Origin of the sequence: Micromonospora echinospora, from assembly GCF_014203425.1 — a bacterium.
In the GTDB taxonomy this organism is placed as follows: Bacteria; Actinomycetota; Actinomycetes; order Mycobacteriales; family Micromonosporaceae; genus Micromonospora; species Micromonospora echinospora_A.
Genome location: NZ_JACHJC010000001.1, coordinates 3,769,045 through 3,826,715 on the forward strand (window position 1 = coordinate 3,769,045; position 57,671 = coordinate 3,826,715).

The window sequence follows — 57,671 nt, forward strand, 5'->3', positions numbered from 1 at the left end:
CGGGTGGTCGCGGTCGCCGCGCAGCGCGACCGCCCGGCCGTCGGAGACGGTGAGCTGCCAGACGCAGGTGTCGGGGCAGTCCAGCGGGCAGGCGCCGGGATGGGTGGTGACGGGGGCCATGGGGCGGATGCTACCGACGCGACCGGCCACGTGCCCTGCGGCTTTCCCGCCTGCCGGCGGGTGGGGGAGTTTGGCCGGGGCGGGGGCGGGTACCCGCCGGGGCCGACCGGGGTGGGCGTGGTGCCCGCCGGCGGCGAGGGGAGGGGTGGGATGCGGTTCCCCCTGTTCGTCGAGGCGGTGGCGCGGCGGTCCGAGTTGCCGTCCGACGAGGCCGCGACCATCTCCCGGGCGGTGTTGCAGACCCTCGCCGAGCGGGTCAGCGCGGACGAGGCGGCCGACCTGGCGGCGCAGTTGCCGGACGACGTCGGCGGCTACCTGGAGCCGGGCGGGATCGCGACGACCGGCGGCGCGGTGGATTTCCTGTACCGGGTGGCCGAGCGCGCGGCGGTGGATCCGGCGGTCGCCGAGGTGGGTGCGGCGGCGGTGCTCGCCACGCTGCGCGACACGGTGACGGTGGGGGAGTTCCAGGACCTCGTGGCGCAGCTCCCGAAGGGCTTCGACGCGATGGTGGACCCGATCCCGCGTCCACCCTACGATGTCTGAGCAGGCTCCCCGCGATCCGGGTTGAGCCGCGGCACCGGGGCCGCCGCGACGAAGATTCGACGGCCAGAAAGTATTTTCACCGTAAAATAACTCGTCGCCGATCACCTACGCTGTAAATCGTCTACGCGCTAGAGGGATGATCGGACGAATTCCTCCGTCCGAGGTTCCAGGACGCCTTCCTCCCTTCGGCTCAAGCCGCATCGATGCTCTTCCGGCGCGGAGATTGAGCCATATCCTGCTTCCAATGTGAAGTCCTGGGGGGGATCAATGATCACATTCGTCGATCGCTTCGTGCCTGTCCTCTGTGGAGCGTATCCCGTTTCCTGACATGGCAGAGCCGATGATTATCAATCGTTTCGGCGCGATCACGGCGGTACACGGCGGACGTCCGGCCCTGCTCGGTGAGACCCACGAGGTCACCTACACCGAGCTGGCCGAGGCGGCCGGCGGGCATGCTGCCGTGTTCGCCGCCGCGGGCCTGCGCCCCGGAGACCGGGTCGCGCTGCTCACCGCGCACGGCGCACCGACCGTCGCGGCGCTGCTCGGCGCCCTGGCCGCCGGGTGCGCGTACGTGCCACTGGACCCGGGCTTCCCGGTCGCGCGGCTGCGCCACATGGTCGGCGCCGCCGGGGTCACCGCCGTGGCGTGCGCCGCCGAGCACCGCGACCTGGCCGCGGCGCTGGCCGGTGAGCGTCCGGTCGTGCCGCTGGACGAGGTGCCGCCGGCCCCGCTGCGCCCCGTCGCGGACGACCCGGACGCGCTGGCGTACGTGCTGTTCACCTCCGGCTCCACCGGCGTGCCCAAGGCGGTCGGGCAGACCCACCGCAACCTGGCCCACGTCGTCGACAACCAGATCGCCGCGCTGGCCGTCGGCCCGGACGACCGCCTCAGCCTGCTCGCGTCGTTCAGCTTCGACGCCGCCATCCCCGACCTCTACCCGGCGCTGCTCACCGGCGCCGCCGTCGTCCCGGTCGACCTGCGCCGCCAGGGGCTGGCCCACGCCGTCGAGCAGCTCGACCGGCGCCGCGCCACGGTGCTGCACTGCACGCCCACCGTCTACCGCTTCCTGCTCGACACGCTCGGCGCGCGCCGGCTGCCCACCGTGCGGGCCGTGCTGCTCGGCGGCGAGCAGGCCACCTGGACCGACGCGGCACGCGGCCGGGACCGGTTCGCCGCCGAGTGCGTGCTGGTGAACGGCTACGGCGCCACCGAGATGACGTTCGCGGCCCGGCACGTGCAGCGGCTGTCCGAGGTGGACCCCGACGCCCGCGGGCCGCTGCCGGTCGGCACCGCGTTCCCCGGCTACCGGCTCGACCTCGCCCCGGACACCGGCGAGATCGTCGTGCACAGCCGGCACCTCGCCCCCGGCTACCTCAACCAGGACAGCGACCGGTTCGGCGTCGACGCCGACGGGGTGCCGTCGTACCGCACCGGTGACCTGGGCCGGCTGCTGCCCGGCGGGGACCTGGTCTGCCTCGGCCGGCTCGACCGCCAGGTCAAGGTACGCGGGCACCGGGTCGAGCTGACCGAGATCGAAGCGGTGCTGTCCGCCCAGCCCGGCGTGGCAGGCGTCCGCGCCGTCGTCCGCGACGGCGAGCTGCTCGCGTACGCCCGCCCGGCCGGCGCCCGCCCCGATCCGGCGGCGCTGCGCGCTGCCCTGACCGCGGCGCTGCCCGACTACGCGGTGCCCCGCGCGGTGGTGGTGGTCGACGAGTTCCCGCTCACCGTCACCGGCAAGATCGACGAGCGGGCGCTGCCCGACCCGGTGACCGAGGTGCCGGCCGAGGAGGCGCCGGCCACCGGGACCGAGCGCGCCGTGCACGATATCTGGTGCGCGGTGCTCGGCCGCGACGCGGTCGGCCGCACCGACAGCTTCTTCGACGTGGGCGGGCAGTCGCTGCTGCTGGGCCAGGTGCAGCAGCGCCTCGCCGAGCGGTTCGGCGTGCGCCTGCCGATGCTGCGCCTGTTCGACCACCCGACCGTCGCCGCCCAGGCGACGCTGCTCGACGCCCCGTCCGAGGCGGTCCGCGCCCCGGTGCTGCCCGCGCCCGCCGCGCCGGTGCGCGCCGCGCGCGAGTACACCGGCGACGAGATCGCCGTGGTCGGCGTCGCCGGGCGGTTCCCCGGCGCGCCCGACGTGGCGACGTTCTGGTGGAACCTGTGCACCGGCGTCGACTCGGTGCACGACCACACCGACGAGGAGCTGACCGCGCTCGGCGTCGGGCCCGGCCTGCTCGCCGACCCCCGGCACGTACGCGCCACCGGCCGCCTCGACGGGGTGGCCGACTTCGACGCCGAGTTCTTCGGCTTCGGCGCCGACGAGGCCGCCCGAACCGACCCGCAGCACCGGCTGTTCCTGGAGACCGCCTGGGAGGCGCTGGAGGATGCCGGGCACGACCCGGCGCGCTTCCCCGGCCTGGTCGGTGTCTACTCCGCCACCTCGGCCAACCGCTATTTCCTGTTCCACCTCATGGACAACCCGGCGGTGGTCGGCGACGTCGACCCGGACGACTGGGAGGCCCGGCTCGTCGGCCGCCAGTTCACCGACCACCTGCCCGGGCAGGTGGCCTACCGGCTCGGCCTGACCGGCCCGGCGATGGCCGTACAGTCCGCCTGCTCCAGCTCGCTCGTCGCGGTCTGCCTGGCCGCGCAGAGCCTCGCCGACTACCAGTGCGACCTGGCCCTGGCGGGCGGGTCCACAGTGACGTGGCCGCGGCACCGGGCCGGCGGGCTCACCTCGCCCGACGGGCGGTGCCGCGCCTTCGACGAGGCCGCCGCCGGCTCCGGGTTCGGCTCCGGGGCCGGGGTGGTCGCCCTGCGCCGGCTCGCCGACGCGCAGGCCGACGGCGACCGCATCTACGCGATCCTGCCCGGCTGGGCGGTCACCAACGACGGCCCGGACCGGGCCGGATTCGCCGTGCCCGGCCCGGCCGGGCAGGCCGCCGCCGTCGCAGGCGCGCTCGCCACCGCCGAGGTCGCGCCGGGCGAGGTCCGCTTCGTCGAGGGCCACGGCAGCGGCACGCCGCTCGGCGACGCCATCGAGGTCGCGGCGCTGCACGAGGTGTACGCGGGCGCCGCGCCCGCCGAGTCCACAGCGCTCGGCTCGGTGAAGACCAACATCGGCCACCTCGACGCCGCCGCCGGCATCGCCGGGCTGATCAAGGCGGTACTCGCCGTCCGGCACGGGGTGATCCCGCCGAACCTGCACTTCACCCGCCCGCACCCGGAGATCGACCTGGCGGCCGGACCGTTCTACGTGCCCGCCAAGGCGCGGGACTGGCCGGACGGCGCGCGCCGGGTCGCCGGGGTGAGTGCGTTCGGCCTCGGCGGCACAAACGCCCACGTGGTGGTGGAACAGCCGCCGCCGGCCGAGCCGGCCGACCCACCCGGCGAGGGGCCGTGGCTGCTGCCGGTCTCCGCGCGTACCCCGGCGGCGCTGCGCGCCGCGCTGGCCCGCCTGCGGACCCACCTGGCCGGCGCCGCGCCGGCGCTGCCCGACGTGGCCGCCACGCTGGCGCTCGGCCGGCGGGCGTTCGCCCACCGGGCGGCGGTGGTCGCCGCCGACCTGCCGGCCGCGCTGTCCGCTCTGGACGTGCTGCTGGACACCGACGCCCGCATCGCCGGTGACGGCGGGCCGCTGCGCGAGACGGCCGCCGACTGGGTCGCCGGGCGCGACGTCGACTGGCACGAGCTGCACCCCGACGGCACGGTGCGCCGCACCGGACTGCCGACCTACCCGTTCCAGCGCCGCCGGCACTGGATCGACCCCGTGCAGAAAGGTCCGCGGTGAACTGGTTCGTCTCCGCCGGAAGCCGCCCCGAGGCCCCGGTGCGACTGTTCTGCCTGCCCTACGCCGGGGCGGGCGCCAGCGCGTTCCGCCGCTGGGCGGCCGAGTTCGGCCCGGGCGTCGACGTGACGCCTGTGCAACTGCCCGGCCGGGAGAACCGGATCACCGAGGACCCGTGCTTCAGCGTCGCCGACGTGGCCGAGGCCATCGCCTCCCGGGCCGACCGCCCGTACGCGATCTACGGCCACTCGATGGGCGGACGGCTCGGCTTCGACGTGGTCCGCGAGCTGCGCCGCACCGGCCGGCCGCTGCCGCTGCGGCTCTACGTCGGCGGCGCCCGCGCCCCGCACGTGCGCACCCCCGGCCCGTTCGACGGCCTGTCCCGGGCCGGCGACGACGAGCTGCTGCGCCGCCTCGGCGAGGGCGGCGGCCTCCCCGCCGAACTGCTCGACCACCCGGAGCTGGTGGAACTGCTGCTGCCGCTGCTGCGGGCCGACTTCGGCCGCGTCGACGACTACCGCCACGTGCCCGGCGAGCCGCTGCCGGTGCCGATCGTCGCGTTCGCCGGGCGCACCGACCGGGCGGTCACCCGGGACCAGAGCGCGGCCTGGGCCGAGCACACCGCGGCCGGGTTCACCCTGCACGAGCTGGACGGCGGGCACTTCTTCCTGCACGACCGGCTGCCCGAACTGGCCGTGCTGATCCGCGACGACCTGACCGCCGCGTCCACTGACACCCGCGCCGGCATGCCGGACGCGGGTCCGGACCCGGTGCGCGCCGCCGGCCGCGGGACCGCCGGCGCCGCGCACCGGGTCCCCCTCGGCGACACCGGCTGGTCGGTGTGGCGCGACGCGGTGCTGCGGACCACCGGGTTCCCGGCCGACGGGCTGGAGCTGTTCACCGCCTCCCGGGCCGCCACGGCCGCCGACGAGCTGCTCGCCACCGGTGCGGGCGCGGACCGGTTCGACAAGGAGTTCGAGGAGGCGCTGCGCGCCGGCGCGCGGCGGTTCAGCGAGCTGGCCGCCGACCCGCTGCTGCGCGAGGCGGTCACCTGGCAGAACCGGGGCGCGCTCGTCGCGTTCGACGGGCTGGTGCGCGGCGGCGCCGACGCGGCCCGCAACGTCCGCCGCCGCGACCGGGAACGGGCGCTGCTGAAGTACTGGCAGCGCTACTGCGGCAAGAACGAGACGGTCGGCTTCTTCGGGCCCAGCTGCTGGGTCACAGTCGATCCGGCGCAGCCGGAAGTTGCCCGAGTCAACCCCGGCGCCGGGCTGACCCGCCGCCGCTGGGTGTGGTTCGAGTCGTGGGCGCTGACCGCGTACGCCGAACGGATCGGCGCGGACCTGGCGGTCCGCCGCTGGTGGCCGCCGATGCTCCGCCCCCACCTGGCGGTCCGGGACCGGGCCGTGCTGCGGCCCGGACGGCCGCCGCTGACGCTCACCCCGGTCGAGGCCGAGCTGCTGCGCGCGGCTGACGGGCGGCGCCCCGCCGCCGACCTGGTCACCGACCCGGCGATCGGGCTGCGCCGCCCCGAGGACGGCTACGCGCTGCTCGACCGCCTGGTGGAGCGGGAGCTGATCACCTGGGACGCGGCCCTGCCGGTGAGCCCGGACGCCGAGCGGGTGCTGGCCGACCGGATCGAGGCGATCGGCGACGAGCCGGCCCGCGCCGCCGCGCGCGCCGGGTTCGACCGGCTGCGCGCCGCCCGTGACGACGTCGCCGCGGCGGCCGGGGACGCGGACCGGCTGCGCGTCGTCCTGGACGCGCTGGACGCCACGTTCACCGAGCTGACCGGCGTCCCGGCGGCACGCCGGGCCGGACAGATGTACGCCGGACGCACGCTCTGCTACGAGGACAGCGCCCGGGACCTGGACGTGGTGTTCGGCGCGCCGCTGCTGGCCGAGCTGGCCGCCCCGCTCGACGTGCTGCTGCGCGCCGCCCGCTGGCTGGCGAACGCGCTCGCCCGCGCCTATCTCGACGTGCTGCGCGGCCTGTACGAGGAACTGCGCGCCGAGTCCGGCGCGCCGGTGGCGCTGGCCGACCTGTGGTTCCTGGCCCAGGGCATGTTCTGGGGCGACGGCGAGCGGCCCGTCGACGCGGTGGCGGCGGAGTTCGCCGCCCGCTGGTCCGGGCTGTTCGGCCTGGACACGCTGCCCGCCGGCGCCACCGACGTACGGCTGCGCGCGGCCGACCTTGCCGACCGGGTCGACGAGGTGTTTCCCGGCGCCGGCCCGGAGTGGTCGAACGCCGCCATCCACAGCCCCGACCTGCAGATCTGCGCCACCGACGCGGACGCGCTGCGGCGCGGCGAGTACACGGTGGTGCTCGGCGAGCTGCACGCCGCCTGGTCGTCCTTCGACTGCGCGGTCTTCACGCCGTCGCACCCGGACGTGGAACGGCTGCGCGAGGCGCTGGCCGCGGACCTCGGGCAGCGGCGGGTCCGGCTGCTGTTCCCGGCCGACTGGCCGCGGCGCACCAGCCGTACCGCCGAGTCGCTGACCGGCCCCACCGACCGGCACCTGGCGTTCCTCGACGCGCCGGGTGCCGACCCGGCCCGCGTGCTGCCCACAGTGGACCTGGTCGTCGACGACGTCGACGGGGAACTGGTCGCCACCGCCTCGGACGGGCAGCGCTGGCCGCTCACCGAGATCTTCGCCGAACCGTTCAGCGCGCACGCCGTGGACGGTTTCAAGCTGGTCGCCGCCGCGCCGTACACGCCGCGGATCACCGTGGACCGGCTGGTGCTGGCCCGGCAGACGTGGCGGACCACTGTGGGCGAGAGCGGCCTGGCCGTCCCGAACGGCGAGCGTGAGCGCTTCCTCGCCGTCCGGGACTGGCGCCGCCGCCTCGGCCTGCCCGAGCAGGTGTACGTCAAGTTCGGCACCGAGACCAAGCCCTGCTTCGTGGACCTGGCCGCGCCGGCGTTCGCCACCACGCTCTGCGCGATGGCGCGTGCCGCCCGGGTCGACGGCGGCGACGACGTCTCGTTCACGGTGAGCGAGATGCTGCCCGCCCCCGAGCAGGCGTGGGTGCCCGACGGACAGGGCCGCCGCTACTTCAGCGAGCTGCGCCTGCACATCACCGACGCCCGGCGGGAGGACCACCGGTGAGCCACCTGGTGCCCCTGGGCGACACCGGCTGGTCGGTGTGGCGCGACGTGGTCCTGCGGACCGCCGGGTTCCCGGCCGCCGGGCTGGACCGGTTCGCCGCGCCGGACTGCGCCGCCACCGCGGACGCGCTGCTCGCAGGCGACACCGGCCCCGAGGTCTTCGACAAGACGCTGCGCGAGGCGTTCGCCGAGTCCTCCGCGGTGGCCGGCGAGCTGGCCGCCGACCCGCTGCTGCGCGAGGCGGTGACCTGGCAGAACCCGGACATGCTGATCGCGCTGGACGGGCTGCTGCGCACCGACCCGCAGGTCCGCAACGTGCGCCGCCGCAAGCGCGAGCTGAGCCTGCTGCGCTACTGGCAGCGGTACTGCGGCAAGGCCGAGACCATCGGCTTCTTCGGCCCGGTCTGCTGGGGCACGTTCGACACCACCAGGCCCGGCGTGCGGGCCGTGCCCGGTGACGCGCTGGTGCACCGGCGGCGGGTGTACTTCGAGGCGTGGGCGCTCATCGCGTACGCCGACCGGCTCGCCGACGACCTGGCGGTACGCCGCTGGTGGGCGCCCGCGCTGCAACCGCACCTGACCGTCGCCGGGCGGGAGCTGCGCTGGCCGCTGCACCCGCCGATCGCGCTGACCCCGGTCGAGGCGCTGGTGCTCGGCGCCTGCGACGGGCGCACGCCCGCGGTGGAGCTGGCGCAGCGGCTGCGCGACGCCGGCGAGGTGCACAGCGCCGACGACGTCTACCTGCTGCTGGACCGGTGGGTCGAGCGTGGCCAGCTCAGCTGGGGCGCGAACCTGCCGGTCGCGCCTGATGCCGAGCGGGTGCTCGCCGCGCGGATCGCCGCGATCGACGACGAGCCGGTCCGCGCCGCGACCGCGGCCGAGTTCGGCCGGCTGCGCGCCGCCCGCGACGAGGTGGCCGCCGCGGCCGGCGACCCGGACCGGCTGGGCGCCGCGCTCGCCGCGCTCAACGCCGGGTTCACCGCCGTCACCGGGCGCCCCGCCACCCGGCACAGCGGACAGATGTACGCCGCCCGCACCGTCTGCTACGAGGAGACCGCCCGCGACCTGGAGTTCCAGATCGGCGCGGCGGTCGTCGACGCGCTCGCCGAGCCGCTGGCGGTGGTGCTGCGTACCGCCCGCTGGTTCACAGGCGAGGTGGCCGCCCGCTGCGGTGACCTCTTCGTCGAGCTGCACGAGGAGCTGGCTGCCGACGGGAGACCGGTGCGGCTGGCCGACCTGTGGCTGCTGGCCCAGGGCACGCTCGTCTCCCCGGACGGCCCGATCGGCCTGGCCGGCGCGACGCTCACCGCGCGCTGGGCCGAGCTGTTCGGCCTGGCCGAGCTGCCCGAGGGGCAGGCGGAGCTGCGGTTGCGCGCGGCGGACCTCACCGGCCGGGTCCGGGAGCTGTTCCCGGCGACGCGGCCCGGCTGGCCGTCGGCCCGGCTGCACAACCCGGACGTGCAGCTGTGCGCCGCCTCGCCGGAGGCCGTCGAGCGGGGTGACTTCCTGCTCGTGCTCGGCGAGCTGCACCCGGCGTCGGTCGCCTTCGACAGCGCGGTGCTCAGTCCGTTCCACCCGGACCCGGCGGCGCTGCGCGCCGACCTCGACGCCGACCTGGGCCCGGTCCGGCTGCGGGTGCTGTGGCCGGACAGCTTCCCCCGCCGCACCACCCGCACCACGTACGCGCTGACCGGCCCGGCGGACCTGCAGCTCGGCATCGACACCGCGCACGGCGCGGACGTCGACCGCCTGGTCCCGGCCACCGGCGTGGTGGTCGAGCGGACCGGCGACTCGCTCACCGCGGTCTTTCCCGACGGCGCCCGCTGGCCGCTGATGGAGGTCTTCGCCACGCTGCTCGGCGCGCTGCTGCTCGACGCGTTCAAGCTGCTCGGCGCGGCCGCGCACACGCCCCGGATCACCATCGACCGGCTGGTGGTGGCGCGGCGCACCTGGCGCACCACGGCCGGGGCGTGCGGGCTGGGCGGCCACTCCGACGAGTCCGCCCGCTACCTGGCGGTACGCCGCTGGCGGGCGGCCACCGGCCTGCCCGAGCGGGTCTTCGTCAAGGTCGGCACCGAGATCAAACCCTGCTACGTGGACCTGACCGGGCCGCTGTACGCGCAGTCGCTGTGCGCCATGGTCGACGCCGCGCTGCGTACCGGGCCGGACGTGCCCGTCGTGGTCTCCGAACTGCTGCCCGCCCCCGCCGAGTCCTGGGTGCCCGACGCCCGTGGCCGCGGCTACGTCAGCGAACTGCGCCTCCAGATCACCGACCCGGCCGAGCACCTTGGAGCACTCCGGTGACCGACACCCTGACCGTCAGCGCCGTCCACGGCACGGACCTGCCGTGGCCGGACGCCACCCTCGCCGACCTGATCACCGCGCAGGCCGCCCGGACCCCGGACGCGGTGGCGGTACGCCAGTGGGACACCCGGCTCACCTACCGGCAGCTCGTCGACCGGGCCGCCGGGGTGGCCGCCGCGCTGCGTGGGCACGGCGTCGGCCGGGGCGACCGGGTCGGCGTGTGCGGCGCGCGTACCCCCGACCTGGTGGTGAGCGTGGTCGGCGTGCTGCTGGCCGGCGCGGCGTACGTGCCGCTGGAGCCGGGCAGCCCCCGGGCCCGGCTGCGCGGCATCGCCCGCGACGCGGGCGTGCGGGTGGTGGTCGGCGACGCGGCGGCGGCCGAGTTCGGCGACGAGCCCGGCGTGGTGGCGCTCGCGCTGCCCGGCCCGGCCCCGCTCGCGCCCTGCCCGGCCCGGCCCGGTGACCCGGCGTACGTGCTGTTCACCTCCGGCTCCACCGGCCGCCCCAAGGGCGTGCTGACCACCCACCGCAACGCCGTCGAGTTCGTCACCGGGGTGAGCGCGCTGACCGGCGCCGACGCCTCAGTGCGCAGCCTCGGCATCGCCTCGCTCGGCTTCGACGCGGCCACCATGGACCTGTTCGTGCCGCTCACGCTCGGCGGCGCGGTGCAGCTGCTCGGCGCCGACGACCGGGCCGACCCGGTACGGCTGGCCCGGTTCGTCGCCGAGCACGAGGTCACCTGGGGCTTCATCACGCCGACCGTGCTGTCGCTGCTGGACCCGGCCGGGTTCCCGTCGTGGCGGGTGCTGCTCTGCGGCGGCGAGGCGGTACCGGCCGAGCTGGTCGCCCGCTGGGCGCCGGGCCGGCGGTTCCTCAACGGCTACGGCCCGACCGAGACCACGGTGCTGGCGGTCACCTGCGACCTCACCCCGGCCGACACCGACCCGATGCCGATCGGCCGGCCGCTGCCCAACCACCGGGCGTACGTGGTCGACGCCGACCTGCGGCCGGTGCCGACGGGCGAGACCGGCGAGCTGCTGATCGGCGGGCCGGGCCTGGCCGACGGCTACCTGAACCGGCCCGGCCTGACCGCCGAGCGGTTCGTGCCCGACCCGTTCGGCGACGTCCCCGGCGAGCGGCTCTACCGCACCGGTGATCTGGTCCGGCAGGGCCCGGACGGCCGGATCGTCTACCTCGGCCGTGCCGACCGGCAGGTCAAGGTCCGCGGCCAGCGCATCGAGCTGGGCGAGATCGAGGCGGTGCTCGCCGCCCACCCGGGCGTCGAGCGCGTCGCGGTGGAAGCGGTGCCCGGCCCGGCCGGCGCCGAACTGATCGCGTTCCTCACCCCGGCCGGCGCGCCCGGCGACGACGAGCTGCGCGCGTACGCGACGACGCGGCTGACCACCGCGATGCTGCCGGCCCGGACGGTGCGGCTGGACGCGCTGCCGGTCAGCCCGGTCACCGGCAAGCTGGACCGGCCGGCGCTGCGCGAGCTGGCCGCCACCGCCCCGCCCGGCGTGGACGACGCGTCCACCGACGGCGACCCGGTGACGGTGGCGGTCCGGCGGATCTGGACCCGGCTGCTCGGCGCCGCGCCCGCCCCGGACAGCGACTTCCTCGCCGCTGGCGGCAACTCGATCGCCGCGATGCGGCTGGTCGCGGCGCTGCGCGCGGAGCTGGGCCGGCAGGTGGACACCCGGGTGCTGTTCGCCGACCGCACGTTCGCCGCGCTGGTGGACCGGGTCCGCGCCGCCGACCCGGCCGACGCCGACGGGCTGACCACCGGCAACCCGCCCACGCTGTCCCCGCCGCAGCGGCGGCTGTGGTTCATGGACCAGCTCGCCCCGTCCAGCGCGCCCTACAACATCGCCGTCGCGCACCGGCTGCGCGGGCCGCTGGACGTCGTCGCCCTCGGCGCCGCGCTGCGCGCCGTGGCCGAACGGCACGACGTGCTGCGCTGGCGGATCCCGCAGAACGGCGGCGTGCCGTACGCGGTGCGCGAGGAACCGACCGACGTGGCGGTGCCGGTGGTCGACCTGACCGGCGCCGCCGACCCGGACACCGAGCTGGCCGGCATGCTCGCGGCCGGCGCCGGGCACGCGTTCGACCTGGCCACCGGCCCGCCCTGGCAGGTGACCGTGTACCGGCTCGCCGCCGAGGAGCACGTGCTCGCGGTCACCGTGCACCACGCGGTCTTCGACGGCTGGTCCGAGGCGCTGCTCTACGACGAGCTGGCGCTCGCGTACGCCCGCGCGCTCGGCCGGTCCGTGCCGGGCCGCCCGCCGCTGCCCGCCACGTACGCCGACTACGCGGTGTGGCGCGCCGACCGGGACCGGCGCCGCGGCGACGCGGACCTGGCCTGGTGGACCGCGCACCTGGCCGGCGCGCCGACGGTGCTGGACCTGCCCCGCGACCGGCCCCGCCCGGCCGTGCAGACGTACGCCGGCGCGGAGGCCGCGGTACGGCTGGACGCCACCGCCGACCGGGACGTGCGCGACCTGGCCGCCCGGCGCGGCACCACAGTCGCGGCGGTGCTGCTGGCCGCGTTCGGCGAGCTGCTGCGCCGGGTCACCGGCGGCGACGAGCACGTGCTCGGCGCGATCGTCGCCGACCGGCGGCTGGCCGCGTTCGACGAGGTGATCGGCTTCTTCATCGACACCGTGCCGGTGCGGGTCCGTTCCGGCGACGCGAGCTTCGCCGAGCAGGTCGACCGGGCCGCCGCCGAGCTGCACGAGGTCACCGCCCACCCGGGCGCGCCGCTGGAACGCATCGTGGAATCGCTCGGCGTGGGCCGGGACACCTCCCGCGCCCCGCTGGTGCAGGTGCTGTTCAACGTGCTCAACTTCGCCCCGCCCCGGCTGACGCTGACCGGCCTCACGGCCGAGCCGCTGCCGGTGCCCAAGCCCGGCTCACCATTCGACCTGACCGTCTATGTGGTGGAGCGCGACGGGCGGGCCGGCGTCGAGGTGGTGCACAACCCGGACCTGTTCGAGGCCGAGCGGATCAGCGCGCTCCTGGCCGACCTGGCCGCCCTGGTCGGCGCGCTCGCCGCCGACCCGCACACGCCGGCCGCCGAGGTGGCGCCCGAGCTGCCCCGCCCGGCGGTGCGCGTCGCCGCGCTCGGCGCGATGACTGTCGCCACCGCCGAACCGGCCCGCGCGCCGCTGCCCACCGGCTCGGACGCGCTCACCGGCACCGAGGAGCTGATCGCCGGGATCTGGCGCGACGTGCTCGGCCGGGACACCGTCGGCGTCACCGACAACTTCTTCGACATCGGCGGCCACTCGATGGCCCTCGCCGCCGTGTACGCCCGCCTCACCGAGGCCACCGGCCGCTCGATCACCATGCTCGACCTGTTCCGCCACCCGACCGTGCGGGCGCTCGCCGCCAGCCTCGACGGGGCCGCCGACCGGCCGGAGCTGGCCCGCGCCGCGCTGCGCGCCGCCGCCCGGCGGGGCCGCGCCCGCCGTACCCCGCCACCACGCCGACCTCACCAGTGACGCGATCCCTTGTGAACTGAAGGAACCCCCATGCAGAACGACATTCCCGCCGACGACGGCGTCGAGCCCATCGCCATCGTCGGGCTCGCCGCCCGCCTGCCCGGCGCGGCCGACGTCGACGAGTTCTGGCGCAACCTGGTCGACGGCGTGGAGTCGACGACCGAGCTGACCCGCGAGGAGCAGCTCGCCCGCGGCGCCCGGCCGGAGGAGGTCGACGACCCGGGCTGGGTCAACCGCGCGCCGCTGGTGGACGGCTACGACGAGTTCGACGCCGGCCTGTTCGGGATGACCGCCCGCGAGGCCGAGATCACCGACCCGCAGCACCGGCTGTTCCTGGAGACCTGCTACACCGCGTTGCAGGACGCCGGCTACGACCCGGGCCGCTACGACGGCGCGGTCGGCGTGTACGCCGGCACCGGCGGCAACACCTACCTGCACCGCAACGTGTACCGCAACAAGCGGGTCGGCGGGAACCCGCACGGCGCGGTCTCGCTGGCCACCGGAAACTCGCCGAACTACGTGGCCACGAACGTGTCGTACCGGCTGGACCTGCGCGGCCCGAGCATGACAGTGCACACCGCCTGCTCCACCTCGCTGGTCGCGTTCCACCTGGCCTGCGAGGCGCTGCGCAACGGCGAGTGCGACATGGCCCTGGCCGGCGGCGTCAACATCGAGCTGCCGCACGTCGGCTACCTCGGCATGGACGGCTTCACCTCGCCGGACGGGCGGTGCCGGCCGTTCGACGCCGCCGCGAACGGCACGGTGTGGGGCAGCGGCGTCGGGGTGACGCTGCTCAAGCGGCTCACCGACGCGATCGCCGACGGCGACCACATCCGCGCGGTCGTGCTCGGCAACGCCATCAACAACGACGGCGCCGGGAAGGTCGGCTTCACCGCCCCCAGCATCGACGGGCAGACGGAGGCCATCGCCCAGGCCGTCGCGCTCGCCGGCGTCGACCCGCGCAGCATCAGCTACGTCGAGGCGCACGGCACCGGCACCGCGCTCGGCGACCCGATCGAGATCGCCGCGCTGTCCGCCGTCTACACCAGGGACACCGACGAGCGCGGCTGGTGCGGCATCGGGTCGGTGAAGTCGAACATCGGCCACCTCAGCCAGCCCTCCGGCATCGTCAGCGTGATCAAGACGGTGCTGGCGATGGAGCGCGGGCTGATCCCGCCGACCATCAACTACGAGACGCCGAACCCGGCCATCGACTTCGCCGAGACCCCGTTCTACGTGGCGAACACGCTGACCAAGTGGGACACCGACGGCGGGCCGCGCCGGGCCGGGGTCAGCTCCTTCGGCATCGGCGGCACCAACGCGCACGTGGTGCTCCAGGAGGCGCCCGCCGCGGAGCGGGACGAGCCGTCGGCCCGCCCGGCGCACCTGCTCCAGGTGTCGGCGAAGACCCCGGCCGCGCTGGACGTCGCCGTGCGGCGGCTCGCCGAGCACCTGGAGGGCGGCAGCGACGTGGCGCTCGCCGACGTGGCGCACACGCTGCGCGTCGGCCGCCAGACGTATGCCCACCGCGCCGCCGTCGTGGCCGGCGACCCGGGCAGCGCCGCCGCCGCGCTGCGCGAGCGGCGCAAGGGCCACCGGGGCGTCGCCGACGGACCCGCGCCCCGGGTGGCGTTCCTGTTCAGCGGCCAGGGCTCGCAGTACGCGGGGATGGGCGCCGAACTGTACGCCCAGGACCCGGCGTTTGCCGCCGCCGTGGACGAGTGTGCCGACCTGCTCCGGCCCGAGCTGGGCCTGGACATCCGGGATCTGATCCTCGGCCGCGACCCGGACGCGGCGGACAAGCTCACCGAGACCCGCTGGACGCAGCCCGCGCTGTTCACAGTCGAGTACGCCCTCGCCGTCGCCTGGCGGGCCGCCGGGGTCGTCCCGGCCGCGATGATCGGCCATTCCATCGGCGAGTACGTGGCCGCCACGCTCGCCGGGGTGCTCGACCTCGCGGACGCGCTGCGGGTGGTGGCCGCCCGGGGCCGGCTGATGCACTCCCTGCCCGCCGGTTCGATGCTGGCGGTCACGCTCGACGAGTCGGCGGTGGCCGACCGGCTGCCTGCGGGCCTGTCCGTGGCGACAGTCAACGGCCCCGGCACCTGCGTGGTGGCCGGTGAGACCGCCCTGGTGGAGGAGTTCGCCGCGAGTCTGGGCGGCAAGAACAAGTCGAAGCTGCTGCGCACCTCGCACGCGTTCCACTCGCCGATGATGGACCCGATCCTGGACGAGTTCACCGCGCTGATGGCCACCGTGCCGCTGCGGCCGCCCGCGGTGCCGTTCGTGTCGAACGTGACAGGCACCTGGATCACCGAGGCGCAGGCCACCGACCCGGCGTACTGGGCCGCGCACCTGCGTCGCCCGGTCCGCTTCGGCGCGTGCGTGGCCACAGTGCTCGCCGAGGGCACCTGGGCGCTCGTCGAGTGCGGCCCCGGCCGGCAACTGGCCAACCTGGCCCGGATGCAGGTCGCCAAGGCCGCCGAGGCGCAGCGTGCGCTCACCCCGCTTGGCAGCCTGCCCGGTCCGGGCGAGCAGACCGGCGACCTGGCCGCGCTGCTCGGCACGGCCGGCGCGCTGTGGTGCGCGGGCGTGCCGGTGCGACTGCCGGCCGACCCGGGCGCGCGGCGGGTGCCGCTGCCCACGTACCCGTTCGAGCGGCGCCGCTACTGGATCGACCCGGACCTGGAGCAGGAGGTTGTCGCGGCGCCCGCCGAGACCGGACCCCGGCCGTTGCCGGAGTGGTTCGCGGTGCCGGTGTGGCGCCAGGCCGCCCCGGCCCGCGCCGTGGAGCCGCTGGGCCGTTGCCTGGTGCTGGCCGACGGCCCGCGCGGCGAGGCGCTCGTGGCCGCGTTGCGCGCCGCCGGCGACGACCCGGTCGAGGTACGCGTCGGTGAGGCGTTCTCCGCCGGCCCCACCGGATTCCGGCTTCGCCCGGGCGTACGCGCCGACGCCGAGGCGCTGGTCGCCGCGCTCGGCGCCGACCTGCCCCGGCGGATCGTGCACGCGTTCGCCCTCGACGGCGAGCCGGCCGGCATCGACCCGGCGGCCGCCTGGGCGGCGCAGGAGCGCGGCTTCTTCGGCGCGCTGCACCTGGTGCAGGCCCTCGCCGGCGCCGGTGTGCCGGCCGACGAGGCGGGCGTACGCCTGGACCTGGTCACCGCCGGCATCGGCGACGTACGCGGTGACGACCTGGTCCGCCCCGAGCACGCCACGCTCGCCGGACTGGCCCGGGTCCTCCCGGCCGAGCTGCCCGGCCTGACCGTGCGGCTGCTCGACACCGATCCGGCCGCACGCGGCGTGGCCGCCCTGGTGGCCGAGCTGCGCAGCCCGGTCCACGCCGAGCACCCGGAGGTGGCGCTGCGCGGCGACCGCCGCTGGCTCGGCGGGTACGAGCAGGTGAGCGTGGCCGCCGAGGCCGAGCCGGGCGTGCTGCGCGAGGAGGGCCGCTACATGATCACCGGCGGTCTCGGCGGGATCGGCGTCACCCTGGCCGAGGACTTCGCCCGCCGGGCCCGCGCCAAGCTGGTGCTGCTGGCCCGCTCCGGGCTGCCGGAGCGGGACGACTGGGACGCGCACCTGGCGGTGCACGGCGGCGCCGACCGGGCCGGGCGCGCCATCGCGGCGATCCGCCGGATGGAGGCGGCCGGCGCCGACGTGCTGGTGCTGGCCGCCGACGTCACCGACCCGGACGACCTGCGCCGGGTCCGCGACGAGGCCGAGCGGCGGTTCGGCGGGCTCGACGGCATCGTGCACGCCGCCGGCCTGCCCGGCGGCGGCATGGCCGAGGTCAAGGAGCGCGACGAGGCGCAGCGCGTGCTGGCCCCGAAGCTGGCCGGCACGCTCGCGCTGGCCCAGGTCTTCGGCGACCTGCCGCTCGACTTCGTCGTCCTCTGCTCCTCGATCACCGCGGTGATCGGCGGTTTCGGCCAGGTCGACTACTGCGCCGCGAACAACTTCCTGGACGCCTTCGCGCGTTCCGGGGCCGGGTTCCGTGCCCCCGTGGTGTCGCAGAACTGGGGCGGCTGGGCCGAGGTCGGCATGGCGGTGGAGACCGCCGCGCCGGCCGCGTTCCGGGCCGCCGGGCGGGACACCGTGACCACAGCGGTCACGCACCCGGTGCTGACCACGATGGTCGCCGGGCCGGACGGCACGGTGCTGCACGGCCTGGTCGCCGCCGACACCCACTGGCTGCTCGACGAGCACCGGATCGGCGGGGTGCCGGTGGTGCCGGGCACCGCCCACCTGGAGTCGGTGCGCGCCGCGGTGGCCGCCGCGCTGCCCGCGCCGGGCCCGGACGCCGCTGTCGAACTGCGCGACGTGGTCTTCCTGGAGCCGTTCTCGGTGCCGGACGGCACTGTGGCCCAGTACCGGGTCGAGCTGACCCCAGCCGAGGACGGCACCGACTTCACTGTCGCCAGCCTCGCCGCCGGCCAGGCGCGTACCCACGTGCGCGGCACCGCCGGGTGGACCACCGAGGCGGCCCCGCCGGCCGCGGTGCCCGCCCTCGCCGGGCGGCGGGTCGACGACGACGCCTCGTTCGGCCGGGGACGCACCAGCATGCTGACGTTCGGCCCGCGCTGGGCGGCGCTGGCCGAGCACCACCTCGCCGACGGCGAGGAGCTGGCCCGCGTGCAGGCGCCCGCCGCCGCGCTGGGCGATCTGCCCTCGTGGGGGCTGCACCCGGCGCTGCTGGACGTGGCCACCGCGTTCGGCCGCGGCCAGGGCTCCGGCACCTACCTGCCGCTGTCGTACGGCCGGATCGTGGTGCGCGGCGCTCTGCCGGCGACGTTCCACAGTCACCTGCGGCACCGGCCCGCCGCCACCGACGAGGTGGTCGCCGCCGACCTGTCGCTGCGCGACCCGGCCGGGCGGGAGCTGGTCGCGATCAGCGACTTCGTGCTGCGCCGGGTCGACCAGGGCGCGTTCACCGGCAACCTGGCCGAGTCCTCGGCGGCGGACGCCGACGCCCCGGTGCCGGTGACCGAGGACATCCGCCCGGTCGACGGCGCGGAGGCGTTCCGGCGCAGCCTCGCCGCCGGACTCGGCGCCCAGGTGGTGATCGCCACCCGCACCGTTGCCGACATCCGGCGCCGGGCCGCCCGGGTCACCACCGACAGCATCGCCGAGGATTCCGGCGCGCCGTCCGGCACGCCGGACGCCACCGGCGGCGGCTCGGCCGCCCCGAGCACCGAGCTGGAGAGGACCATCGCCCAGGTGTGGCGTGACGGCCTCGGCGTCACCGACGTCGGCGTGGACGACGACTTCTTCGCCCTCGGCGGCAACTCGCTGGTCGCCGTGCAGCTGATCGCCGCCATGCGCAAGGCGACAGGGGTGCGGCTGCCGATGCGCAGCCTCTTCGAGACCCCCACGGTGGCCGGCCTGGCCGCCCGGATCGAGGAGCTGCGCGCCGAGGCGCCCGCCGACCAACCGGCCGCCCCGGCGGCGATCCCGGCCATCCCGCGGCTGCCCCGCGGCTGACACCCCCGACGCAAACAAGGAGACACCGCACCATGAGCGAGACAACCGCGACGCTGCCGGTGGTCGTCGAGAGCGACGGCCGGGCGCTGACCGACCTGATCACCGCCCGGCGCGCCGAGCTGCGGGACACCCTCGTCGCCAGTGGAGGGCTGCTGTTCCGCGGCTTCGACGTGGGCGGCGTGGACGGCTTCGACCAGGCCGTACGGGCCCTGGCCGGCGAGCCGCTGACCTACACCGAGCGCTCCTCGCCCCGGCACTCCATCAAGGGCCGGGTCTACACCTCGACCGACTACCCGCCGGACGAGGAGATCTTCCTGCACAACGAGAACTCGTACCAGGCGCGCTGGCCGCTGACACTGTTCTTCTACTGCGTCACGCCGCCGGACACCCGGGGCGCCACGCCGCTGGCCGACGTACGCCGGGTGTACGAGCTGATCGACCCGGCGGTACGCGAGGAGTTCGTCCGCCGCCGGTGGATGCTGGTGCGCAACTTCCACGGCGACTTCGGCACCCGCTGGCAGGAGGTGTTCAACACCGAGAACCGCGCCGAGGTCGAGGCGTACGCGGCGGCGAACGGGATCACAGTGGAGTGGGTCGGCAAGGACGGCCTGCGTACCCGCGCGGTCCGGGACGTGGTGCACCACCGGCCGGGATCGGACACCCCGCGCTGGTTCAACCACGCCACCTTCTTCCACCTGAGCACGTTGCCGGCCGACTACCAGGAGGGCCTGCTGGCCATGTTCGGCGCCGACGGGCTGCCGTCGAACACCTATTACGGCGACGGCGGCGAGATCCCCGCCGACGTCATGGACCACCTGCGCGCCGCCTACCGGGCGGCCACGGTCCGCTTCGACTACCAGCGCGACGACGTGCTGGTGGTGGACAACATGACCGCCGCGCACGGCCGGGAGCCGTTCACCGGCCCCCGCAAGATCGCCGTGGCGATGGCCGAGCCGCACACCCCCGACACCGCAGGAGCGAACTGACATGGCCGAATCCCGATTCCTTGTCGTCCGCAACGACGAGGAGCAGTACTCGATCTGGTCGGCCGACCGCGAGCTGCCCGCCGGCTGGCACGGCACCGGCTTCGTCGGCAGCCGCGAGGAGTGCCTGACCCACGTGGACGAGGTCTGGACCGACATGCGTCCCCGCTCGGTGCGCGAGGCCCTCTCATGACGCAGGAGTGGACCTTCCCGGCCTCCTACGCCCAGGAGCGGGTGTGGATGGCCAACCAGCTCGACGCCGGGTCGCCGGTGTTCAACGTCTCCTTCCCGTGGATGTTCCCGGCCGGCGTGGACGCCGACACGGCCAGCGACGTGGTCAACCGGGTGATCGCCCGGCACGAGACGCTGCGTACCCACCTGCGGGCCGACGACGGCGCGCTGGTTCAGGTCGTGCGCGCCCACGAGCCGGCGCCGCTGCCGGTCACCGACGTCACCCACCTGCCCGCCGGTGAGCAGCGAGGCGAGTTCGAGCGGATCCGCGGCGAGATGGCGCGGATGCCGATCCCGCTGGACGCGGCGCCGCTGTGGCGGGCCCGGCTGATCCGCATGGACGAAGGGCTGGCGCTGGCGTTCGTGGCGCACCACGCCGTCTTCGACAGCCACTCGGCGGTGCTGTTCCACGCCGAGCTTGTCGCGTTCTGCGCGGCCGCGCGCACCGGCGCCGAGCCCGCCGTGCCCGAGCTGCCCATCCAGTACGCCGACTTCGCGGTCTGGCAGCGCCAGCAGCTCACCGGTGCGGAACTGGACCGGCAGCTCGCGTTCTGGACCGGCCACCTGGCCGGCGCGCCGCCGGTCACCGGTCTGCCGCTGGACCGGCCCCGTCCGGTCCAGCTCGGCTTCGCCGGTGACGAGGTGCGCTTCACGCTGCCCGACGGGCTGCTGGACCGCGTCGGCGCGCTGGCCACCGGCGCGCAGGCCACCCCGTACATGGTGCTGCTGGCCGGTTTCGCGGCGCTGCTGTCGCGGATCTCCGGCGACGCCGACGTGGTGGTCGGCGTCTCCACCGCCGGCCGGGACAACCCGGAGCTGACGCCGCTGATCGGCATGTTCGTCAACCCGGTGGCGCTGCGCTGCGACGTCTCCGGCGACCCGACGTTCGCGGCGCTGCTCGGCCGGATCCGCAACGGCCTCATCGACGCCATGGAGCACGGGCAGGCGCCGTTCCAGAAGATCGTCGAGGCGGTCGACCCGCAGCGGAACCCGTCGGTGCAGCCGATCTTCCAGACCGCCCTGAACTGGATCCCGGACTCCGGCCTCGACCCGGTGGAGCTGGGCACCACGAAGGACGACCTGGCCTTCGACATCACCACCGGCGACTGCCGCCTGGTCTACCGGACCGAGCTGTTCGACCGGGGGACCGCCGAGTCGGTGGTACGCCGCTACGTGCGGCTGCTCGCCGCCGCCGTCGCCGAGCCGGAGCGGACCGTGGCCGCGCTGCCGCTGCTCACCGACGACGAGCGTGACCTGGTGCTCGGCGCCTGGAACGACACCGCCCGCGACGTGCCGGTGACCACAGTGGTCGACGAGGTGCAGCGGCAGGCCGCCGCCACCCCGGACGCGGCGGCGCTGGTCAGCGACGGCGTGACGCTGCGCTACGCCGAGCTGAACAGCGCCGCGAACCGGCTGGCCCGGCTGCTGGTGGCGCGCGGGGCCGGCCCGGAGACCCGGGTCGCGCTGGCCCTGCCCCGCTCCTGCGACCTTGTCGTCGCGATGCTCGCGGTGCTGAAGGCCGGCGCCGCGTACGTGCCGGTGGACACCACGTACCCGGCCGGGCGGATCGCGTACCTGCTCGAGGACGCCGCGCCCGCGCTGGTGGTGGCCGACCCGGACACCGCCGCCCTGGTGCCCGGCGACGCGCTGGTGCTCGACGGCGAGGTGGGCTCTGACCAGCCCGGCGAGGACCTCACCGACACCGACCGGGTCGCCCCGCTGCGCCCCGAGCACCCGGCGTACGTGCTCTACACCTCCGGCTCCACCGGCCGCCCGAAGGGCGTGGTGGTCGAGCACCGGGCGGTGACCGCGTACCTGGCCTGGGCCCGGGCCACCTACCCGGGGCTTTCCGGGGTGGCGCTGCTGCACTCGCCGGTCTCGTTCGACCTCACCGTCACCGGCCTGCTCGGCACGCTCACCGCCGGCGGCACGGTGCGGCTGGCCGCGATCGACGACCCGGCCGCCCGCGCCGGCGGCCGGCCGGCCTTCCTCAAGGTCACGCCGAGCCACCTGCCGCTGCTCGACGCCGAGCTGTCACCGACGACCGACCTGGTCATCGGCGGCGAGGCGCTGACCGGGGAGCAGCTCGCCGCGTGGCGGGCCGCGCACCCCGACGTCGCGGTGATCAACGAGTACGGCCCGACCGAGGCCACAGTGGGCTGCGTCGCGGCCCGCATCGCCCCCGGTGAGCCGCTCCCGGGCGGTCCGGTGCCGATCGGCACGCCCACCTGGAACACCCGGGCGCTGCTGTTCGACGCCGCCCTGCGCCCGGTGCCCCCGGGCGTGGTGGGGGAGCTGTACCTCACCGGCACGCAGCTCGCCCGTGGCTACCACGACCGGCCCGGGCTGACCGCCGAGCGGTTCCTGCCCTGCCCGTACGGTCCGCCCGGCGCCCGGATGTACGCCACCGGCGACCTGGCCCGCTGGCGCGCCGACGGCACGCTGGACTACCTGGGCCGCCGCGACGACCAGGTCAAGGTGCGCGGCATGCGCATCGAGCTGGGCGAGGTCGAGGCGGCGCTGCTGGCCCACCCGGACGTGCGCGCCGCCGCCGCAGCGGTACGCGCCGACGGCGGCGAGCCGATGCTCGTCGGCTACCTGGTGGGCCCGGCCCACGAGGACTCGGTCCGCGCCGAACTGGCCCGCGAGCTGCCCGCGCACCTGGTGCCGGCCGCCCTGGTCCGGCTGGACACGCTGCCGCTGACCCCGAACGGCAAGCTGGACCGCGCCGCGTTGCCCGCCCCGGCGGCGGCCGAGCCGGCCCAGGACAGCTACGTCGCGCCCCGCACCGAGGCCGAGGCCCTGGTCGCCGAGGTGTACGCCGAGATCCTCCAGGTGGAGAAGGTCGGCGCGCACGACGACTTCTTCGCCCTCGGCGGCAACTCGCTGCGCGGCATGCGGGCGATGGCCCGCATCCGCGCCGAGGTGGACGTCGAGCTGCCCATGCGGGCGCTGTTCAGCAGCCCCGTGGTGGCGGACCTGGCCGCCCAGATCGAAGAGCGGATCGCCGCCGAGCTCGACGGCCTCTCCGACACCGAGGTCGCCGCGCTGCTCGCGGCGGAAGAGGGAACCAACTGATGACCGACCTGAAGGATCCGGCCCGCGAGGCGGCCCGGCAGGCGCTGATCGCCCGACGGCTACGCGCCCGCCAGACCGCCCCCGCGGCCCGGATCACCCCTCGCCCGGCCGGCGCCGAGGTGCCGCTGTCCTACGCCCAGGAGCGGGTCTGGTTCATGGACCAGCTCGCTCCGGGCGAGGCGGCGTACCACATCGCGGTGCCGTTGCGGGTGCGCGGGCCGCTCGACGTGGACGCGCTGCGCGCCGCCCTGACCGGGCTCGCCGAGCGGCACGAGTCGCAGCGCACCCGCTTCCCGGCCGACGCCGACGGCCGTCCCACTGTCGTGATCGCGGACACCGCGGACGTGCCATTGACGGTGGTGGACGCGCCCGACGAGGCCGCCGCGCAGGCGCTGGTCGAGGAGGCGGCGGCCGAGCCGTTCGACCTCGCCGACGGGCCGCTGCTGCGGGCGCTGCTGATCCGGCTCGCCGCCGAGGAGCACGTGCTGTTCCTCGCCCAGCACCACATCGTCGGCGACGGCTGGTCGGTGGACGTGCTGCTGCGTGACCTGATCACGCTCTACCGGGGCGGCGAGCCGCCCGCCCTGCCGATCCAGTACGGCGACTTCGCCGTCTGGGAGACGCGGGAGCTGGACGGCCCGCAGGCGCGGGCGCACGTCGACTACTGGAAGCAACGGCTGGCCGGCATCACCCCGCTGGAACTGCCGCTGGACCGGCCGCGCCCGGCCACCCAGACCTACCGGGGTGACTTCGTCGAGTTCCAGCTCGACCCGGCCGCCACCGAGGCGCTCAACGCGCTCACCCGCGACAGCGGCGGCACGCTGTTCATGACGTTGCTCGCCGCGTACCAGGTGCTGCTGGCCCGGCACTCCGGCCAGGACGACTTCGCGATCGGCGCCTCGGTGGCCGGCCGGTCCGCGCCGGAGCTGGAGAACCTCGTCGGCATGTTCATCAACATGCTGCCGCTGCGCGCCGACCTGGACGGCGACCCGACGTTCACCGAACTGCTGGAGCGCACCCGCCGCACCGTGCTGGACGGGTTCGAGCACGCCGAGGTGCCGTTCGCCAAGGTCGTGCACGAGCTGGGCCTGCCGCGCGACGTCAGCCGCTCCCCGGTGTTCCAGGCCATGTTCGTGCTGCAGAACTACGAGATGGGCCGGTTCACCGGCGTGTCCCGCACCGACGAGGTCACCTTCACCTGGACGCCGATGGAGTTGCGGGCCACCCGCTTCGACTTCGAGCTGCACGCGGTCGAGACCGTCGACGGGCTCTGGGGCAAGCTGGTCTTCAACACCGACCTGTTCGACCGGGCCACCGTGGAACGGATGGCCCAGCGGTGGACCGCGCTGCTGGACGCGCTCGTCGCCGCGCCGGACACCCCGGTGTCGCGGCTGCCGCTGCTGCCCGCCGCCGAGCGGGAACTGCTGGCCGCGTGGAACGACACGACCGCCGACTTCCCGCGCGCGCAGACGCTGCACGGCCCGATCGAGGAGCGCGCCGCCACCGCCCCGGAGGCGGTGGCGGTCACCATCGACGGGCACAGCCGCACGTACGCGCAGCTCAACGCGCAGGCCAACCGCGTCGCGCACCGGCTGCGCGCGGCCGGCGTCGGCCCGGAGACCCTCGTCGGGGTCTGCGCGGAACGCTCGGTGGAACTCGTCGCCGGGCTGCTCGGCGTGCTCAAGGCCGGCGGCGCGTACCTGCCGCTGGACCCGGAGTACCCGGCCGACCGGCTCGCGTTCATGGTCGGCGACGCGGACGCGCCGGTGGTGCTGGTCCAGTCGCACCTGCGCGACGTCCTGCCGGACACCGGCGCCACGGTGCTCGAACTGGACGACGCCGCGGTCTGGGCCGGCCAGCCCGAGACCGACCCGGTGCCCACCGCCGGGCCGGAGCACCTGGCGTACGTCATCTACACCTCCGGTTCCACCGGCCGCCCGAAGGGCGTGCCCAACACCCACCGGGGCATCGTCAACCGGCTCGACTGGATGCAGAAGACGTACCGGCTCGGCGCCGACGACGCGGTGCTGCAGAAGACGCCTGCCAGCTTCGACGTGTCGGTGTGGGAGTTCTTCTGGCCGCTGCGCGCCGGCGCCCGCCTGGTGCTGGCCAGGCCCGGCGGCCACAAGGACGCCGGCTACCTGCGTGACCTGCTGGTGTCCGAGCGGATCACCACCGCCCACTTCGTACCCTCGATGCTCACCGTCTTCCTCGCCGAGGACGGCGTCGAGGCGGCCACCGCCCTGCGCCGGGTGATCTGCTCCGGCGAGGAGCTGCCGTTGGCCTCGGCGGTCGACTTCACCGCCCGGCTGCCCTGGTGCGGCCTGCACAACCTGTACGGCCCGACCGAGGCGGCCATCGACGTGACCGCCTGGGCGTGCGAGCCGGACCGGCTCGCGGAGGTGACGAGCGTGCCGATCGGCGCGCCGATCGCCAACCTGCGGCTGCACGTGCTCGACCCGTCCGGCGCGCAGTGCCCGGTCGGCGTGGCCGGCGAGCTGCACATCGGCGGTGTCGGGCTGGCCCGCGGCTACCACCGCCGGCCGGCGCTGACGGCGGAGAAGTTCGTCCCCGACCCGTTCTCCGGCGCGCCGGGCGCCCGCCTCTACCGCACCGGCGACCTGGCCCGCTGGGTGATCGGCCCGGACGGCGCCGGGGTGATCGAGTTCCTGGGCCGCATCGACCACCAGGTCAAGCTGCGCGGCCTGCGCATCGAGCTGGGCGAGATCGAGAGCGCGCTGCGCGAGCAGCCGGGCGTCACCGAGGCCACGGTGATCGTCCGCGAGGACAGCCCCGGCGACAAGCGGCTCACCGCGTACCTGGTGGGGGCGGCGGAGCACACCGCGTTGAAGGCGGCGCTGAAGGACACGCTGCCCGAGTACATGGTGCCGGCCGCGTTCGTCACGCTCGACGCGCTGCCGCTGACCCCCAACGGCAAGCTGGACCGCAAGGCGCTACCGGCGCCGGTGGTCACCCGCGAGGCGTCGGTGGCGCTTGTCGAGCCGCGCGACGACACCGAGCGGGCGCTCGCCGCGATCTGGTCCGAGGTGCTCGGCGTGGACACGCTCGGCATCGACGACGACTTCTTCGACCTGGGCGGGCACTCGATGCTCGCCACCCAGGTGGTCGCGAAGATCCGCAAGGCGGAGCTGGGCGGCCGGGCGGTCGGCGTGATGGACCTGTTCCAGCAGCGCGCCATCCGCGACCTGGCCGCGTTCATCTCCGGCGACGCCGCCCAGGAGGGGCCGCGCCGGCTGCTCTACGAGCTGACCAAGCCGATCCCGGCGGCGAAGCGGGTGCTGACGTACGTCTGTGTGCCGTACGGCGGCGGCAGCGCCATCGTCTACCAGCCGCTGGCCGACGCGCTGCCGGCCGGGCACGCGCTGTGGTCGCTGGCCATCCCCGGCCACGACGTCGGCCTCACCGAGGACGCGCTGCCGTTCGAGGAGCTGACCAGCCGGGTCGCCGACGAGATCCTGGAACGGGTCGAGGGGCCGATCGCCCTGTACGGCCACTGCGGCGTGGGCAGCGCGATCGTCGCCGAGGTGGCCCGCAAGGTCGAGGCGGCCGGCCGGGACCTGGAGGCCGTCTACATCGGCGCGATGTTCCCGTTCGCCCGCCCCAAGGGCGTCTTCTCGGCCGCCCGCAACAAGCTGGAGCAGCTGCGCAGCAACAAGCACTACGCGAGCTGGCTCAAGTCGATGGGCGTGGACACCGACGAGCTGGACCCGGAGCAGGCCGACCGGATCATCAGCAACATGCGGGCCGACTCCCGCGCCTCGGAGGAGTACTTCACCCGGCTGCTGGACCAGCAGGCGACGAAGCTGCGCGCGCCGATCGTCTCGGTGGTCGGCTCGGAGGACCCGGTCACCGACTACTACCGCGAGCGGTACACCGAGTGGCAGTTCCTCAGCGACACGCTCGGGCTGGTCGTGCTCGACCAGGCCGGCCACTTCTTCCTCAAGTACCGCGCCGAGGAACTGGCCGAGATCGTCAGCCAGACACATCCCGCCGTGACGGCCGGCGACGTCAGCGCGCTGACGCCGGAGGCCCGGGGTGAGGACGCCGGCTGGGCGGTGGCGGACACGCTGCGCGTGGGCGTGACCCGCAAGGTCAGCACCGCGGTCAAGCCGAGCATGGGCCGCTTCCTGGCCATCACGGTCGGGCAGCTCGTCTCCAGCACCGGATCGGCGCTCACCGCGTTCGCGCTGCCGATCTGGCTGTTCAACCGCACCGGCTCGGTGGCGAACCTCGGCCTGCTCTGGGCGCTCGCGCTGATCTGCGGCGTGCTCATGCTGCCGGTGGCCGGCGCGCTGGTCGACCGGGTCAGCCGGCGGCGGATCATGATGACGGCCAGCTGCTTCGCCGGATCCGTCCAGCTGGTGCTGGCCGCCCTGCTGTGGACCGACAACCTGGTGCTCTGGCACATCTACATGCTGGTGGCGCTGAGTTCGGTGGCCGGGTCGTTCCAGCGGATCGCGTTCCAGTCGGCGGTGCCGCAACTGGTGCCCAAGCGCTACCTCGGGCACGCCATGGGCATCACCCAGCTGTCCACCGGTGTGGCCACGCTGCTCATGCCGGCGTTCGCGGCCGGCCTGCTCGCCACCATCGACCTCAAGGGCATCCTGCTCGTCGACGTGGCCAGCTACGTGCTCGCGGTGCTCACCCTCGCCGTGGTCCGCTTCCCGGACATGCTCGGCTGGCGGCCCCGGGAACGGCTGCTCGTGGCCATCGCCAACGGGATGCGCTACTCCTGGCGGCACCGCGGGTTCCGGCTGATGCTCGGCTACTTCGCGCTGGGCAACATCTTCCTGGCGCCGGCGCTGGTGCTCATCACCCCGCTCGTGCTGTCGTTCGGCAGCCCCACCCAGGTCGCCCAGGTCGCGCTGGCCGAGGCGGTCGGCGCGGTGCTCGGTGGCGTGCTGATGTCGCTGTGGGGCGGTCCGCGCAAGCGCCGGATGATCGGCGTGCTGATCGGCAACCTGGGCACCGCCATCGGCTGCATCCTGATCGGCCTGGACGCGTCGGTGGCGATGATCTGCGTCGGCTTCTGCTGGCTGGCCATGTCGATGACCACCGCGCAGTCGATCTACGCGACGATCGTGCAGGTGAAGGTGCCGCAGCGCTTCCACGGCCGGGTGTTCAGCCTCAACCAGACCATCTCCTGGTCCACTCTGCCGATCGGGTTCGCGCTGCTCGCGCCGGGCGCAACCGCGTTGTTCGAGCCGATGCTCGCACCGGGCGGGTCGCTCGCGGGCACGGTGGGCGCGGTGATCGGCACCGGACCGGGCCGGGGTATCGGCTTCGCGTACATCTGTTTCGGCGCGGCGCTGGTCCTGGTCACGCTCGGCGGGTTCGCGATCCGCCTGCTGCGCCGCTTCGACATCGAGGTGGAGGACTCCCTGCCGGACGACCTGATCGGCGCCCAGGAGCGCGAGAAGCGCCTGGCCGCCAAGGCCGAGGAGAAGGAACTCGCCTCGGTCTGACCGTGTCGATCAAGGAGTTCGTGTCGGTTCCGGGCCTCCCGGCCGGCACGAACTCCTTGGTCACGGGGCGGAGGGTGGGTGCCGCCCCGGAGGGGTCGGTTGCGCTACCAGCGTTGGCCCTCCGGGGCCGGATCCGGCTCCGTCCACCCGTCCGAACGCCGGGGCTGCACGATGAGCAGCGCCACCAACAGGTGGGGGACGGCCACCGGCACCGCCGCCTTCGCACCGGCCGCGGCGAACACGAACAGCGGGAGCGGCACGCCGAAGAGCAGAATCGCGGCCAGCCTGAACCAGTACCACCGCACGCGGGACAGCAGGCGCAGCACTCCCAGGCAGCCGGCGGCCAGAGCGCTCACCATCAGCCCACCGGGGCTGAGGAGCACGGACGGCAACTCGGTGAGGGCCTGGCTGAAAGCCTCGACGAGGCCGCCGGCCGGGGCCGGCTCCCACAGCAGGGGGACCACGACGGCGACACCGACGTAGAGCAGCAGGTGGATGCCGACCCACGGGAGGGCAGGCAGGGCGGCGAGAGCGTTGACCGGTCGCGGGCGAGGCGCATCGACGTTCACGGGCGCGAGCGTAGCCGGAATCCGGCGGTGTGCGGCTAGCCTCGATTCCATGATCGACGAATTCGCCGACGGGTTGCTGGGGGAGGTGACCCGCCTCGATCCGTGTGTGGCGGTGGTCGAGGCCGGTGAGCAGGACGTCGACGGGCTCACCGACTACAGCCCGGAGGGTCACCAGGCCCGCGCCGATCTCGCCGCGCGCGCCCTGCGCCGGATCGAGGCGCTGCCCGCCACGAGCCCGCTGCACGAGCACCTCGCCGAACGGCTGCGCGCCCGGATCGCCTTCCACACCGCCGGGGAGGACCTGCGGGAACTGCACGTCGCGGCCACCGGCCCGCTCCAGCTCATCCGCCAGTGCGTCGAGTCCGCGGTGCCGGGCCGCGACGCCGGGCGCGCGGCCTACGAGGACGGCTGGGCCCGCGTGGGCGCGCGCCAGGCCGCGATCCCGGCGTCCCTGGACGGGTACGCCCGCAGTCTGCTGGTCGCCGCCGAACGCGGTCACCTGCCCACACGACGCCAGGTGGACCTGGTGACGCAGCGCTGCCGCAACTGGATCGACGACGACACGGCGCTCGTGGAGCGCTACGGCGACGGCCCGCAGCGCCCGTCGTTGCAGGCGGCGGCGCGGTACGCGCGGGAGGCGTACCGGAGGTTCGCGACGACGCTCACCGCGGACCTGGCGCCGCGGGCGCGCGACGACGAGGCGTTCGGCCCGGCGCGGTACGCCCTCTGGGTGCGGACCTTCCTCGGGATGGAACCGGACCTGCGCGAGCTGTACGAGTGGGGCTGGGACGAGTTCACCGCGACCGAGGCGCAACTGGTCGCGGAGGCGAAGACCCTGGGCGGGACCGTGCCCGAGGCGCTGGACCGGCTCGGCCGCCCCGACGCGCCCGGCACCCTGCACAGCCGGGCCGCGTTCGGCGCGTGGTTGCAGGAGCTGCTGGAGGCCACCATCGAGCGGCTGCACGGCACGCACTTCGACATCCCCGCGCCGCTGCGCCGCGTCGAGTCGCGCATCACCGCGTCGGGCGGCACCGCCTACACCGCGCCGTCGCGGGACCTGACGCGGCCGGGCCGGGTCTCGTGGCTGCTGCCCGCGGGCCAGGAGAGCTTCCCCACCTGGCGGGCCTACAGCACCGCGTACCACGAGGGCGTTCCCGGCCACCACCTGCAACTCGGCGCCGAGGCGTGCCGGGGCGGTCCCGGGCAGCGGCTGAACCTGCTCGGCGGACTCTCCGGCGCCCAGGAGGGCTGGGCGCTGTACGCCGAGCGGTTCATGGACGAGCTCGGGCTCTACGAGCAGCCCGGCGCGCGGCTGGGACACCTGTTCATGCAGTTGCTGCGGGCGGCCCGGGTGGTGCTCGACATCGGCCTGCACCTGCGGCTGCCGATGCCGTCCGCCGACGGCGCGCCGTGGACGCCGGAGGCGGCGCTGGCCCTGCTGCGCGACCGCTGCCACCAGGGGCCGTACGCGCCCCTGGAACTGGCCCGGTACCTGGGCCGCCCCGGGCAGGCGCTCACCTACAAGGTGGGGGAGCGGGTGTGGCGGGACGGCCGCGCGGCGTTCCCCGGCGACCGGCGGGCGTTCCACAGCCACGCCCTGGCGCTCGGCTCGCTGGGGCTGGACCAGCTCACCAGCGCGCTCGCCGCCTACCCGGCCTCGTCGGCGGGCAGCTCCTCCGGGTCGGCCACCCAGGCGGAGTAGACGGGCAGGGCGTGCCAGGGGCCGCCGGCCGGGTCGGTGGTCACCGCGACCACCGCGTACGGGTGACCGAAGCGCAGCTCGGCGACGCGGGCGACGCCCTCCGGCGGCAGCGCTGTCGCCCGGCCGAACGCGGTCACGGCGGCGGCCTCGAAGCCGTAGCGGCCGAACCGGGCAACCGCCGACTGCGCGGCGTCGAACCCCGGCCCGGCCAGTCCCAGCAGCCGGCCCAGCGCCCGCGCCGCCGCGTCGAAGCCGAACCCGGCCGCGGTCAGGTCGTGCCGGCTCTGCGCCGACCAGCACGGCAGCACCGCCGTCGCGCGTTCCTCCCGGCCGTCGTCCGCGTACGTCCGGGTCGACTCCTCCCGCAGCGTCCACAGCGGCGTCTCGCCCAGCGGCAGGTCGAACAGCGAGCGGCGGCCCGGGTCCGGCCCGTCCGGCGCCGTGGCGGCGGCCACGGCCAGCTCCTGCGCGGCGGCCAGCACGTCGGTGGCCGGAACCTGCGGCGCGGCGGCCACCGACACCACGAGCATCCCGGCGCCGTCGTCGCCCTCGGCAGCCCGGACCGCGTGCACCGCCACCTCGCCGGCCCGGTCGGTGGCCGCCACCCAGCAGCGGTGCCCGAACGGCGGCGTGCGCAGCACCCGGCTCAATCGGCTCGACCAGGCGCTGCCCGCGCCCAGTTCCGTGCCCGGGGCGGTGTCGAACGGGTCGGCCCACGACACCCGGGTGGCCAGCGCGTTCGCCAGGACCAGCAGCGTGTCCGGGGCGACGTCGAGCGGGAACCGCTCGATCAACCCGCCGGTACGCTCCCGCGCCCAGGCGTCGAGCGCCGCCTGGTCGGGCAGCGCGCCGCGTTCGGTGTCCTCCGGCAGGGCGGCCCGCCACGCGGCCAGCTCCGCCATCGGCGTGCGCTCCCACAGCGCGGTGGCCGCGGCGACCATCGGGTGCGGCGCGGCGAGCAGCGCCCGCGCCTCGGCGGCGGCGTCGTCCGGGTCGAGACCGAGCGCCCCGGCCAGCGCCGCACGGTCCTCCCCGGTGGCGGTCGGGCCGGTCAGCGCCAGCAGCAGCCAGGCACCGAGCGGCGAGGCGACGTGGTGGGTGTCACCGGCGGCGCGGTGCAGCCGCTCGGCGTAACGGGCCAGGGGTGCGCGCAGGGGAGTCACGGCTCCACTCTGCCCGTTCGCGCGCCGCGTGGCACGCCCGCGCTCAGGACCACAATTCGAACGGCTCGTCGATCTCCTCGCCGGCCAGGAACGCCGGCAGCAGCTCCGGCAGCCGCCCGGGATAGCAGCGCGGCCGCTCGGCGAGCACCTCGGCCAGCGGCCACCAGCGGAATCCGAAGTAGTCCTCCACCTCGTAGTCCAGCCGCAGCGCCTCGTCCACGTCCGGTCCGGGGCCGGGCAGCCGTACCGCCACGATCACCTCGTCCTGGAGGTGGCGGCGCTGCCGGTGCCGGAAGCTGGCCCGCCGCCGCCACGTCGGCGCGCCCACCTCGTCCGGGCCGACGGCGATGCCTGTTTCCTCGCGCAGTTCGCGTACCGCCGCCTCCCGGTACGTCTCACCCGGGTCCAGCCCGCCGCCGGGCAGCTCCCACCACACGCCGAGGTCCGGATGATCCGGGTCGCGGGTGTGGAACAGCAGCAGGCGGTCGGTGGCGTCGAGCACCACCAGCCGCACCGCGCTGCGCTCGAACACCGGCAGATCGTCGGGTAGCTGCACGCCCCCAGCGTAAGGAAGGGCCCCTTCTTAACGCCTGCGGTAGTAGAAGGGCCCCTTATTAACAGCGCGCCTCGCGGCGCCCCGCCTCGCGGCGCCCCGCCTCGCGGCGCCCCGCCTCGCGGCGCCCCGCCTCGCGGCGCCGCGCGCGCCGAACCGCTCAGCCGGCGTCGACGATCCGGGCCACGTCGGCCGGCAGCGGGTACGGCCGCTCCACCGGCAACAGCGCCGCCGCGCCGGCCTCGTCGCCGTCGGTGAGACGGCCGTGCACGGACCGGGCCAGCCCGGTGACGTCGGTCAGCCCGAGGACCCACTCGTCGACGTACCGGTGGACCGCCTCGCCGGACAGTCCGACCTGCAGCGAGCGGTACGGCCGCAGTGGAACTTCACCTGCGCCGAGCTGAGCAGCGGCGCCAGCCGCAGCGAGCGTTCCGGGTCCCACTGCACCCGCACCGGGCTGACCCGCAGGCCGCGCTGCCATGCCTCCCGGTCCGGGTGCAGGCGGGGGTCGTAGCTGCTGAGGCAGGCGTGCCGCAGGGCCCACTCGAAGCCGGCCCGGCTGATGTCGACAGCCAGCACCCGTTCCTGGCCCGGCTTGAGCGCCCAGCCGCAGCGGTACATCATCCAGCGGAACGACGGCTTGATCCAGGTCATCCGCTCCCGCTTGAACGGCGGCACGAACCGGCCCGCGCGCAGCGCGGCGTCGGCGATCTCCGGCGGGTACGCCTGGTAGACGGTGACGGCGTCCGCTGTGAACGCGGCGCGGATCTGGTGGCGGGGCACTGTCACCGGCGCATGATGGCACCGCGTACCCGACCCGGCGACCCGATTCCCGGGCGGTCGCACCCCGGCCGATAGGCTGCCCGCCGTGGCAGGTCTGTTGAAGAACGTGGCGTCGCGGCTCGGCCGGATCACCCGGGGCGTGCCCGCCCCGGCCCGCACGGGCGGGCCGATCCCGGCTCAGGTCGCGCGCCGCCGCCAGGTCAGCGCGTTGCAGAGCCGCGAGTTGTCGTACGCGCCGGAGCCGGACGGCCAGGCCGACCCGGGCGAGATCGTCTGGACCTGGGTGCCCTACGAGGACGATCCCCGCCAGGGCAAGGACCGCCCGGTGCTGGTGGTGGGACGGCACAGCCGCACCTTGTTCGGGCTGATGCTGTCCAGCCAGAGCGATCGGGACGGCCAGCGGCACTGGCTGGCGCTCGGCCCGGGGGAGTGGGACCGGGACAACCGGCCCTCCTGGGTGCGCCTGGACCGGGTGCTCACCATGCGCGAGGACAGCATCCGCCGCGAGGGCGCGGTGCTGGACCGGCCGCGGTTCGACCGGGTCGGGCAGGCGCTGCGCGCCGGCTACGGCTGGCGCTGACCGAGCGCCCGGGGCCCGCGCCGAGCGGGTGAGCCGGACCGACCGGGCACGGGGACCGACCGGGCCGGTCAGTACTCCGCGACGAGCTGGCGGGGCGGCCGGGCCGCGCCCAGCGTCTTCGCCTCGTACATGGCGGCGTCGGCGCGGCACAGCGCGTCGGTGAGCTGCTTCGGGCAATGGACCGGCGCCAGCCCGACCGAGGCGGTGACCTGGATGCTGCGCGCGCCCAGCGGGATCGGCGCGGCGAGCGCCTCGCAGAGCCGCCGGGTGGCGTGCTCGATCCACCGGCGGTCCGCCGTGGGGCTGGCCAGCAGGCCGGCGAACTCGTCGCCGCCGAGGCGGGCCACCAGGTTGTTGCCGGCGAACGCGGCGAGCCGCTGCGCGACGGCGATCAACACCTGGTCGCCGGCGGCGTGCCCGTAGCGGTCGTTCACCTGCTTGAAGTTGTCGAGGTCGAGGACGACAGCGACCAGTGGCTGGCCGGCCGGGTCGGTGAGCAGGGTGGCGGCCAGCCGGAAGAACGCGCGGCGGTTGGGCAGCCCGGTGAGCGGGTCGTGGCTGGCCGCGTGCCGTTCGGCGGCCAGTTCGGCCTGGAGCAGCTCGATTTCGGCCTCGGCGCGTACGGCGCGACGGCGCAACTGCCAGGCCGAGATCAGGGCGCCGGCGGCGGATATGCCGGAGGCGACGGTCATCGGATCCGGCACGCGCGTCCTCCTCACCGCAGTCCCCTAGCCGCGCGCGGCGGCATCCGGAGGCCGGGTTCGGGTCACCGAATGTGAGCGACCCGGCACACCGTACGTTTCGGCTATCATGCTCTCCGTCCATTGCAGATGCAATAGCAGATGCACGTGCATCTCACTCCTCAGTCGACAGACGTCGCCACCCACCGCTCCTCCCCGCGGCCTCGGCTGGCTCATCCCGAAGGACGCTCATGCAACAACCCCCGAACGGTGTGCCCGTACCCGAGCTGCCCCCGATGCGCTGGTCGAAGAGTCGTCGCAGCAACCCCAGCGGCAACTGCGTCGAGTTGGCCGAGCTGCCCGGCGGCACCGGAATCGCGGTCCGAAACTCCCGGCACCCGGAGGGTCCGGCGTTGATCTACACAGTGGACGAGATCGCCGCCTTCGTGCTCGGCGCGCGCGACGGCGACTTCGACCACCTGATCCCGCCGTCCCGCACACGGGACTGATTCGTCGCTCCGGAGGAGTTCACCTCACTGTCAGTTCATGGCATGCTTACTCGTCGGCCGGGACGGCACCCGGCCGGGGCAGTCGGGATGCGAGGGCGGTCAGGTGGCGACGGTGCCCGTCGAGGGTGGTCCGACAAGCGGGCCCACCGTGCTGCGCATGTTGCTCGGTGGGCAGCTGCGACGGCTGCGTGAGGGGGCGGGGGTCAGCCGGGAGACGGCCGGCTGGGAGATCCGCTCCTCCGAGTCGAAGATCAGCCGGATGGAGCTGGGCCGGGTCGGCTTCAAGGAGCGCGACGTGGCCGACCTGCTCACGCTCTACGGCGTCACCGACGCCGACGAGCGCGAGGCGCTGCTCAAGCTCGCCCGGGACGCGAACAGCCCGGGCTGGTGGCACCGCTACGGCGACGTGCTCCCCGCGTGGTTCCAGGCGTACCTGGGCCTGGAGGCCGCCGCCGCGCTGATCCGCACGTACGAGGTGCAGTTCGTGCCCGGCCTGCTGCAGACCGCCGCGTACGCCCGGGAGGTGATCCTGCTCGGGCACCGCAGCGCGTCGGCGGCGGAGCTGGACCGGCGGGTGGAGCTGCGGATGCAGCGCAAGGAGCTGCTGCGCCGCAGCAACCCGCCGCAGTTGTGGGCGGTGCTCGACGAGGCGGCGCTGCGCCGCCCGATCGGCGGAACCGCGGTGATGCGCGAGCAGTTGGACGCTCTGATCGACGCGACCGCCGCGCCGCACGTACGGCTGCAGGTCGTCCCGTTCTCCGCCGGTGGGCACGCCGCGGCCAGCGGCGCCTTCAGCATCCTGCGCTTCGGCGACGCCGACCTGCCGGACATCGTCTACATCGAGCAGCTGACCAGCGCCATCTACCTGGACAAGCGCGACGACCTCGACTTCTACGCCGAGGCGATGGAACGGCTGTGCGTGGAGGCCGCACCGCCGGAGCGCACCCGGGAGATGCTGGCCCGCCTCCGCGACGAGCTGTACCCCGCCTGACCGGCCCGGCGCCGGGCAGTAGCATGATCCGCACCGGAGACAGTGGACTGTGGCACCCGAGTCGTGGAGGCGGCCTTGACCAGCGACGCACCAGGGACGGCGCCCGGTTCGGGGCCGCTCGGCGACCGGATCGACACGACCGTGGCGCACCCCGCCCGCCGGTACAACTACTGGCTCGGTGGCAAGGACAACTTCCAGGCCGACCGTGACTCCGGCGACGCCATGGCCGCCCGCTTCCCGACGATCCGGATCAGCGCGCTGGAGAACCGGCGGTTCCTGCGCCGCGCGGTGCGTCACCTGGCCGGTGAAGCGGGCATCCGGCAGTTCCTGGACATCGGCACCGGCATCCCCACCGCCGACAACACCCACGAGGTGGCGCAGGCGATCGACCCGCGCGCCCGGGTGGTGTACGTCGACAACGACCCGATCGTGCTGGCCCACGCCCGCGCGCTGCTCACCAGCTCGGCCGACGGCGTCACCGCCTACCTCGACGCGGACCTGCGTGCCCCGGAGCGGATCCTGGCCCACCCCGACCTGCGCCGCACGCTCGACCTGTCGCAGCCGGTGGCGTTGATGCTGCTGGCGGTGCTGCACTTCGTGCCCGACGGCGAGGACCCGTACGCGATCGTCGACACCCTTCTCGACGCGCTGCCCCCGGGCAGTTACCTGGCCGCCTCGCACGCCACCCACGACTACCTTCCGGCGGAGGTGGCCGCCGAGGCGAAGGCGGCGGCCCGGGGCGGTGGCCCGCACGGCGTGATCAACCTGCGCAGCCGGGAGGAGGTCGTGCGCTTCTTCGACGGCCTCGAACTGGTCGAGCCGGGCGTCTGCTCGGTGGCCGAGTGGCGCGCCGACGGCGAGCCGGAGCCGCGGCCGTCGGTGGTCGACGTCAGCATGTACGGCGGGGTCGCTCGCAAGCCCTGACACGGACGGAAGAACGCCGGAACACCGACAAAACGGGGGCGCGGGTTGGTGCGGCCGGTGCCGCACGTGGCAGCCTGGTGAATTATGTCGCCGTTCACGCCCGCTCTGCGCCTGCACGACCGCTACGTCCTGCGCGAGCGCATCGGCCTCGGCGGCATGTCCGAGGTGTGGCGCGCCGACGACGAGGTGCTGCACCGTTCCGTCGCGGTCAAGGCCCTCGCCGGGCAGCTCGCCGCCGACCCGCAACTGCGGGCGGTGATCCAGCGCGAGGCCCGCGCGGCGGCGCGGCTCACCCACCCGCACGTGACCCAGGTGTACGACTACGGCGAGGCGACGCTGGACAGCGGCGTCGTGGTCCCGTACCTGGTGATGGAGCTGGTGGAGGGGCAGACGCTCGCCGATCGGCTGGCCGGCGGGCCGCTGGCCTGGCCGGACGCGGTCCGCACGGCCGGGCAGGTCGCCGGGGCGCTGGCCGCGGCGCACCGCATCGGCGTGGTGCACCGCGACGTCAAGCCGGCGAACGTGATGCTCACCGAGACCGGCGCGAAGGTGCTCGACTTCGGCATCGCCGCGCCCGCCGGCCCGCATCCGGTCACCGGGCACACCGGTGCGCTGCTGATGGGCACCCCCGCCTACTTCGCCCCGGAACGCCTCGACCCGGGCCCGGCGAACCCGGCCGGCGACGTGTACGCGCTCGGCGTGCTGCTGTACCGCAGCCTGACCGGCCGGGCCCCGCTGCCGGTGCGCAGCTGGGACGACGTGCTGGAGGTGCGGCGCAACCGGCCGCCGGTGCCGCCGCCGCGGGTGCCCGGCCTGCCGCCGGAGATTGCCGATCTGGTGCTGGCCTGCCTCGCGGCGGACCCGGAGCGGCGACCCGCAGCGGCCCGGCTCGCCGAGCGTCTCGGCGCGGCGCGGTCGGCGGATCCGCCGACCGCGATCCTGCCCACAGTGGCGCCGGTGACGCACCCGCCGACTCTCGTCGAGCGGTTCCCGGCCGCCACGACCCGCCCGGCCGCGCCGGAGCGTCCCATCCCGCCGCCGCGCCCGGCCGTCTCCTCGAAGCGGCTGTTCGGGCTGCTCGTCGCCGGCGCCGTGGTGCTGTTGCTCGCGGTGGTCGGCTCGCTGCTGTGGGGCGACGGCTCCGGCGCCCCGCCGGCCGCCGCGCCCACGGCCGGCCCGTCGACGCGCGCGGCCGAGCCGCCCGCCCCCGAGCCCAGCAGCGCCGCGCCGCCGTCGACGGTGCCCGAACCGGTGACGCTGCGTCAGCTCGGCGACCGGTTCGACGAGCTGCTCGACCGGGCCGAGTCGATCGGGCTGATCGACCGCAAGACCGCCGACGACCTGCGCAAGAAGGCCGCCGAGCTGGACCGGGGCAAGCCGAAGGACCGGGACAAGCGGGTCGAGGACCTGCGCGAGAAGATCGAGGACGCCGCCGAGGACGACAAGATCGATCGCGTCACCGCCGCCGGGCTGCGCAAGCTGCTCGACGGCTACGAGCGGCTGCGCGGCGGGGACGAGGGCTGAGACGCCCGGCGGTCTCTCGTCCTCAGTGCAGGGTTCCGGTGACCACCTCGCCGGCGCCTGTGCCGGCGCGGACCACCGGCTCACCCGCCGGTGACCAGATCCCCGAACCACCCGCGGCACGCGCGTACCCGCCTCCGGTCGAGCCGGCGAAGCTGGCCGTCACCACCCACACGCCGTGCGCGGCGGCGACCCGGCGGGCACGTTCGTCCGGCACCGCCGCGTCGTCGGCGGACTCCAGCACCCCGGCCAGGTAGGCGTCCGCGCCCAGGGCCACCGTCGCCGCCGCGTGCTCCGGCGTGCCGGTGTCCTTGCAGACCGCCAGGCCCAGCCGCCAGCCGTCCACATCGAGCACCGCCGGCTCCCGGCCCGGCCGCATGTGCCGCGGCTCCGCGCCGCCCAGGCACATCTTCCGGTACGCCACCCGCACGCCCTCGCCGTCGACCGCGAGCACCCCGATGTGCGGCCCGGGCACCGGCGCGCCGGCCAGCGCCAGCGTCCCGGTCCCGGCGCACGCCGCGCGCAGCGGCGCGAGCCGGGGATCGTCCGGGTCCAGCGGCGCGGCCGTCAGCTCGTACCCGGTCAGTGACATCTCCGGGAAGACCACCACCCGGGCCGACGCGGCGCGTACGGCGTCGGCGTGCCGTGCCGCGTTGCCCTCGACGTCGTCGGAGAGGGTGAGCGGCTGGGCGACCGCGATCCGCAACGGCGTACGCATGCCGCACACGATAATGGTTCCCATCACGCGTGGCCGTCCACGGCTTCGCCCCGTAACGTTGGTCGGATGATCGGAAACGCACAGCTGCTCGCCGGCCCCCGGGTGAGCGCCGCGCGGGCGGCAGAGCCGTCCGGTGACGGGGTTACCGGGTGGGTCACCGGCCTGATGGAACGGCTCGGCGGTCCCGGCGCCGGGCTCGCGGTGGCGCTGGAGAACCTGTTCCCGCCCATCCCCAGCGAGGTGATCCTGCCGCTGGCCGGCTTCACCGCGAGCCAGGGCCGGATGAGCCTGGTCGGCGCGATCTTCTGGACCACACTCGGGTCGATCGTGGGCGCGCTGGCGCTCTACTACATCGGCGCGGCGCTGGGGCGGGACCGGATGCGCGCCCTCGCCGCGCGGCTGCCGCTGATCAAGCTGGAGGACGTGGACCGCACCGAGGCGTGGTTCCTGCGCCACGGCGTCAAGGCGGTGTTCTTCGGCCGGATGATTCCGATCTTCCGCAGTCTCATCTCCATCCCGGCCGGGGTGGAACGGATGCCGGTGCCGGTGTTCCTGCTCTACACCGCGCTGGGCAGCCTGATCTGGAACACCACGTTCGTGCTGGCCGGGTACCTGCTCGGTGAGCAGTGGCATGTGGTCGAGGCGTACGCCGGCACGTTCCAGAAGGTCGTGATCGTGGCGGTGATCGCCGGGTTCTGCTGGTTCGTGGTCAGCCGGGTCCGCCGCTCGCGCCGGACCGCCCTCGCGGCGGACCCGACCCCGGTGCCGGAGTCGGCACCGGCGCCGGAGTCGGAGTCGGCCCGGCAGGGCACTGTCTACCGGGGCGGCTGGTACGGCCGCGAGGAGGGCTGAGCCGGGCAGGCCGGATAGAGCGGGCGGGTGCCGGCGCCGGCGGCCCGGGCGGCGTGGTCGCTGAACCGGCAGCCGAAGTCCGGCGCCGCCACCGCTCGCGCGTCGGTGACCGGGTCACCGGCCGGGCGCTTCCCGGTACGCACCCAGCGGGTCAGGTCGTCCCAGGCGGCGCCGGCCTCGGCCGGGCTGAACTCGCAGTGCTGCGCGGTACGGACGGCCCGCTGCACCAGCAGCCGGGACCGGCCGTGCCGGGCCACGTCCCGGGCGTACGCCTGCTCCATGCCGAACGGCACGAACAGGTCACCGAGCCCGTGCAGGCTCAGCACCGGCGCGGTGGGCCGCCCGGCGATCCGGGGCACCTCGGTCAGGGCCGGCGAGAGCCGCTGGCGCAGGTTCTCCGGCGCGACCCGCTGCACCGTGGCGTCGAGGTTCACCGGCTGGTTCGGGGCGTACCTGGTGAACAGGTTCGTGGCGAGCTGACCGGGGCGCCGGGCGGGGGAGCCGTCCGTCTCGCTGACCGCGATGCCGAACAGGAAGTCCTTCCACACCGCGAACGCGGCGTCGGCGCCCGGCCGCGGCCCGCCGGAGCGCGCCACGGTGACCGCGCGCAGCTGCTTGCCGAGCGCGTTGGTGGTGTCCGGGCCGCCCGGGCTCAGCCCGGCCAGGCCGAGCGTGACCTGGATCCGGGGCACCGCCGAGGTCAGGTAGTCCGGCGGCGTCGGGTACGCGCGCACCCCGGCCAGCGCCTGCGCCACCAGGTTGTAGTCCAGGAAGAAGTCGAACAGCTCCTGGTCGCCGAGCACCCCGCACATCGGCAGCGCCCCGGCGTAGTAGCCGGGGTACTGCTCCAGCGAGCGGCCGATGACGTGACCGCCCATCGACACCCCGGCGGCGAGCACCCGATGCGGGCGGCGGACGGTACGGCTGAACAGGTCGGCGAGGGCGCGGGTGCTGCGCACGCCGGAGCGCACGTCGTAGCCGTTGCGGTCGTACGACGACGACGCCCACGCGTACCCCTGCGCCACCAGGCGCTGCCGCAGGTCGAAGCCGGGCGGCTCCGGCGACAGCTCGGTGCCCTGGCCGCGGTAGCCGTGCGCCCACATCACCAGCTCGCCGTTCCAGCGCGCGGGGATCTCGATGATGTATCCGGCGTTGGCGTGCACGCCCTGCCGCACGGTGGTGGCGGCCCCGCCGACGACGAGCGGTGGCAGCGGCGGGTTGACGATGGTGTAGCCGGGCAGCGGGCCGCTGCCGTCGTCGCGGCCGGTGGCGGCGGCGGGGGCCGCGCCGGTGAGGCCGAGCGTCAAGGCGAGGGCCACTCCGACGGCGAGCAGCCGGCGGCGGACGGGTGAGGGCTGCATCGCTGCTCCCCGGGGGACGGGTGCCACCCCGGGACGGGGGCGACGACGCGGGACGGATGCCTACCGGCCGGTAGCGCCCTGAACCTAGGCCGGGCTTCGAGAGCTGTCAATCACTGACTGAGCGCGCCGTCAGCGCCCGTCCCGGGGCCGGTTCACACCAGGCCGTGCGCCAACATCGCCTCGGCCACCCGCCGGAACCCCTGGATGTTCGCGCCGGCCACGTAGTCGCCCGGCAGGCCGAACTCCTCCGCGGTCGCCCAGCACCGGTCGTGCACGTCCCGCATGATCTCGCGCAGCCGCTGCTCCGACTCGCCGAACGTCCACGTGTCGCGGCTGGCGTTCTGCTGCATCTCCAGCCCGCTCACCGCCACGCCGCCGGCGTTGGCCGCCTTGCCCGGCGCGAACCGCACCCCGGCCCGGCCGAGGATCCGCACCGCCTCCGGCGTGGTGGGCATGTTCGCCCCCTCCACCACCGCGACGCAGCCGCCCGCGACCAGCGCGGCGGCCTCCGCGCCGCCGATCTCGTTCTGCGTGGCGCAGGGCAGCGCCAGGTCGCAGGGCACCTCCCAGACGTTGCGGTCCGGGACCGCGACGGCGTTGCGCGCGTGCTCGGCGTACTCGGCCAGCCGCCCCCGGCGCTGCTCCTTCAGCTCCCGCAGCAGCGCCAGGTCGATGCCCTTCTCGTCGACCACGTAGCCGCCGGAGTCGGAGCACGCCACCACCGTGCCGCCGAGCTGGTGCACCTTCTCGATCGCGTAGATGGCGACGTTGCCGGAGCCGGACACCACCACCCGCTTGCCCTCCAGGCTGTCACCCGCCTGCCGGAGCATCTCGTCGGCGAAGAACACCGCGCCGTACCCGGTCGCCTCCCGGCGCGCCTGCGCGCCCCCGTACGCCAGGCCCTTGCCGGTGAGCACGCCCGCGTCGTACCGGTTGGTGATCCGCTTGTACTGCCCGAACAGGTAGCCGATCTCCCGGCCACCCACCCCGATGTCACCGGCCGGCACGTCGGTCTGCGGGCCGATGTGCCGGTACAGCTCGGTCATGAAGCTCTGGCAGAACCGCATCACCTCGCGGTCGGAGCGACCCTTCGGGTCGAAGTCCGCGCCGCCCTTGCCGCCGCCGATCGCCAGGCCGGTCAGCGCGTTCTTGAAGATCTGCTCGAATCCGAGGAACTTCACGATGCCCAGGTAGACCGACGGGTGGAAGCGCAGGCCGCCCTTGAACGGGCCGAGCGCGCTGTTGAACTCCACCCGGAAGCCGCGGTTCACCCGTACCCGGCCCTGGTCGTCCTCCCACGGCACCCGGAAGATGACCTGCCGCTCGGGCTCGCAGACCCGCTCGACCACCTCGGCGTACTCGGGATGCCGGGCCAGGGCCGGACCGATGCTCTCCAGCACCTCACGGACCGCCTGGTGGAACTCGGGCTCTCCCGGGTTCCGGGCGACCACGCCGGCGAACACCGACTCGACGATCTCCGGCATCACGGGCACCTCCTCTCGCCTCGCACACCGGCCCTGCGACCGGCGTCGCCCCAGGATACGAACGGTTTGAGCGGTCAGGTTCACTGGTCGCCGTGGACGCCACCATCTGGACAACGGCGCGGGACGCGCGCGCCTGGCTGGACGCCGCGAACGGCAGCGGCGACACCGAACTGACCTGTCGCATCCTCAAGATCGGCGAGGAGGCCGGCGAGGTCGCCGCGGCCTGGATCGGCCTGCTCGGCCAGAACCCGCGTAAGGGCGTGACGCACACCCGCGAGGAGGTCGCCGCCGAGTTGGCCGACGTGGCGTTCACCGCGCTCGTCGCCATCGAGAGCCTCGGCCTGGACGCCCACGCCGTGCTGACCGCGTGCGCCGCCAAGGTGCGCTCCCGTACCGCTGGGGCGGAAAAGGAGTGAACCGACTGGGAAACGGACACGTATGACCCGTTGGGGACCGGCGAGAGGGGATGCCCATGACCACATCCGAGGACGACCCCGGCCTGACCCGACCCCGCTGGTCCGGCGCGGCCCGCCTGCTGGCCGCCGCCGCCGCGCTGGTGGTGGTGCTCGGCGGGGTGGCCGTGGCGGTGACCCTGTCCAACCCGGGCCGGCTCGGCGTGGTCTTCTCCGGCGGCGCGCCCCCGTCGCCGGCCACCGGCGCCGGAGGTGTGGGCGCGGCCGAGGCCGCAGGGGCGCAGACGCTCGCCGCGCCCCGGGCCGGCCGGCAGCGCGCCGAGTTCGAGCTGACCGACGGCCTGACCCGGTTCACCCTGCGGACCGCCGACCTCGGCGCCGACCTGTACCGCATCGACGTGCCCGAGGACGCCGGGGTCACGCCGCGCCCGCTGATGGTCGGGGACCGGGTCCGCCTGCGGATCGAGGAGAACGGACGCCGAGGGCCGGCCGCCGTCGACGTGGTGCTCAACTCCCGGGTCACCTGGCGGTTGCGGCTCGTCGGCGGCGTCAGCGAGCAGCGGCTCGACCTCGGCGAAGCCCGGCTCGCCGGGATCGACCTGGTCGGCGGCGCCTCGCGTACCCGGCTGCTGCTGCCCCGGCTGAACGGCTCGCTCACCGTCCGGATGACCGGCGGGGTCAGCGAGCTGACCGTCACCGTGCCCGGCGGGCCGCCGGTCCGGGTGCGGGTCGCCGCCGGGGCCGGCTCGTTGACCGTCTACGACGAGCGGCACGGCGGGATCGCCGCCGGGGACCTGGTCAGCTCACCGGGCTGGGACCGGGCGGCCGACCGGCTCTACCTCGACCTGGCCGCGGGCGCGAACGCGGTGAGCGTCACGGCGGACTGAGCGTACAGTCGGGGCGGTGGACCGCACCGAATCCCTGCCCGCCCAGACTCTCCCGCCCGGCGTCGGCCCGACCGACCCCGGCAGCGTGCTGCTGCCGGGGCACGACGTACCCCTCGGCCGCTACACCACGGTGCGTCGGCTGCTGCCCCAGCGGCAGCGCCGGATGGTGGGCGCCTGGTGCTTCGTCGACCACTTCGGGCCCGACGACGTCGCCGACCGGCCCGGCATGGAGGTGCCGCCGCACCCGCACACCGGGCTGCAGACCGTCACCTGGCTGCTCGACGGGGAGATCCTGCACCGCGACAGCCTCGGCAACGTCCAGCCCATCCGCCCCGGCCAGCTCAACGTGATGACCTCCGGGCGCGGCATCGCGCACTCCGAGCGTTCCCCGCTGGTGCACCCGCCGCTGATGCACGGCGTACAACTCTGGGTGGCGCTGCCCGACCCCGCGCGCGCCGGTGACCCGGACTTCGCCCACCACGCCGACCTGCCCCGCTGGCGCGACGGCGACCTGGACGTCACGTTGCTCGTCGGCGAGTTCGGTGGGCATCGCTCGCCCGCCGTCGTGCACACCCCGCTGGTCGGCGCGCAGCTCGAGGTCCGCGGCGCGGTGCCGGCCACGCTGTCGCTGCGTCCGGACTTCGAGTACGCGCTGCTGGCCATGTCCGGCGCCGCCGACTGCGACGGCACGGCGCTGGCCCCCGGCGCGCTGCTCTACCTGGGCCGCGGCCGGAGCGCGCTGACGCTGAGCGCCGAACCGGGCACCCGGCTGCTGCTGCTCGGCGGCACCCCGTTCGACGAGCCGCTGGTGATGTGGTGGAACTTCGTGGGCCGCTCGCACGAGGAGGTCGTGGCCGCCCGGGAGGACTGGATGGCCGGTCGCCGCTTCGGCGTGGTCGCCGACGACGCGGCGCCGCCGCTGCCCGCGCCCGCGCTGCCCACCACCCGGCTCAAGGCCCGCGACCGCAGTGGCGGCGTAGGCGGCTGACCGCCGTACCCGAATGCCGGGCCGTCGCCTGGGTAGTCGGCGGCATGCCGACAAAGACCGCCCCGCGCGACGTCGCGGACAAGAAGCGGCTCGCCCGCCGGCTCGCCGGGGACGGCCGCGGGTTCGCCGAGTGCTTCGGGTTCCGGGTGACGAACAACCCGGCCCAGTTGTTCCAGGTCCTCTACCTGTCGGTCCTGCTGGCCCGGCGGGGCGACTTCCACCGCGCGATCGACGCGGCCACGGCGCTGCGGGACGCCGGCTGGGACACGGCGGCGCGGATGGCCCGGTCCCGCCACGAGGACCGGGTACGCGTGCTGCGCGCCGCCGGGCTGCGCGGCGATCTGGCCGGGCTCGCCGACACGCTCGGCGACCTGGCCCGCACGCTCGTCGACACGTACCGGGGCGACCTGCGCCGGCTGCGTACCGCCGCGCGCCAGGACCCGGCGGGGGAGCGGCGGTTGCTTATCGCTCTGCCCGGAGTGGACGACGAGGTGTGCGACCTGTTCCTGCGCGAGGCGCAGGCGCTGTGGCGCGAGGCGGCGCCGGTGGCCGACCGGCGAGCGCTCGCGGCGGCCCGCCGGCTCGGCCTGGGCCGTACCGCCGGCGACCTCGCAGGGCTGGCCGGCAGCGGCGAGTCGGAACGACTGTCGTGGCTGGTCGGAGCGCTGGCGCGAGTGGACCTGGAGCGGCGGTACGCCGAGGTGACCGCCTGAGCGCGGGCGTGCGCCCGGCCACAGTTTCGCGATTCTCACCCGTTCGGCTGATGTTGCGTCGTATGATGGTCGTGGCAGCGATGCCCCGCCCGGTTCGGGCGAACATCTCACCGCTCTGCGGTCGCGACCCGGTTCGGGCGTGAACCGCTGGGGAAAGGTGCTGCGTGGCGCCCCAGGTCGCGGTTCGTGACTTGGGGCGCTCGCCTGTCCCGGGCCTGCCGCACCGCGGCGCACGAACGCGAGCCCGAGCCGAGGCACGGGCACCCTTGGCCACGACTGCCCATCCGCGGCGGCACGAACGGGCCGCCGGCGAACCGGACGCGCGACCGCCCACCTGCGACGTCACGCGCCACCGTCCGCGCGCGACGGTCGTGCTCGTGCCGGGCACGCCGAGGCCGGCGGCCGTGTCGCCCGCCGGCTCTCCCCGCGGTGCTCAGATGCCGCGCAGATGCTGCGAGACGCGCGGGTGGTTGTCCCGGGCCTGCGCCGCGCGCTGCGAGCGGCTCACCTCGGGCGCCGCGTCGATGCCGGCCGAGCGGGCCACCTCGGTGCCGTTGGCGTAGTCCACCGGGGGCAGCGCCCGCAACGCCCGCAACACGTCCGGCGGCGCGCCCTCCCGCTCCGCCTCGCGGATGACGTCGTCCTTCCCGGCCGGATAGTCCAGCGCGGACAGGTACTCCAGGACGTCCGAGTAACTCGCCATCAGTCGGGCTCCTCGCGGCAGTAGTTGGGGTCACGACCGGGCGGCGGTTACCCGTCGCGCCGCCGCTCACGCCCGCCGCCGCGGAAAACGTGCCGCCCTTGGCGGAGCCGTTTCCGCAGCGCCGGGGCGGGTAGCCGCGGTGGGCGCACCGAAGGGGGTACCACCGATGCACTACCTGACCTTCGTGGGCCGGGTCGCCCGGCTCACCGGCACCAGCGAGGACCGGGCCGCCACGCTCACCGCGGCCACGCTGGAGACGTTCGCGCAGCGGCTGACCGGTGGCGAGGTGCTGGACCTGGCCGCGCAACTGCCGAAACCGCTGCAAGGGCTGCTCAGCCCGTACCCGCGTGACGAGGCGGCCGACCGGTTCGGCGCGGCCGAGTTCGTCGCCCGGGTCGCCCGCCGCGCCGACTGCGACGAGAACACCGCCCGGGACGCGGTCCGCGCGGTGTTCACCACGCTGCGCGAGGCGATCGGCGGCGGGGAGTTCCAGGACGTCGTGGTCCAGTTCCCCCGCGACTACCGCGACATGGTGGAACCGGCCCTCGCCCCGGCAGCCACGCACCGGCGCTGACCCGGCCGGCAGCGATCAGGCGATCACACCGGCGGCGCGCAGCGCGGCGATCCGGCCGGCGTCCACCCCGGCGGCCTCGGCGAGCACCTCGTCGGTGTGCTCGCCCGGTCTCGGCGGCGGTCGCCGCACACTGGTCGGGGTGGCCGAGAAGCGCGGCGCGGGCGCGGGCTGGGTGACCCCGTCCGGCGCGACGAAGGCGTCCCGGGCGCGCAGGTGCGGGTGCTCCGGCGCCTCGGCCCAGTCGAGCACCGGCGCCACGCAGGCGTCCGTGCCGGCCAGCAGCTCCGTCCACTCGTCCCGGGTGCGGGTGCGGAACAGCCGCGCCCAGGCGGCCCGCAACGCCGGCCAGTTCGCCGGGTCGTCCCGGTCCAGGGCGCCGCCGTCCGGCGCGTCGTCGCCGTCCAGCGGGAAACCGGTGAGCCGGACCAGCTCGGCGTAGAACTGCGGCTCCAGCGCGCCCACCGCCACGTACCGCCCGTCGGCGCACTCGTACGTGTCGTAGAAGGGCGCGCCGCCGTCGAGCAGGTTCACCCCGCGCGGGTCCTGCCACAGCCCGATGCCACGCAGCGCGTGGATCTGGGTCGCCAGCACCGACACGCCGTCCACGATGGCGGCGTCGACCACCTGGCCGGGCGCGCCGCCGCGCACCGCGTGCAGCGCCGCGACCACGCCGAGGGCCAGCATCATGCCGCCGCCGCCGAAGTCGCCGAGCAGGTTCATCGGCGGCACCGGACGCTCACCGGCCCGGCCCACCCCGTGCAGCGCGCCGGTCAGCGCCAGGTAGTCGATGTCGTGCCCGGCGCTGTGGGCGAGCGGGCCGTCCTGCCCCCAGCCGGTCATCCGCCCGTACACCAGCTTGGGGTTGACGGCGAGACAGTCGTCCGGGCCGAGGCCGAGCCGCTCGGTCACCCCCGGCCGGAAGCCCTCCACCAGAGCGTCCGCCCCGGCGACGAGCGCCAGCACCAGGTCGCGGCCCGCGGGCTGCTTCAGGTCCACCGCGACCGAGCGGCGGTTGCGGTTCAGCAGGTCGCCCGGGAAGGCGCCGAAGCTGCCGCTGCCGAGCCGGTCGACCCGCACCACGTCCGCGCCGAGATCGGCCAGCATCATCGCCGCGAACGGCCCGGGCCCGATCCCGGCCAGCTCGATCACCCGTACGCCGGTCAGCGGTCCCTGATTGGTCACCCGCGTCACCCTAGGGGCCGCGATGACCTGGCGCCATGCCCGTCCTCCCCGGCACAGCTGTTGACCAGGGCAAGCATCTGTGTCCCGACTTGGCGTCCGCTCCGGCGGTGACCTAGCCTTGTGCAGGCGAGGGGAGTACTTCCCACGAATCATTCCGGTCAGTACGGCAAGCCGCCGAGGCGAGCCCCGGGTGGTTGCCCACGAAAGCGTGGGTGAAGGAGACCTCGAACATGACACGGTGTTCGAGGAGGTTCCATGCCCGAATTGTCTCCCCTGGCTGCGTCCGAGCTGTCGTCGGTCGGTACGCCCACGCTCTGGGCGGTGACGATCGTCGGCGTGCTCGTGCTGCTGGTGCTGGATTTCCTGGTCACCCGCAAGCCGCACGAGGTCTCCATGCGCGAGGCCCTGCGCTGGTCGGCCTTCTACATCGCCCTGCCCCTGGCCTTCGGCGCCTGGATCTGGTGGCGCTGGGGCAGCCAGCAGGGCATCGAGTACCTCACCGGTTACCTGGTCGAGAAGTCGCTGTCGGTCGACAACCTGTTCGTCTTCATGCTGCTGCTCGCCGCGTTCGCCGTGCCCTCCGTGCTGGCCCAGCGGGTGCTGCTCTACGGCATCGCGGGCGCCCTGGTGCTGCGCGGCGTGTTCATCGCGCTCGGCGCCGCCGCGCTCAAGACGCTCGACTTCGCCTTCCTGCTCTTCGCGCTCATCCTCATCGCCACCGCGGTGAAGCTGCTGCGCGACGCCCTCAGCGGGCACGAGCAGGAGGTCGACATCAACAAGATGCGGTCGGTACGACTGCTGCGCAAGGTCATGCCGGTGGTCGACGACTACCACGGCACCCGCATGACGATCATGCAGAACGGCCGCCGGGCGCTCACCCCGTTCGCGCTCGTCGTCGTCGCGGTGCTGGCCACCGACATCGTGTTCGCCGTCGACTCGGTGCCCGCCGTCTACGGCATCACCGAGGACCCGTACCTGGTCTTCGCCACGAACGCCTTCGCGCTGCTGGGCCTGCGGGCGCTCTACTTCGTGCTGCACGCCGCGCTGAGCCGGCTCGTGCACCTCAGCTACGGCCTGGCCGCCATCCTGGCGTTCATCGGCCTCAAGCTCGGCCTGCACTGGGCGCACGGCATCTGGAAGGGCGTGCCGGAGATCCCGACGCTCGCCTCGCTCGGCGTGATCATCGGCGTCCTGGTGATCGTCACCATCACCAGCCTCCGGGCCACCCGGGACAGCGGCGACGGCAAGCGCACAGTCGTGCACGAGGTGCAGGGCGGAGGCGGCGCCTGACTCGGTGGGAACCGCTGCCCCGGCACGGCCGGCGGTGGTACGACTGACGGGTGGGAATCGTCTCGCCGGGCTTCCAGGGCCGGCCCCGTTCGTCCGCGTCCGACCTACCGCCGGGGCAGTACCTCACCGAGGACTTTCCCGTGCTCTCCGCCGGCCCGACGCCGCGGGTGCCGCTGGACACCTGGGAGTTCGTGCTGACCAGTGAGACCGGCGCCGAGTACCGCTGGTCCTGGGACGAGATGACGGGTCTGCCGCAGGACACACCGACTGTGGACCTGCACTGCGTCACCCGCTGGTCCAAGCTCGGCACCACCTGGCAGGGCGTCTCCCTGGACACGCTGCTCGACGGCGTCGACACCACCGCCCGGTACGCGCTCGCGCACTCCTACGGCGGCTACACCACGAACCTGCCGCTGGACGACCTGCGCGGCGGGCGCGCCTGGGTGGTGCACACGTACGACGGGGGGCCGCTTCCGGCCGAGCACGGCGGCCCGGCGCGGCTGCTCGTGCCGCACCTGTACCTGTGGAAGTCGGCGAAGTGGGTGCACGGCATCCGGCTGCTCGTCGACGACCGGCCCGGCTTCTGGGAGACCGCCGGCTACCACGACTACGGCGACCCGTGGCGCGAGCAGCGCTACCAGGGCGACTGAGGTGACGGCGCAGGCGCAGGGCCGCCGCGTCGCGCCGCTGATGTGGCGGGTGGCCCGGCTCGCCGAGCGGCGGGTCGAGACGCCCACCGCGCAGACGCTGGTGCTGGACGTGCCCGGCTGGCCCGGACACCTGCCCGGACAGCACGTCGACCTGCGCCTGACCGCCGAGGACGGCTACCAGGCCGCCCGGTCGTACTCGCTGGCCGGCCCCGCCGACGGCGAGCAGATCGAGGTCACAGTGCAGCGGGTGCCCGACGGGGAGGTGTCGCCGTACCTGACCGACACCTACGCCGAGGGCGACCCGATCGAGGTGCGCGGTCCGGTCGGCGGCTGGTTCGTCTGGCGTACCGACGAGACCGCGCCGGTGCTGCTGGTCGGCGGCGGATCCGGCGTCGTGCCGCTGATGGCGATGATCCGCGCGCGCCGGGCCGCCGGCAGCCGGACGCCGTTCCGGCTCGTCTACTCGGTGCGCACCCCGGACGACGTGATCTACGCCGACGAGCTGCGCCGCCGCGCCCGCGACGACCAGGGTCTGGACGTCGCGTACGTCTACACCCGCGCGGCGCCCGACGGCTGGCGCGGCGAGCCGCACCGGATCGGCCTGGCCGACGTGAACAGCCACGGCTGGCCGCCGGACCTGGAGCCGCTCTGCTACGTCTGCGGCCCCACCGGATTCGTGGAGACCGTGGCCGACCTGCTGGTGGGGCTCGGTCACCCGACCCGGCGCGTGCGGACCGAACGGTTCGGCCCGACCGGCTGACGACCCGAGGAGAGCGGATGACCGACCTGTCCTACCTGGATGGCAACATGCTCGACGGGCCGCTGCGCGAGTTGTTCGCCGTCGACCTGAGCGCCACCACCGGGCGCTGCGACAACTGCGGCATGACCGGCCCGATGGCCGGGCTGCACGTCTACTCGCACGCCCCGGGCCTGGTCGGGCGCTGTCCCACCTGCTCCGGAGTGATGGTGCGCCTGGTCCGCGCGCCGCAGCGGGCCTGGCTGGACCTGCGCGGCACCACGTACCTCCAGGTGCCCATGCCGGCCGAGCCGGGCTTCCGTTCCGCGCGCTGATCCGGCCGGGCGGGTCCGCCGCTGCCGCAGCCGCCCGACGAGCTGCCCGACGGTCACCGGCACCACCGATAGCACGAGCTGACCGTTGCGTGGTCGACTGTCGCCGCCACCGCGTACAGCCGGGCGCCGTGCCGCATCAGCCGGGGCCGGCCGGCGGCGAGCCCTGGCGCGCGCACCGCGGCGTTGCCGCGCCCGTGGTCGCCGTCCACCTCGGCGCGTACCGGATGACGCCGGCCCTCGACGGAGCTCGCGGCCAGGAGGCGATCGAGGGGGAACTCCGTGCGGACCGTGCGGCCGGTCGGGTCGCCGGCGTCGATCCGGGTGGCGCCCACGACCGGACCGGCCAGCAGCCGCACCGGCCCGGCCTCCGCGGCGAACCGGGGGTACGGGCTGCGCGCGGTCACCGCGAGGGTGTGCCCGTCGACCCAGCTCACGTCGACGGCGTCCAGCCGCGCCAGCCAGTCGGCGCGTACGTCGGTGACGTCGGTCCAGCCGGCCGGCGCGCCCGGGTAGCCCGCGTGCCACCGGTCACCGGCGATCACGGTCGCCGGCACGCCCCGCCCGGTGTCCTGCACGATGACGGCGAGCAGCTCGTCGACCCCGCCCGCGGTGACCGTGCCCAGGCGCAGCCGGGCCTCGATGCCGAGCCGGTCCCGCAGGCCGTCGGTGACGTGCCGCCGCACCAGCCGGGCGACAGTGTCGTGCACTCGCTCCTGCGCCGCCCGGTCCAGGTGCCGGAAGTCGTCGCCGACCAGGTTCGCCAGCTCCAGCCCGACGTGGCGGCACAGCACCGCGTCGCGGCGTGGGCCGGCGGGGATCAGGTCGGCGACGAACGCGAACAGCCGCTCCACGCTGACCAGGCGCTGCCCGATCCGGCTGTGGTAGGTGATGTTGCGGGCGTCCAGGCGGCGTACCGCGTGGTAGTAGTCGTGGTCGCCCAGCACCGAGACCCCGCCGGGCGTGGTAGCAGGCGGCCAGCGTGAACGGCTGGTCGCTGAGGACCGGCATGTCCTCCGGGAAGCGCAGCCCCAGCCGGTCGACCAGTTCGCGCCGGAACAGCTTCGTGTTCGCGAGCGACCAGGGCAGCGCCGAGTCGAACAGGCTCACGTCGACCGCGTTGCCCGCGGCGAACACGTCGGAGAAGACGTGCCGTCCGTTGACGCCCACCACCTTGCCGAGCACCACGTCCGAGCCGTACCGGTCCAGACGTTCCAGGGCCTCCGGGCCGAGCCGGTCGTCGGAACCGAGGAAGAAGACGTACCGGCCGGTGGCCAGGTCCAGTCCCCGGTTGCAGGGCGCGGCCGGACCGCCGGAGTTGGGCTGGTGCGTCACCCGTACGGTGCCCGGGTACCGCGCGGCGTACCGGTCAAGCAGGCGGCCGCTGCCGTCGGTGGAGCCGTCGTCGACCGCCACGATCTCCATCCGGTCCGGCCCGATCGTCTGCCGCAGCAGCGAGTCGAGGCATTGCCGCAGGTAGCGCAGCGTGTTGTAGACCGGCACGACGACGCTCACGTCGGGGCGGCTCGTCGCGGGTGGGCGGGGCGTGGTCGGTGGGCGGTGCGTCGCCCTCCTCGGCTGCCACTGCTGCTCCTTCGCGCTCGCCCGGACGATCCCGGCGCGACCCAGCGTGGTGGAGCGACCCGTCCGGGTGCCGACACCCGCGTGACGACGAGGTGGCCGGAAGGCAGCCGTTGGATACGCGCAAAAGGGCCCGACCCCGTGGTGGGGTCGGGCCCTTCGTGTTCGGTCAGGAGCTGTAGCCGCGGCTGGCGATCCAGCGGGCGAGCTCGTCGACGTCCATCCGGTAGGAGGCCTGGGTCGGGTTGGCCGAGTCGGCGATCGTCACGATCTTCCCGTCGTCGCGGTAGCCGACCACGCTGATGTAGTGGCCGCCCTCGAAGGAGTGGGCGTTGCCGTCGGTGTCGGTCGCGGTGCCGGCGATGTTGGCCACCACGGCACGGCCGTCGTCGACCGTACGTACCACGTCGGCGCGCAGCTTGTCGACCTTGTCGCGGTCGCGGGCCTTGTCCATGGGGATCTCGGTGGACTTGTAGACGTCCTTACCGGTCTCCTTGTTCAGCACGGGGGTGATGTCGTTGATGGAGTTGGTGCCGGACTCGGTGGTGCCCATCTCCTTGGCCATGGCGTGCACGTCGATGTTCTTGCCCTGCACGCTCAGCGCGTTACGGGCGGCGGCGGGGCCGCAGAAGTAGAAGTTGGGCTGGGCTTCGTAGCGCACGTCGAGCTCCCGCTCGCCGTGCTTGCGGTCGGTGGTGACCTGGGCGGCGGCGCGCTCGGCCGGGGTGGCCTGGGCGGCGACGGCGGGGCCGGCGATGCCACCGGCGGTGGCGGCGATACCGGCAGCGGTCAGAACGGTCTTGCGCAGCAGAGTGGTAGCCATGATCAGTTGCCTCTCTGTCGGGGGTACGCGGCGATGGGGGATGCCGCGGAAGTCGAAGGGGCCCGGTGTGTGCTTCGGGCCGGTGGCCTGCACGGGCGACCAAGGGGGTGGACTGCTCTGGCGGCTCGGGGATGTAACGACCGGCGGCCCGGGGTCATTCCCGGCGGGCGTCGCCCGGTCTGGTGGACTGCTCGTCAGGCGCTGTCGGCCTGCTCGGCGGCCCGGGGATGTAACGACCGGCGTCCCGACCTGATTCCCTGCCCGCTGGGGGCGGGGCGGGGCGGTCGGCGGGGTGCGGCGCGGTCTGCCATGTACAACGCCCCGCACCCGGCCCCGATTCCACCCGCACGGTGGCACCGACCACACCCCCGCCAAGCCCAGCCCAGCGAACCGGACACCGCTCACCACACCACCCGGCCCCCGGCTGCGATGGCCGCCTGGTGCGCATGGAATCCGCGAAACGCACAGTCTCGACACCAGCCCTCACACCCGCCCCGGGACGCATACGCGATCTTGCACTTTGGTGCCCGGCAAACCTCGCAAACCTGGCACCCCGGGGGCGCTAACTGCAAGATCGTGGGCGTGGGTGTGGTGAGCGAGATCTTGGTACGAAATGGCCCCTATGGGGGCGCTTTCCTTCCAAGATCTCTCTTGGTCCTGGGGAGTGGGACGGTTCTCTCGGTGAGTAGGACGGCGGGGGCGGGCGTGACCCGGGTGGGGCGGGACAGGGGCGGTGTCCGAGAGTGGGGCGGTGCGATATCTGCGCAGCGACGGTCACGTCGCCATCCGCCGTCCCCGCCCTGCCGACGAGGCGGAGTTCGTCGCCGCCGTCCGGCGCAGCCGCGACCTGCACCATCCGTGGTTGTCGGCGCCGGACGACGCGCTGCGGTACGCGGCGTACCTGCGCAAGATCCGGCGGCGGGACAGCTCCGGTTTCCTGTTCTGCGACCGGGAGAGCGGCGAGATCGCCGGGTACGCGAACATCAGCGGCATCGTGCTGGGCGCGCTGCGCGGCGGCTACCTCGGATACGCGGCGTTCCGGCCGTACGCCGGGACCGGACACGCCTCGGCCGGGGTGCGGCTGGTGATCGGGTACGCGTTCGGGCCGCTGGGGCTGCACCGGCTGGAGGCGAACATCCAGCCTGGCAACGAGCCGTCGAAGCGGCTGGCGCGACGGCTCGGCTTCCGGCTGGAGGGCTTCTCCCCGGACTACCTGTTCGTCGACGGCGCGTGGCGCGACCACGAACGCTGGGCGATCACCGCCTGACGACCGAGCCGCGTCACGCCGCACCGAGCCGCGTCACGCCGCACCGGGCCGCGTCACGCCGCACCGGGCCGCGCCGAGTCGCGTCCACGCCGAACCGGGCCGCACCGCGCTGAGCCGCCGAACGGAGTCGCGCCCGGCGCACTGACCCGCCGGACGCCGGACCCGCGAGGGCCCGGCGCCCGGGAGCATGACCGGGCAGCCTCAGCTACCCGGCTTCGGGAACGCGACCGGGCTGCGGTGCCCGGCCCGGTCCACCGCCCGTACGCCGAAGAAGACGTTGTCCTTGGACAGGTCGATGGTCACCTCGGTGACGTCGCCGACCGGCAGCACCTTCTGCCACTGGTCGGCGGTGGTCTCGCGCCACACCACCTCGTACCCGGCCAGGTCCGGCTCCGGGCCGCGCTGCCACCGCAGCGTGGTGTCGTTGGTCAGGTTGGTGGTCACCACTGTCACGTTCTTCGGCGTGCCGGGCGCCTGGGCCAGTGACCACAGCGTCGCGGCGTTCACCCGGGCCACGCGGGTGATGAAGTCGAAGTCGCAGAACTCGGGCAGGTCGCCGTACTGCACGCCGTCGACCACGCGCACGTCCTGGTGCTGGTGGGCGAAGTCCTCGTTGGGCTCGGTGAAGCGGCCGGCCGGCCAGCCCTCGCGCAGGAACGAGATGTGGTCGCTGCCGCGCAGGTAGCGGTCCCGCCGGTAGATGACGCGCACGTCCATGCCGGTGGCGGAGTTCTCGGCGACGTCGGTGACGAACCGGGCGAGCTGCCGGGACGGGGAGTCGTTCTCGCCGCCGACGGACTGCCGCACGCTCGCCTCGGCCGGGGTCTCGGCGGTGGGGACTCCCTCGGCGAACAACCGCACGGTACGCGGGTCGCGGGTGCCGTCGTCGGCGGTGCTGCTGCCGACGATGTCGTTGCTGAACATGGCCTGAACGTCGACGCCCGCCGCCTTCAACTGCGACGCCAGGTACGCCGAGCCGTACAGTCCCTGCTCCTCGGCTGCGACGGCGGCGAGCACGATGGTGGCCTCGGTGCGGCGGGTGGACAGCACCCGGGCCAGTTCCATCACCACCGCCACGCCGGAGGCGTCGTCGTCGGCGCCGGGCGCGTCGCTGACCGCGTCCATCACGTCGGTGGCCCGGGAGTCGTAGTGGCCGGTGATGACGTACACCCGCTCGGGCGTGACGTCGCCGCGCAGGGTGGCCACCACGTTGGTGATGGTGGTCGCGGTGGGGATGCGGGAGGCGGGCTGCTGCACGTACGACTGCAGTTCGACGCTCATCCTGCCGCCCGACGCGGCGGCGTACCCGGACAGCTGGGCGTGGATCCAGTCGCGGGCGGCGCCGATGCCGCGTACCGGATCGGTCTGGCTGGACAGGGTGTGGCGGGTGCCGAACGCGGCGAGCCGGCGCACGGTGGCCTCGATCCGGCGTCTGTCGATCTCGCGCAGCAGCGCGGTCAGCTCGCGGCCGGGCCGCTGCGGCCGGGCCGGGCGGCCGGGGCCCGGGGGAGCGGTGGTCGCGGCGGCGGCCGGGGCGGCGGCGAGGGGGGTGGCGACGGCGGCGGCGGTGGCCGCGGCGGAGGCGGTGAGGAAGGTACGCCGACTGGACCTCGTGGGTCCGTCCTCGGCGGTCTCGTGGTTTCCCATCCCGGCATCCTCGCGCCGATCACGAGGAATGTCCATATAGCCGCCGATGGATGGATCATGGGTACGTTTGTCGCAGGTCTGCCCGGGAACGGCAGCAGGCATGACGAAACCACGGGTGGTGATCGTGGGGGCCGGGTTCGCCGGGTACCACGCGGCCAAGACGTTGCGCCGACTGGCCCGCGACCGGGCCGAGATCGTCCTGCTCAACACGACCGACTACTTCCTCTACCTGCCGCTGCTGCCCGAGGTGGCGGCCGGCGTGGTGGAGCCGACCCGGATCGCCGTGCCGCTGACCGGCACCCTCGACGGCGTCCGCGTGGTGATCGGCGAAGCGGACCGGGTCGACCTGCAGAACCGGTGGGTCGGTTACCGCTCCGTCGAGGGCGACCACGGGCAGATCGCGTACGACCGGCTGGTGCTCAGCGTCGGTAGCGTCAACAAGCTGCTGCCGATCCCCGGCGTGACCGAGTACGCCCACGGCTTCCGCGGGCTGCCCGAGGCGCTGTTCCTGCACGACCACGTGGTCCGGCAGATCGAGCTGGCCGAGCTGACCGACGACCCGGCCGAGCAGCGGGCCCGCTCCACGTTCGTGGTGGTCGGCGCCGGCTACACCGGTACGGAGGTGGCCGCGCACGGGCAGCTGTTCACCGACCGGCTGATGGCGCAGCGACCGCACCTGAAGGTCCGGCCGCGCTGGATGCTGCTCGACGTCGCGCCCCGGGTGCTGCCCGAACTGGACCGGCGGATGTCGGTCACCGCCGACCGGGTGCTGCGCAAGCGCGGCGTGGACGTGCGGATGGGCACCTCGGTCGCCGAGGCCACCCCGGACGGGGTGATGCTCACCGACGGCGAGTACGTCCCGACGTGCAGCCT

At 74.7% G+C, this 57,671-nt stretch carries 40 protein-coding genes and 2 pseudogenes (2 of these 42 only partly in view); 28 read left to right on the plus strand and 14 right to left on the minus strand.

Annotation, left to right across the window (positions count from 1 at the left end):
- A protein-coding gene (locus FHU28_RS17495; RefSeq protein WP_184685526.1) for a molybdopterin-containing oxidoreductase family protein crosses the window boundary here: on the minus strand, nt 1–120 show its 5' portion. It extends 1,995 nt beyond the left edge of the window; the window shows 120 of its 2,115 coding nt (coding positions 1–120); it begins with the start codon at nt 118–120; its stop codon lies off the left edge, out of view.
- Between the two features lie 150 nt (nt 121–270).
- Here FHU28_RS17495 and FHU28_RS17500 point away from each other — a divergent pair, with 150 nt between their 5' ends.
- The 10 genes from FHU28_RS17500 to FHU28_RS17545 all read left to right on the plus strand — a co-directional run bounded on the left by FHU28_RS17500 (nt 271) and on the right by FHU28_RS17545 (nt 28,622).
- Nucleotides 271–663 (plus strand): DUF2267 domain-containing protein, encoded by a 393-nt coding sequence (locus FHU28_RS17500; protein WP_184685530.1) that lies wholly within the window; start codon nt 271–273, stop codon nt 661–663.
- 340 nt (nt 664–1,003) lie between these two features.
- A complete protein-coding gene (locus FHU28_RS17505) occupies nt 1,004–4,453 on the plus strand; it encodes an AMP-binding protein (RefSeq protein WP_260413053.1) in 3,450 nt (1,149 codons plus the stop codon).
- The gene (locus FHU28_RS17510) at nt 4,450–7,560 is read left to right on the plus strand and encodes a thioesterase domain-containing protein (protein ID WP_184685542.1); all 3,111 of its coding nucleotides are present in this window, start codon (nt 4,450–4,452) and stop codon (nt 7,558–7,560) included. Before FHU28_RS17505 ends, FHU28_RS17510 begins: the two co-directional genes overlap by 4 nt.
- Nucleotides 7,557–9,863, plus strand: a complete 2,307-nt coding sequence (locus FHU28_RS17515; RefSeq protein ID WP_184685551.1) for a lantibiotic dehydratase — start codon at nt 7,557–7,559, stop codon at nt 9,861–9,863. The genes FHU28_RS17510 and FHU28_RS17515 overlap by 4 nt, the downstream gene beginning before the upstream one ends.
- Nucleotides 9,860–13,363: a non-ribosomal peptide synthetase gene (locus FHU28_RS17520; RefSeq protein ID WP_184685556.1), complete on the plus strand. Its 3,504-nt coding sequence runs from the start codon at nt 9,860–9,862 to the stop codon at nt 13,361–13,363. The genes FHU28_RS17515 and FHU28_RS17520 overlap by 4 nt, the downstream gene beginning before the upstream one ends.
- A 30-nt stretch (nt 13,364–13,393) precedes the next feature.
- Nucleotides 13,394–18,844, plus strand: a complete 5,451-nt coding sequence (locus tag FHU28_RS17525) for a type I polyketide synthase (RefSeq protein WP_184685557.1) — start codon at nt 13,394–13,396, stop codon at nt 18,842–18,844.
- A gap of 32 nt (nt 18,845–18,876) precedes the next feature.
- On the plus strand, nt 18,877–19,830 hold the full coding sequence (locus FHU28_RS17530; RefSeq protein ID WP_184685558.1) for a TauD/TfdA family dioxygenase: 954 nt from the start codon (nt 18,877–18,879) through the stop codon (nt 19,828–19,830).
- Between the two features lies 1 nt (nt 19,831).
- Nucleotides 19,832–20,020, plus strand: coding sequence for an MbtH family protein (locus tag FHU28_RS17535; protein WP_184685559.1), 189 nt, complete (start codon nt 19,832–19,834; stop codon nt 20,018–20,020).
- Nucleotides 20,017–23,136 carry a non-ribosomal peptide synthetase gene (locus FHU28_RS17540; protein WP_184685561.1) on the plus strand — a complete coding sequence of 1,040 codons (3,120 nt, stop codon included), beginning with the start codon at nt 20,017–20,019 and terminating at the stop codon, nt 23,134–23,136. Before FHU28_RS17535 ends, FHU28_RS17540 begins: the two co-directional genes overlap by 4 nt.
- Nucleotides 23,136–28,622 (plus strand): non-ribosomal peptide synthetase/MFS transporter, encoded by a 5,487-nt coding sequence (locus FHU28_RS17545; RefSeq protein ID WP_184685562.1) that lies wholly within the window; start codon nt 23,136–23,138, stop codon nt 28,620–28,622. The genes FHU28_RS17540 and FHU28_RS17545 overlap by 1 nt, the downstream gene beginning before the upstream one ends.
- 104 nt (nt 28,623–28,726) lie before the next feature.
- Here FHU28_RS17545 and FHU28_RS17550 read toward each other — a convergent pair whose 3' ends face one another.
- Complete coding sequence (locus tag FHU28_RS17550; protein WP_184685563.1) at nt 28,727–29,191, minus strand: hypothetical protein; 465 nt, start codon at nt 29,189–29,191, stop codon at nt 28,727–28,729.
- A 49-nt stretch (nt 29,192–29,240) separates the two neighbouring features.
- Between FHU28_RS17550 and FHU28_RS17555 the strand changes: the two genes are divergently transcribed.
- On the plus strand, nt 29,241–30,893 hold the full coding sequence (locus tag FHU28_RS17555; RefSeq protein ID WP_184685564.1) for a DUF885 domain-containing protein: 1,653 nt from the start codon (nt 29,241–29,243) through the stop codon (nt 30,891–30,893).
- On the opposite strand, the gene FHU28_RS17560 is transcribed toward FHU28_RS17555, so the two are convergent.
- The 3 genes and pseudogenes from FHU28_RS17560 to FHU28_RS17570 form a co-directional block, all read right to left on the minus strand.
- Nucleotides 30,839–32,056 (minus strand): serpin family protein, encoded by a 1,218-nt coding sequence (locus FHU28_RS17560; protein ID WP_184685567.1) that lies wholly within the window; start codon nt 32,054–32,056, stop codon nt 30,839–30,841. The two genes, FHU28_RS17555 and FHU28_RS17560, sit on opposite strands and share 55 nt — an antisense overlap.
- 43 nt (nt 32,057–32,099) lie before the next feature.
- Nucleotides 32,100–32,612, minus strand: a complete 513-nt coding sequence (locus tag FHU28_RS17565) for an NUDIX hydrolase (RefSeq protein ID WP_184685569.1) — start codon at nt 32,610–32,612, stop codon at nt 32,100–32,102.
- Between the two features lie 157 nt (nt 32,613–32,769).
- A pseudogene (locus tag FHU28_RS17570) lies at nt 32,770–33,398 on the minus strand (DUF4291 domain-containing protein).
- Between the two features lie 79 nt (nt 33,399–33,477).
- Between FHU28_RS17570 and FHU28_RS17575 the strand changes: the two are divergent.
- Complete coding sequence (locus tag FHU28_RS17575; RefSeq protein ID WP_184685570.1) at nt 33,478–33,972, plus strand: type II toxin-antitoxin system PemK/MazF family toxin; 495 nt, start codon at nt 33,478–33,480, stop codon at nt 33,970–33,972.
- 68 nt (nt 33,973–34,040) lie between these two features.
- Here FHU28_RS17575 and FHU28_RS17580 read toward each other — a convergent pair whose 3' ends face one another.
- Nucleotides 34,041–34,676, minus strand: coding sequence for a GGDEF domain-containing protein (locus FHU28_RS17580; RefSeq protein WP_184685572.1), 636 nt, complete (start codon nt 34,674–34,676; stop codon nt 34,041–34,043).
- A 227-nt stretch (nt 34,677–34,903) separates the two neighbouring features.
- On the opposite strand from FHU28_RS17580, the gene FHU28_RS17585 reads away from it, so the two are divergent.
- The 4 genes from FHU28_RS17585 (at nt 34,904) to FHU28_RS17600 (ending at nt 38,600) form a co-directional block, all read left to right on the plus strand.
- Nucleotides 34,904–35,161, plus strand: coding sequence for a DUF397 domain-containing protein (locus FHU28_RS17585; protein ID WP_030502645.1), 258 nt, complete (start codon nt 34,904–34,906; stop codon nt 35,159–35,161).
- A 103-nt stretch (nt 35,162–35,264) separates the two neighbouring features.
- Nucleotides 35,265–36,152 (plus strand): helix-turn-helix domain-containing protein, encoded by an 888-nt coding sequence (locus FHU28_RS17590; RefSeq protein WP_184689654.1) that lies wholly within the window; start codon nt 35,265–35,267, stop codon nt 36,150–36,152.
- Between the two features lie 75 nt (nt 36,153–36,227).
- Nucleotides 36,228–37,076, plus strand: coding sequence for an SAM-dependent methyltransferase (locus FHU28_RS17595; protein ID WP_184685575.1), 849 nt, complete (start codon nt 36,228–36,230; stop codon nt 37,074–37,076).
- Nucleotides 37,077–37,160: 84 nt separating this feature from the next.
- Nucleotides 37,161–38,600 (plus strand): serine/threonine-protein kinase, encoded by a 1,440-nt coding sequence (locus tag FHU28_RS17600; protein WP_184685579.1) that lies wholly within the window; start codon nt 37,161–37,163, stop codon nt 38,598–38,600.
- Nucleotides 38,601–38,622: 22 nt separating this feature from the next.
- On the opposite strand, the gene FHU28_RS17605 is transcribed toward FHU28_RS17600, so the two are convergent.
- A complete protein-coding gene (locus FHU28_RS17605) occupies nt 38,623–39,315 on the minus strand; it encodes a carbon-nitrogen hydrolase family protein (RefSeq protein WP_184685581.1) in 693 nt (230 codons plus the stop codon).
- Between the two features lie 66 nt (nt 39,316–39,381).
- Here FHU28_RS17605 and FHU28_RS17610 point away from each other — a divergent pair, with 66 nt between their 5' ends.
- Nucleotides 39,382–40,167, plus strand: a complete 786-nt coding sequence (locus tag FHU28_RS17610; RefSeq protein WP_184685584.1) for a DedA family protein — start codon at nt 39,382–39,384, stop codon at nt 40,165–40,167.
- Here the strand turns inward: FHU28_RS17610 and FHU28_RS17615 are convergent.
- A complete protein-coding gene (locus FHU28_RS17615; protein WP_184685588.1) occupies nt 40,131–41,528 on the minus strand; it encodes an alpha/beta hydrolase family protein in 1,398 nt (465 codons plus the stop codon). The genes FHU28_RS17610 and FHU28_RS17615 overlap by 37 nt on opposite strands.
- A 152-nt stretch (nt 41,529–41,680) precedes the next feature.
- Nucleotides 41,681–43,012, minus strand: a complete 1,332-nt coding sequence (gdhA, locus tag FHU28_RS17620) for an NADP-specific glutamate dehydrogenase (RefSeq protein ID WP_184685590.1) — start codon at nt 43,010–43,012, stop codon at nt 41,681–41,683.
- A gap of 92 nt (nt 43,013–43,104) precedes the next feature.
- Here gdhA and FHU28_RS17625 point away from each other — a divergent pair, with 92 nt between their 5' ends.
- The 4 genes from FHU28_RS17625 to FHU28_RS17640 are packed head-to-tail and all read left to right on the plus strand — an operon-like array spanning nt 43,105 to nt 46,013.
- Nucleotides 43,105–43,428 carry a MazG-like family protein gene (locus tag FHU28_RS17625; RefSeq protein WP_184685592.1) on the plus strand — a complete coding sequence of 108 codons (324 nt, stop codon included), beginning with the start codon at nt 43,105–43,107 and terminating at the stop codon, nt 43,426–43,428.
- A gap of 56 nt (nt 43,429–43,484) precedes the next feature.
- Nucleotides 43,485–44,312 (plus strand): hypothetical protein, encoded by an 828-nt coding sequence (locus FHU28_RS17630; protein WP_184685594.1) that lies wholly within the window; start codon nt 43,485–43,487, stop codon nt 44,310–44,312.
- A 16-nt stretch (nt 44,313–44,328) separates the two neighbouring features.
- Nucleotides 44,329–45,300 (plus strand): pirin family protein, encoded by a 972-nt coding sequence (locus FHU28_RS17635; RefSeq protein ID WP_184685596.1) that lies wholly within the window; start codon nt 44,329–44,331, stop codon nt 45,298–45,300.
- 44 nt (nt 45,301–45,344) lie between these two features.
- Entirely contained in the window at nt 45,345–46,013 is a 669-nt protein-coding gene (locus FHU28_RS17640; RefSeq protein WP_184685598.1) for a hypothetical protein, read from the plus strand.
- A gap of 433 nt (nt 46,014–46,446) precedes the next feature.
- Here the strand turns inward: FHU28_RS17640 and FHU28_RS17645 are convergent, their stop codons facing one another.
- Nucleotides 46,447–46,716 (minus strand): DUF2795 domain-containing protein, encoded by a 270-nt coding sequence (locus tag FHU28_RS17645; RefSeq protein ID WP_030502657.1) that lies wholly within the window; start codon nt 46,714–46,716, stop codon nt 46,447–46,449.
- Between the two features lie 166 nt (nt 46,717–46,882).
- Here FHU28_RS17645 and FHU28_RS17650 point away from each other — a divergent pair, with 166 nt between their 5' ends.
- A complete protein-coding gene (locus tag FHU28_RS17650; RefSeq protein WP_184685600.1) occupies nt 46,883–47,290 on the plus strand; it encodes a DUF2267 domain-containing protein in 408 nt (135 codons plus the stop codon).
- 15 nt (nt 47,291–47,305) lie between these two features.
- Here FHU28_RS17650 and FHU28_RS17655 read toward each other — a convergent pair whose 3' ends face one another.
- Nucleotides 47,306–48,481, minus strand: a complete 1,176-nt coding sequence (locus FHU28_RS17655; protein WP_311773609.1) for a CaiB/BaiF CoA transferase family protein — start codon at nt 48,479–48,481, stop codon at nt 47,306–47,308.
- Between the two features lie 246 nt (nt 48,482–48,727).
- Here FHU28_RS17655 and FHU28_RS17660 point away from each other — a divergent pair, with 246 nt between their 5' ends.
- From FHU28_RS17660 to FHU28_RS17675, 4 genes are read left to right on the plus strand one after another with little or no spacing between them, the layout of a single operon-like run.
- A complete protein-coding gene (locus tag FHU28_RS17660) occupies nt 48,728–49,762 on the plus strand; it encodes a TerC family protein (RefSeq protein WP_184685604.1) in 1,035 nt (344 codons plus the stop codon).
- Between the two features lie 50 nt (nt 49,763–49,812).
- A complete protein-coding gene (locus tag FHU28_RS17665) occupies nt 49,813–50,412 on the plus strand; it encodes a sulfite oxidase-like oxidoreductase (RefSeq protein WP_184685606.1) in 600 nt (199 codons plus the stop codon).
- Between the two features lie 40 nt (nt 50,413–50,452).
- Nucleotides 50,453–51,172 (plus strand): ferredoxin reductase, encoded by a 720-nt coding sequence (locus FHU28_RS17670; protein WP_184689657.1) that lies wholly within the window; start codon nt 50,453–50,455, stop codon nt 51,170–51,172.
- 17 nt (nt 51,173–51,189) lie between these two features.
- Complete coding sequence (locus FHU28_RS17675) at nt 51,190–51,483, plus strand: DUF6510 family protein (protein ID WP_184689660.1); 294 nt, start codon at nt 51,190–51,192, stop codon at nt 51,481–51,483.
- A gap of 18 nt (nt 51,484–51,501) precedes the next feature.
- Here the strand turns inward: FHU28_RS17675 and FHU28_RS17680 are convergent.
- Nucleotides 51,502–52,995, minus strand: a pseudogene (locus tag FHU28_RS17680) (glycosyltransferase family 2 protein); the annotation flags it as partial.
- Between the two features lie 235 nt (nt 52,996–53,230).
- On the minus strand, nt 53,231–53,884 hold the full coding sequence (locus FHU28_RS17685; protein ID WP_184685607.1) for a C39 family peptidase: 654 nt from the start codon (nt 53,882–53,884) through the stop codon (nt 53,231–53,233).
- A gap of 751 nt (nt 53,885–54,635) precedes the next feature.
- On the opposite strand from FHU28_RS17685, the gene FHU28_RS17690 reads away from it, so the two are divergent.
- Entirely contained in the window at nt 54,636–55,151 is a 516-nt protein-coding gene (locus FHU28_RS17690) for a GNAT family N-acetyltransferase (protein WP_311773610.1), read from the plus strand.
- Nucleotides 55,152–55,352: 201 nt separating this feature from the next.
- On the opposite strand, the gene FHU28_RS17695 is transcribed toward FHU28_RS17690, so the two are convergent.
- A complete protein-coding gene (locus FHU28_RS17695; protein WP_184685610.1) occupies nt 55,353–56,798 on the minus strand; it encodes a M20/M25/M40 family metallo-hydrolase in 1,446 nt (481 codons plus the stop codon).
- Between the two features lie 100 nt (nt 56,799–56,898).
- Between FHU28_RS17695 and FHU28_RS17700 the strand changes: the two genes are divergently transcribed.
- Nucleotides 56,899–57,671: the 5' portion of an NAD(P)/FAD-dependent oxidoreductase gene (locus FHU28_RS17700; protein WP_184685612.1), read on the plus strand. The gene runs 526 nt beyond the window's last position; 773 of the gene's 1,299 nt are visible here — the first part of the coding sequence; its start codon is at nt 56,899–56,901; its stop codon lies beyond the right edge, outside the window.

What these genes read in the sequence shown, in the direction of transcription:
- FHU28_RS17500 (WP_184685530.1), top strand. Translation starts at nt 271, where the DNA reads ATGCGGTTCCCCCTGTTCGTCGAGGCGGTGGCGCGGCGGTCCGAGTTG.
- FHU28_RS17505 (WP_260413053.1), top strand. Translation starts at nt 1,004, where the DNA reads ATGATTATCAATCGTTTCGGCGCGATCACGGCGGTACACGGCGGACGT.
- FHU28_RS17525 (WP_184685557.1), top strand. Translation starts at nt 13,394, where the DNA reads ATGCAGAACGACATTCCCGCCGACGACGGCGTCGAGCCCATCGCCATC.
- FHU28_RS17530 (WP_184685558.1), top strand. Translation starts at nt 18,877, where the DNA reads ATGAGCGAGACAACCGCGACGCTGCCGGTGGTCGTCGAGAGCGACGGC.
- FHU28_RS17535 (WP_184685559.1), top strand. Translation starts at nt 19,832, where the DNA reads ATGGCCGAATCCCGATTCCTTGTCGTCCGCAACGACGAGGAGCAGTAC.
- FHU28_RS17540 (WP_184685561.1), top strand. Translation starts at nt 20,017, where the DNA reads ATGACGCAGGAGTGGACCTTCCCGGCCTCCTACGCCCAGGAGCGGGTG.
- FHU28_RS17545 (WP_184685562.1), top strand. Translation starts at nt 23,136, where the DNA reads ATGACCGACCTGAAGGATCCGGCCCGCGAGGCGGCCCGGCAGGCGCTG.
- FHU28_RS17555 (WP_184685564.1), top strand. Translation starts at nt 29,241, where the DNA reads ATGATCGACGAATTCGCCGACGGGTTGCTGGGGGAGGTGACCCGCCTC.
- FHU28_RS17585 (WP_030502645.1), top strand. Translation starts at nt 34,904, where the DNA reads ATGCAACAACCCCCGAACGGTGTGCCCGTACCCGAGCTGCCCCCGATG.
- FHU28_RS17600 (WP_184685579.1), top strand. Translation starts at nt 37,161, where the DNA reads ATGTCGCCGTTCACGCCCGCTCTGCGCCTGCACGACCGCTACGTCCTG.
- FHU28_RS17605 (WP_184685581.1), bottom strand. Translation starts at nt 39,315, where the DNA reads ATGCGTACGCCGTTGCGGATCGCGGTCGCCCAGCCGCTCACCCTCTCC.
- FHU28_RS17610 (WP_184685584.1), top strand. Translation starts at nt 39,382, where the DNA reads ATGATCGGAAACGCACAGCTGCTCGCCGGCCCCCGGGTGAGCGCCGCG.
- FHU28_RS17615 (WP_184685588.1), bottom strand. Translation starts at nt 41,528, where the DNA reads ATGCAGCCCTCACCCGTCCGCCGCCGGCTGCTCGCCGTCGGAGTGGCC.
- gdhA (WP_184685590.1), bottom strand. Translation starts at nt 43,012, where the DNA reads ATGCCGGAGATCGTCGAGTCGGTGTTCGCCGGCGTGGTCGCCCGGAAC.
- FHU28_RS17630 (WP_184685594.1), top strand. Translation starts at nt 43,485, where the DNA reads ATGACCACATCCGAGGACGACCCCGGCCTGACCCGACCCCGCTGGTCC.
- FHU28_RS17640 (WP_184685598.1), top strand. Translation starts at nt 45,345, where the DNA reads ATGCCGACAAAGACCGCCCCGCGCGACGTCGCGGACAAGAAGCGGCTC.
- FHU28_RS17645 (WP_030502657.1), bottom strand. Translation starts at nt 46,716, where the DNA reads ATGGCGAGTTACTCGGACGTCCTGGAGTACCTGTCCGCGCTGGACTAT.
- FHU28_RS17650 (WP_184685600.1), top strand. Translation starts at nt 46,883, where the DNA reads ATGCACTACCTGACCTTCGTGGGCCGGGTCGCCCGGCTCACCGGCACC.
- FHU28_RS17660 (WP_184685604.1), top strand. Translation starts at nt 48,728, where the DNA reads ATGCCCGAATTGTCTCCCCTGGCTGCGTCCGAGCTGTCGTCGGTCGGT.
- FHU28_RS17670 (WP_184689657.1), top strand. Translation starts at nt 50,453, where the DNA reads ATGTGGCGGGTGGCCCGGCTCGCCGAGCGGCGGGTCGAGACGCCCACC.
- FHU28_RS17675 (WP_184689660.1), top strand. Translation starts at nt 51,190, where the DNA reads ATGACCGACCTGTCCTACCTGGATGGCAACATGCTCGACGGGCCGCTG.
- FHU28_RS17685 (WP_184685607.1), bottom strand. Translation starts at nt 53,884, where the DNA reads ATGGCTACCACTCTGCTGCGCAAGACCGTTCTGACCGCTGCCGGTATC.
- FHU28_RS17695 (WP_184685610.1), bottom strand. Translation starts at nt 56,798, where the DNA reads ATGGGAAACCACGAGACCGCCGAGGACGGACCCACGAGGTCCAGTCGG.